The 56,927-nt window shown below is 67.7% G+C and carries 52 protein-coding genes and 2 tRNA genes; 11 read left to right on the plus strand and 43 right to left on the minus strand.

The features are described from left to right. Positions 1-99: 99 nt before the first annotated feature. Positions 100-456, minus strand: a complete 357-nt coding sequence (locus AC50X9_RS18100) for a YraN family protein (protein WP_494895809.1) — start codon at positions 454-456, stop codon at positions 100-102. Positions 457-665: 209 nt separating this feature from the next. Here AC50X9_RS18100 and AC50X9_RS18105 point away from each other — a divergent pair, with 209 nt between their 5' ends. Next, a complete protein-coding gene (locus tag AC50X9_RS18105) occupies positions 666-1,019 on the plus strand; it encodes a hypothetical protein (protein WP_494895811.1) in 354 nt (117 codons plus the stop codon). Positions 1,020-1,040: 21 nt separating this feature from the next. Here AC50X9_RS18105 and AC50X9_RS18110 read toward each other — a convergent pair whose 3' ends face one another. From AC50X9_RS18110 to ffh, 15 genes are all read right to left on the minus strand, one after another. Then, entirely contained in the window at positions 1,041-1,367 is a 327-nt protein-coding gene (locus AC50X9_RS18110) for a DUF2469 domain-containing protein (protein WP_069952106.1), read from the minus strand. 98 nt (positions 1,368-1,465) lie between these two features. Then, complete coding sequence (gene rnhB / locus AC50X9_RS18115; protein WP_494895813.1) at positions 1,466-2,137, minus strand: ribonuclease HII; 672 nt, start codon at positions 2,135-2,137, stop codon at positions 1,466-1,468. Between the two features lie 12 nt (positions 2,138-2,149). Further along, on the minus strand, positions 2,150-3,181 hold the full coding sequence (gene lepB, locus AC50X9_RS18120) for a signal peptidase I (RefSeq protein WP_494895815.1): 1,032 nt from the start codon (positions 3,179-3,181) through the stop codon (positions 2,150-2,152). After that, positions 3,182-3,862 carry a signal peptidase I gene (gene lepB / locus AC50X9_RS18125; protein ID WP_494895817.1) on the minus strand — a complete coding sequence of 227 codons (681 nt, stop codon included), beginning with the start codon at positions 3,860-3,862 and terminating at the stop codon, positions 3,182-3,184. It abuts the gene before it with no gap. Positions 3,863-3,978: 116 nt separating this feature from the next. Next, positions 3,979-4,338 carry a 50S ribosomal protein L19 gene (gene rplS, locus AC50X9_RS18130; RefSeq protein ID WP_494895819.1) on the minus strand — a complete coding sequence of 120 codons (360 nt, stop codon included), beginning with the start codon at positions 4,336-4,338 and terminating at the stop codon, positions 3,979-3,981. A 229-nt stretch (positions 4,339-4,567) separates the two neighbouring features. Continuing rightward, positions 4,568-5,377 (minus strand): tRNA (guanosine(37)-N1)-methyltransferase TrmD, encoded by an 810-nt coding sequence (gene trmD, locus AC50X9_RS18135; RefSeq protein ID WP_494895821.1) that lies wholly within the window; start codon positions 5,375-5,377, stop codon positions 4,568-4,570. Beyond that, complete coding sequence (rimM, locus tag AC50X9_RS18140) at positions 5,378-5,992, minus strand: ribosome maturation factor RimM (RefSeq protein ID WP_494895823.1); 615 nt, start codon at positions 5,990-5,992, stop codon at positions 5,378-5,380. A 111-nt stretch (positions 5,993-6,103) separates the two neighbouring features. Continuing rightward, positions 6,104-6,346, minus strand: coding sequence for an RNA-binding protein (locus AC50X9_RS18145; protein ID WP_290257539.1), 243 nt, complete (start codon positions 6,344-6,346; stop codon positions 6,104-6,106). A 1-nt stretch (position 6,347) separates the two neighbouring features. Next, a complete protein-coding gene (gene rpsP, locus AC50X9_RS18150) occupies positions 6,348-6,770 on the minus strand; it encodes a 30S ribosomal protein S16 (protein ID WP_494895826.1) in 423 nt (140 codons plus the stop codon). 205 nt (positions 6,771-6,975) lie between these two features. Then, the gene (locus AC50X9_RS18155) at positions 6,976-7,413 is read right to left on the minus strand and encodes a hypothetical protein (protein ID WP_494895828.1); all 438 of its coding nucleotides are present in this window, start codon (positions 7,411-7,413) and stop codon (positions 6,976-6,978) included. 411 nt (positions 7,414-7,824) lie between these two features. Further along, positions 7,825-8,700 (minus strand): VOC family protein, encoded by an 876-nt coding sequence (locus AC50X9_RS18160; RefSeq protein WP_494895830.1) that lies wholly within the window; start codon positions 8,698-8,700, stop codon positions 7,825-7,827. A gap of 102 nt (positions 8,701-8,802) precedes the next feature. Further along, a complete protein-coding gene (locus AC50X9_RS18165; protein ID WP_494895832.1) occupies positions 8,803-9,885 on the minus strand; it encodes an amidohydrolase family protein in 1,083 nt (360 codons plus the stop codon). Positions 9,886-9,888: 3 nt separating this feature from the next. After that, positions 9,889-10,392 (minus strand): GNAT family N-acetyltransferase, encoded by a 504-nt coding sequence (locus AC50X9_RS18170; RefSeq protein ID WP_494895834.1) that lies wholly within the window; start codon positions 10,390-10,392, stop codon positions 9,889-9,891. Position 10,393: 1 nt separating this feature from the next. Further along, positions 10,394-11,143: an alpha/beta fold hydrolase gene (locus AC50X9_RS18175; RefSeq protein ID WP_494895836.1), complete on the minus strand. Its 750-nt coding sequence runs from the start codon at positions 11,141-11,143 to the stop codon at positions 10,394-10,396. Positions 11,144-11,202: 59 nt separating this feature from the next. Beyond that, entirely contained in the window at positions 11,203-12,789 is a 1,587-nt protein-coding gene (gene ffh / locus AC50X9_RS18180) for a signal recognition particle protein (RefSeq protein WP_494895838.1), read from the minus strand. Between the two features lie 152 nt (positions 12,790-12,941). On the opposite strand from ffh, the gene AC50X9_RS18185 reads away from it, so the two are divergent. Next, complete coding sequence (locus tag AC50X9_RS18185; RefSeq protein ID WP_494895840.1) at positions 12,942-14,330, plus strand: glucose-6-phosphate dehydrogenase; 1,389 nt, start codon at positions 12,942-12,944, stop codon at positions 14,328-14,330. 158 nt (positions 14,331-14,488) lie between these two features. Here AC50X9_RS18185 and AC50X9_RS18190 read toward each other — a convergent pair whose 3' ends face one another. Both AC50X9_RS18190 and AC50X9_RS18195 read right to left on the minus strand, forming a co-directional pair. Next, a complete protein-coding gene (locus AC50X9_RS18190; protein ID WP_427171188.1) occupies positions 14,489-14,827 on the minus strand; it encodes a P-II family nitrogen regulator in 339 nt (112 codons plus the stop codon). After that, a complete protein-coding gene (locus AC50X9_RS18195) occupies positions 14,824-16,200 on the minus strand; it encodes an ammonium transporter (RefSeq protein WP_494895842.1) in 1,377 nt (458 codons plus the stop codon). Before AC50X9_RS18195 ends, AC50X9_RS18190 begins: the two co-directional genes overlap by 4 nt. Before the next feature lie 265 nt (positions 16,201-16,465). Between AC50X9_RS18195 and AC50X9_RS18200 the strand changes: the two genes are divergently transcribed. Then, positions 16,466-17,713: an MFS transporter gene (locus tag AC50X9_RS18200; RefSeq protein ID WP_494895844.1), complete on the plus strand. Its 1,248-nt coding sequence runs from the start codon at positions 16,466-16,468 to the stop codon at positions 17,711-17,713. A 127-nt stretch (positions 17,714-17,840) separates the two neighbouring features. On the opposite strand, the gene ftsY is transcribed toward AC50X9_RS18200, so the two are convergent. Together ftsY and smc are read right to left on the minus strand one after the other, a co-directional pair. Then, positions 17,841-19,052 carry a signal recognition particle-docking protein FtsY gene (gene ftsY / locus AC50X9_RS18205; protein WP_494895846.1) on the minus strand — a complete coding sequence of 404 codons (1,212 nt, stop codon included), beginning with the start codon at positions 19,050-19,052 and terminating at the stop codon, positions 17,841-17,843. Positions 19,053-19,114: 62 nt separating this feature from the next. Further along, on the minus strand, positions 19,115-22,711 hold the full coding sequence (smc, locus tag AC50X9_RS18210; RefSeq protein WP_494895848.1) for a chromosome segregation protein SMC: 3,597 nt from the start codon (positions 22,709-22,711) through the stop codon (positions 19,115-19,117). Positions 22,712-23,073: 362 nt separating this feature from the next. On the opposite strand from smc, the gene AC50X9_RS18215 reads away from it, so the two are divergent. After that, the gene (locus tag AC50X9_RS18215; RefSeq protein ID WP_494895850.1) at positions 23,074-27,834 is read left to right on the plus strand and encodes a DUF4082 domain-containing protein; all 4,761 of its coding nucleotides are present in this window, start codon (positions 23,074-23,076) and stop codon (positions 27,832-27,834) included. Positions 27,835-28,078: 244 nt separating this feature from the next. On the opposite strand, the gene AC50X9_RS18220 is transcribed toward AC50X9_RS18215, so the two are convergent. From AC50X9_RS18220 to coaD, 8 genes are all read right to left on the minus strand, one after another. Beyond that, positions 28,079-29,095, minus strand: coding sequence for a TolB family protein (locus AC50X9_RS18220; RefSeq protein WP_494895852.1), 1,017 nt, complete (start codon positions 29,093-29,095; stop codon positions 28,079-28,081). 8 nt (positions 29,096-29,103) lie between these two features. Further along, positions 29,104-30,408: an MFS transporter gene (locus AC50X9_RS18225; protein WP_494895854.1), complete on the minus strand. Its 1,305-nt coding sequence runs from the start codon at positions 30,406-30,408 to the stop codon at positions 29,104-29,106. Between the two features lie 4 nt (positions 30,409-30,412). Further along, on the minus strand, positions 30,413-31,120 hold the full coding sequence (locus tag AC50X9_RS18230; RefSeq protein WP_494895856.1) for a hypothetical protein: 708 nt from the start codon (positions 31,118-31,120) through the stop codon (positions 30,413-30,415). A gap of 137 nt (positions 31,121-31,257) precedes the next feature. Further along, positions 31,258-32,205, minus strand: coding sequence for a bifunctional DNA-formamidopyrimidine glycosylase/DNA-(apurinic or apyrimidinic site) lyase (gene mutM, locus AC50X9_RS18235; RefSeq protein ID WP_494895858.1), 948 nt, complete (start codon positions 32,203-32,205; stop codon positions 31,258-31,260). A 9-nt stretch (positions 32,206-32,214) separates the two neighbouring features. Beyond that, positions 32,215-32,973 carry a ribonuclease III gene (gene rnc / locus AC50X9_RS18240; protein WP_494895860.1) on the minus strand — a complete coding sequence of 253 codons (759 nt, stop codon included), beginning with the start codon at positions 32,971-32,973 and terminating at the stop codon, positions 32,215-32,217. Between the two features lie 21 nt (positions 32,974-32,994). Beyond that, positions 32,995-33,198, minus strand: coding sequence for a 50S ribosomal protein L32 (rpmF, locus tag AC50X9_RS18245; RefSeq protein WP_494895862.1), 204 nt, complete (start codon positions 33,196-33,198; stop codon positions 32,995-32,997). Positions 33,199-33,234: 36 nt separating this feature from the next. Further along, positions 33,235-33,759: a YceD family protein gene (locus AC50X9_RS18250; protein WP_494895864.1), complete on the minus strand. Its 525-nt coding sequence runs from the start codon at positions 33,757-33,759 to the stop codon at positions 33,235-33,237. 176 nt (positions 33,760-33,935) lie between these two features. Beyond that, positions 33,936-34,436, minus strand: coding sequence for a pantetheine-phosphate adenylyltransferase (coaD, locus tag AC50X9_RS18255; protein ID WP_494895866.1), 501 nt, complete (start codon positions 34,434-34,436; stop codon positions 33,936-33,938). A 48-nt stretch (positions 34,437-34,484) separates the two neighbouring features. On the opposite strand from coaD, the gene AC50X9_RS18260 reads away from it, so the two are divergent. From AC50X9_RS18260 to AC50X9_RS18270, 3 genes are read left to right on the plus strand one after another with little or no spacing between them, the layout of a single operon-like run. Next, positions 34,485-35,342, plus strand: coding sequence for an SDR family NAD(P)-dependent oxidoreductase (locus AC50X9_RS18260; protein ID WP_494895868.1), 858 nt, complete (start codon positions 34,485-34,487; stop codon positions 35,340-35,342). Further along, positions 35,339-36,547 carry an aminotransferase class I/II-fold pyridoxal phosphate-dependent enzyme gene (locus AC50X9_RS18265; RefSeq protein ID WP_494895870.1) on the plus strand — a complete coding sequence of 403 codons (1,209 nt, stop codon included), beginning with the start codon at positions 35,339-35,341 and terminating at the stop codon, positions 36,545-36,547. Before AC50X9_RS18260 ends, AC50X9_RS18265 begins: the two co-directional genes overlap by 4 nt. Further along, positions 36,547-37,329 (plus strand): spermidine synthase, encoded by a 783-nt coding sequence (locus AC50X9_RS18270; RefSeq protein ID WP_494895871.1) that lies wholly within the window; start codon positions 36,547-36,549, stop codon positions 37,327-37,329. The genes AC50X9_RS18265 and AC50X9_RS18270 overlap by 1 nt, the downstream gene beginning before the upstream one ends. 67 nt (positions 37,330-37,396) lie before the next feature. On the opposite strand, the gene AC50X9_RS18275 is transcribed toward AC50X9_RS18270, so the two are convergent. Continuing rightward, the gene (locus tag AC50X9_RS18275) at positions 37,397-37,801 is read right to left on the minus strand and encodes a MarR family winged helix-turn-helix transcriptional regulator (RefSeq protein WP_494895873.1); all 405 of its coding nucleotides are present in this window, start codon (positions 37,799-37,801) and stop codon (positions 37,397-37,399) included. 298 nt (positions 37,802-38,099) lie between these two features. On the opposite strand from AC50X9_RS18275, the gene AC50X9_RS18280 reads away from it, so the two are divergent. After that, entirely contained in the window at positions 38,100-39,077 is a 978-nt protein-coding gene (locus AC50X9_RS18280) for an ABC transporter substrate-binding protein (protein WP_494895875.1), read from the plus strand. A 106-nt stretch (positions 39,078-39,183) separates the two neighbouring features. Here AC50X9_RS18280 and rsmD read toward each other — a convergent pair whose 3' ends face one another. The 4 genes from rsmD to thiL are packed head-to-tail and all read right to left on the minus strand — an operon-like array spanning position 39,184 to position 44,222. Beyond that, positions 39,184-39,765: a 16S rRNA (guanine(966)-N(2))-methyltransferase RsmD gene (gene rsmD, locus AC50X9_RS18285; protein ID WP_494895877.1), complete on the minus strand. Its 582-nt coding sequence runs from the start codon at positions 39,763-39,765 to the stop codon at positions 39,184-39,186. 30 nt (positions 39,766-39,795) lie between these two features. Next, positions 39,796-42,108 carry an ATP-dependent DNA helicase RecG gene (locus AC50X9_RS18290; protein ID WP_494895879.1) on the minus strand — a complete coding sequence of 771 codons (2,313 nt, stop codon included), beginning with the start codon at positions 42,106-42,108 and terminating at the stop codon, positions 39,796-39,798. Beyond that, on the minus strand, positions 42,098-43,159 hold the full coding sequence (locus AC50X9_RS18295) for a DAK2 domain-containing protein (protein ID WP_494895923.1): 1,062 nt from the start codon (positions 43,157-43,159) through the stop codon (positions 42,098-42,100). The genes AC50X9_RS18290 and AC50X9_RS18295 overlap by 11 nt, the downstream gene beginning before the upstream one ends. A gap of 22 nt (positions 43,160-43,181) precedes the next feature. Beyond that, entirely contained in the window at positions 43,182-44,222 is a 1,041-nt protein-coding gene (gene thiL, locus AC50X9_RS18300) for a thiamine-phosphate kinase (RefSeq protein WP_494895925.1), read from the minus strand. 216 nt (positions 44,223-44,438) lie between these two features. Here thiL and AC50X9_RS18305 point away from each other — a divergent pair, with 216 nt between their 5' ends. After that, positions 44,439-44,942 (plus strand): DUF3515 family protein, encoded by a 504-nt coding sequence (locus tag AC50X9_RS18305; RefSeq protein ID WP_494895881.1) that lies wholly within the window; start codon positions 44,439-44,441, stop codon positions 44,940-44,942. A gap of 50 nt (positions 44,943-44,992) precedes the next feature. Here the strand turns inward: AC50X9_RS18305 and AC50X9_RS18310 are convergent, their stop codons facing one another. From AC50X9_RS18310 to leuC, 6 genes are all read right to left on the minus strand, one after another. Continuing rightward, positions 44,993-46,138, minus strand: coding sequence for a D-alanine--D-alanine ligase family protein (locus AC50X9_RS18310; RefSeq protein WP_494895883.1), 1,146 nt, complete (start codon positions 46,136-46,138; stop codon positions 44,993-44,995). Positions 46,139-46,140: 2 nt separating this feature from the next. Continuing rightward, positions 46,141-47,193: an NAD(P)H-dependent glycerol-3-phosphate dehydrogenase gene (locus AC50X9_RS18315; protein WP_494895888.1), complete on the minus strand. Its 1,053-nt coding sequence runs from the start codon at positions 47,191-47,193 to the stop codon at positions 46,141-46,143. Continuing rightward, positions 47,190-48,023, minus strand: coding sequence for a lysophospholipid acyltransferase family protein (locus tag AC50X9_RS18320; protein ID WP_494895892.1), 834 nt, complete (start codon positions 48,021-48,023; stop codon positions 47,190-47,192). The genes AC50X9_RS18315 and AC50X9_RS18320 overlap by 4 nt, the downstream gene beginning before the upstream one ends. Positions 48,024-48,033: 10 nt before the next feature. After that, a complete protein-coding gene (gene murA, locus AC50X9_RS18325) occupies positions 48,034-49,359 on the minus strand; it encodes a UDP-N-acetylglucosamine 1-carboxyvinyltransferase (RefSeq protein WP_494895894.1) in 1,326 nt (441 codons plus the stop codon). 220 nt (positions 49,360-49,579) lie between these two features. Continuing rightward, positions 49,580-50,182, minus strand: coding sequence for a 3-isopropylmalate dehydratase small subunit (gene leuD / locus AC50X9_RS18330; protein WP_494895896.1), 603 nt, complete (start codon positions 50,180-50,182; stop codon positions 49,580-49,582). 69 nt (positions 50,183-50,251) lie between these two features. Beyond that, entirely contained in the window at positions 50,252-51,706 is a 1,455-nt protein-coding gene (gene leuC / locus AC50X9_RS18335) for a 3-isopropylmalate dehydratase large subunit (protein ID WP_494895898.1), read from the minus strand. Positions 51,707-51,831: 125 nt separating this feature from the next. Here leuC and AC50X9_RS18340 point away from each other — a divergent pair, with 125 nt between their 5' ends. Together AC50X9_RS18340 and AC50X9_RS18345 are read left to right on the plus strand one after the other, a co-directional pair. Continuing rightward, on the plus strand, positions 51,832-52,551 hold the full coding sequence (locus tag AC50X9_RS18340) for an IclR family transcriptional regulator (RefSeq protein ID WP_226776205.1): 720 nt from the start codon (positions 51,832-51,834) through the stop codon (positions 52,549-52,551). Between the two features lie 17 nt (positions 52,552-52,568). Then, entirely contained in the window at positions 52,569-53,105 is a 537-nt protein-coding gene (locus AC50X9_RS18345; protein WP_494895901.1) for a DUF1697 domain-containing protein, read from the plus strand. Between the two features lie 62 nt (positions 53,106-53,167). On the opposite strand, the gene AC50X9_RS18350 is transcribed toward AC50X9_RS18345, so the two are convergent. The 4 genes from AC50X9_RS18350 to AC50X9_RS18365 form a co-directional block, all read right to left on the minus strand. Next, a complete protein-coding gene (locus tag AC50X9_RS18350) occupies positions 53,168-54,784 on the minus strand; it encodes a GTPase (protein WP_494895903.1) in 1,617 nt (538 codons plus the stop codon). Beyond that, positions 54,781-56,523, minus strand: a complete 1,743-nt coding sequence (locus tag AC50X9_RS18355; RefSeq protein WP_494895905.1) for a dynamin family protein — start codon at positions 56,521-56,523, stop codon at positions 54,781-54,783. Before AC50X9_RS18355 ends, AC50X9_RS18350 begins: the two co-directional genes overlap by 4 nt. Before the next feature lie 100 nt (positions 56,524-56,623). After that, positions 56,624-56,696 (minus strand) — tRNA-Glu (locus AC50X9_RS18360). A 130-nt stretch (positions 56,697-56,826) separates the two neighbouring features. Further along, positions 56,827-56,898 (minus strand) — tRNA-Gln (locus AC50X9_RS18365). Positions 56,899-56,927 lie beyond the last annotated feature (29 nt).

The raw sequence follows: 56,927 nt of genomic DNA on the forward strand, positions 1-56,927 counted from the left end.
GCACCGCTGCTGACAGCCGGCCATCAAGATGACAACGCGCTACCAGTCAGCAAGCAGGGCTTCTCGTGGATCACGTAAAACCACTACCGCCCCACGCTCCTAGCCCACCCCTTTGAGGTGTTCAACGGCGGGGTCGCCGGTTCCGTCGTCGAGGATGGCGATCACATCGATCCGGCGCAGCGGCATGCGGAGTTCATGGTCCCGGCACCACGCGGAGCCCAGAAGGTGCAGACGTGCCAGTTTGTCCGCACCGACGGCTTCGAAGGGATGCCCGTAGGCGAGGGACGTGCGTGTTTTCACTTCAGCGATGACCAGCGTGTCGCCGTCGAGCGCGACGATGTCGATTTCGCCTTTCGGGCACCGCCAGTTGCGGTCCACGATGCGCATGCCCTGGGCTTTCAGGTAGCCGGCAGCGTATTCCTCCCCGCGCCGGCCCAGCACGTCTTTAGCTCTCATGAAACCATCCTGCGCCGCGGTAAGAGCATGGCACAGGCGTGCACAACGCTATGTGGGAAACTTCGGCAAGGACCGGCCAATTAGAAAGCAAGGCGTTCAGCGTCAGGCACGCGGAACGCCGAAACCTGTCGTGGCCACGCCTTAGCCTTCAAGTGCCGGCGTCCACCAGGCGGACGGCGAACACCATCACCAGTTTCAGGAGGACGAGCATGACAACGAATTCAGCATGTGAGCCGTGGTGCGACGAGCACAATGACGCCGCAGACGAGTGCCTGACCCTGCGGTGCCTGTACTCAGATCGTGAGGAACGGACACTGCCAGCCGGGAAACCTGAATTCGCGGCCCTGGCCGCGCTGTTTAAGGCTCCGGCCGGCTTCCCGGATCAGGTCAACTCAATCTTCATCGAAGTGAGCTTCATCCCGGCAGAAGAGGACCGGCCGGAGATGGTCCTTCGCTTTCGGGACATCAGCAAGGACGCTGACTCGGCCACCCTCAGCACGACGGCAGCCGGCCTCAGGCAACTGCACGCCAGCCTTGGTGAATTTCTCCAGGAGCTCGAATAGCCGGCCGGCGGGTCATCCGGATCAGTTCCCGAGATCGCCGGCCTTGGGCAAGGCGAGTTCCTCGCTGCGCGGGAGCTCCTCGACGTTGACGTCTTTGAAGGTGATGACGCGGACACTCTTGACGAAGCGGGCGGAGCGGTAGACGTCCCAGACCCAGGCGTCCTGCAGCGTCAGGTCGAAGTAGACTTCGCCGTCAGCGCTGCGCGCCTGCAGGTCAACGTGGTTTGCCAGATAGAATCGCCGTTCGGTCTCGACAACGTAGCTGAACAGCCCGACAACGTCCCGGTATTCGCGGTAGAGCTGCAGCTCCATGTCGGTCTCATAGTTTTCAAGGTCCTCGGCACTCATGATTCCATCTTGCACCATCCGGCGGCACCCGCGCGCCACGGGCGGTCCCGCGGCACCCCGCCGCAGCCATTGCCTCGAGGGCGAAACGGCACCGGACGTCAGTCCGCGAGCAGCTGCCAGCTCACCCGGTGGTACGGCGTGGGCCCGGCGGCGCGGAGGGCGTTCTTGTGTGCTGCAGTGCCGTAGCCCTTGTTTTCGTCCCAGCCAAAGGCAGGGTATTCAAGGTGCAGTTCGCGCATCAGGCCGTCACGTTCCACCTTGGCCAGAATCGACGCCGCGGCAACGCTCAGGCACTGCATGTCCGCCTTGACGAGGGTGTGTACCGGCGCCTCGCACGCCGGCGCCGCCGGCCCGTCGTCGAACAGGGACGGCTGGGTCGCGGGCGAGAGCCAGTTGTGGCTGCCGTCCAGGAGCACGACATCCGGGGTCACTCCTGCAGCCAGCACCGCGAACCAGGCGCGCGTGCCGGCGAGCCGGAGCGCGGCGATGATGCCCAGGTCGTCGATCTCATTCGCGGACGCGTGGCCAACGGCCGAAGCCACACTCCAGGCCCTGACCAGCGGGACCAGGCGTTCGCGGTCTTCCACTTTGAGCAGTTTGCTGTCCCGCACGTCGGCGAGCAGCTTCTGCTGGTGCAGATCCACGACGGCGATGCCCACGCTGACGGGCCCGGCCAGGGCGCCGCGGCCCACCTCGTCGATACCGGCGACGAGCCGGGCGCCGGAGCTGCGGAAGCGGTGTTCGTAATCGAGGGTGGGGGCTTCGGACATGAGGTCGGCCAGCTACTTTCCTGCCGGGGCGGGCACGTCGCGGAAGACGTCCGGATAGTTATCCAGGGCCGTGATGCGGTTCAGCGGCCAGGCGATGACGGCTGCCTTGCCCTCGATATCGGCGATGTCGACGAAGCCGTCGTTGCTGTCCGTGTGCGCGCGCGAGTCGGCGGAGTGGTTCCGGTTGTCGCCCATGACCCAGACCTTGCCCTCGGGCACCACGACGTCGAAGTCGCGGATTTGGGGCACTTCGGCGGGGTTGATGTAGCTCTCGTCCAGCGGCGCACCGTTGACCATGATCCTGCCTCCCACATCGCAGCAGACCACATGATCACCGGGAAGCCCGACGACGCGTTTGACGAGGTGCTGCTCCGAATTGTCCGGCAACAGGCCGATGAAGGTCAGCCCGTCCTGCACCCAGGTGAAGGGCCCGGCTTCCTTCTCCGCCATCGGGACGAGCCAGCCCTGGGTGTCCCGGAACACCACGACGTCGCCGTGCTGCAGGGCAAAGGGCTCCGGGACCAAGAGGTTGACGAAGATCCTGTCATTCACGTCCAGCGTGCTGACCATGGATTCGGACGGGATGTAGAAGGCGCGGAAAAGGAAGGTCTTGATCAGGAAGGACAATACGATGGCGACGAGCACCACGGTGGCCACTTCCTTGGCCCAGAGGAACAGCGGGCTGTGGCGCTCCCGGGACTTCGCCCGTCGGGCACGCTTCGACGCGCTTCCCGCATGGGCAGGTCCGCCCGCCGCCGGGATGTCATTGTCGGGTCCGCCCGCGTCGGGGACGTCGGTTGCCCGTCCGCCCGCAGCGGTGGCGTCCGTGGCCGGGACGTCCCGGACCGCAGCAGGAGGGGCCGGAACCGAATACGCCGGGGTCGCCGGGGCGGATTCCTTGGCGTAGCCCCGGTCGGTGCCGATGTCGGGCGTGACAGCGTAGTCCCCGCCCACGGGGTGTTCCGTGACGGGAATCGCGGAGGAGGTAACCCGGGGCTGGTTCTGCCCCCGCGGATCAGGAGTCCGGGGTCCGGTCTCGGGCATCTACTGTCCGTTCTTTTCTGTCGTCGTGGCGGCCTCGGGTGGCCGTCCTACTGCTGTAAATCTATCAAGCGGCCAGATGATCCGGACGGGTCTGCCGATCACCCGGTCCGTTGGCACCATGCCCCCGCCGGGGGCGCCCAGCAGGCTACGGGAATCGGCAGAGAGGGACCGGTGGTCCCCCATCAGCCAGAGCCTGTCCGGGGGAACGATCACACTGAACTTCAGCTCACTGGCAGCGTCCCCCTCATAGAGATAGGGTTCCGCAACTTGCTGGCCGTTGACTGTAAGTTTCCCGGCGGCGTCGCAGCAAATCACGTGGTCCCCGGGGAGTCCGATGACTCGTTTGATGAAGGTGGTCTCACCGCCGGAGAGGCCTATCCAGTGCCCCACGCCGCCGAGGACGTCCAGTACCGGGCCGTTGCCGCTGGTCAGCGGGGCGAAGGAGCCCCGGCCATCGAAAACGACGACGTCGGCACGGCCCACCGGCTCGCCCCTGAAGTCAGTCCGCGAAACGAGGATCCTGTCCCCCTCGCGGAAGAGCGGTTCCATCGAGGCGGAGGGGATGTAGTAAACGTCGAGCCATAGCGACCGGACCAGCCCGCTGATGATTACGGCCAGGACCACCGCCGGTAACACAAAACGCCAGCCGAGTTTCCTGGGCTGGCGTTTTGTGTGTTCCATGGTCCGTATCCTCTAACGCTTTTCTGAAGTGAACAGCGCTGTTGCGGATGCTCCGGCGCTGGCCGGACACGGTCCGTGGACCCGCGACGAAGTCTGCGGTGGAAGTCTGGGAAGACTTACTTTGCGGTCTGGAAGTCGCGCTTTTCCTTGATCTTGGCGGCCTTGCCGCGCAGATCGCGCATGTAGTACAGCTTGGCGCGGCGCACGTCGCCCTTGGAGACGAGCTCGATCTTCTCGATGATCGGGGAGTGCACCGGGAATTTACGCTCCACGCCAACACCGAAGGAGACCTTGCGGATGCTGAAGGTTTCGCGCAGTCCGTCGCCGTGGCGCCCCAGGACGAAGCCCTGGAAGACCTGGACACGGGAGTTCTTGCCTTCGATGATGTTCACGTGAACCTTGAGGGTGTCACCCGCGCGGAAGGCCGGAATATCGGTGCGCAACGAGGCTGCGTCTACGGAATCGAGAATATGCATTGATTCACTCCTGGTGAACGCCACAGGTCCTTCACGTTGGGTCACGGCGGCCAAACCCGGGCGAATCTATGGCCCGGAAATCCCGCCGAAAATTTGTGAATCCGGTTCCGTCAGGACTTGACGGGACCGGGGTGCCGCGCTGTTGGTCACGCTCCCCCTGTGGCAGGTTCGCAACCCAGCAGGCACAAGGACTAATTTTGCCACATCCCGGGCGTTCCAGCCAATCCACTCAGGCGGAATCCCCACCGGCCTCCGCGCGGCGGACCAAACGGCCGTCGACGATGTCGTACCCGAGGTCCGCGAAGGCGGTGCGGTCGGCGCGGGGCAGCCTGGCGGCGTCGAACTCCGCCAGCAGGTCCGGGCGGCGTTCTGAGGTGCGCCGGTACTGTTCATGCCGGCGCCACTGGGCGATCTTGCCGTGGTTGCCGCTGAGCAACACCGCCGGAACCTCGCGGTCCCGCCAGTTCGACGGTTTGGTGTAGACCGGGTACTCCAGCAGCCCGTCCGAGTGCGACTCCTCCACGAGCGACTCCGGGTTGCCGACGACACCGGGGAGCAGTCGCCCGATGGCCTCGACCATCGCCAGCACGGCCACTTCGCCGCCGTTGAGGACGTAGTCGCCGAGACTCACGGGACGCACCGTGAAGTGCCCGGCGGCCCATTCCATCACCCGCTCATCGATACCTTCGTAGCGGCCGCAGGCGAACACCAGCCGGTCCTCTTCCGCCAGTTCGTGGGCCGTGGCCTGGGTGAACCGCTCCCCTGCCGGTGAGGGCACGATCAGGACCGGCTTCCCGGCCTCGGCGGGACGGTCGGCCGCCACGGCCGCCAGTGCTTGGGCCCACGGTTCGGGCTTCATGACCATACCGGCGCCGCCGCCATACGGGGTGTCATCCACGGTCCGGTGGCGGTCCGTGGTGAAGTCGCGGAGGTCGTGGACGTTCAGTTCCAACAGCCCGTCCTGGCGCGCCTTGCCGATCAGGGAAAGTTCCAGGGGTGCCAGGTATTCGGGGAAGATACTGACAACGTCGATCCGCATTTAGGCGTTGTCTCCGGCGTCGGCGCGGTCGTCCGAGCTGGTGGCTGCCGGGGGCTTCGGCTGGTCGCCGGACTTTGCCTCTGCCGCGGACTTTGCCTCGTCTTCTGCGTTGACCTCAAACAGGCCCGGGGGCGGGGTGACCACCACGTAGCCTTCCCCGACGTTGACTTCGGGCACGATCTGTTCCACGAAGGGGATCAGGATTTCCTTCCCGTCGGTCGCGGTGACCATGAGCAGGTCCTGGACCGGGAGGGTGCGCAGGCCGGAAACCTTGCCGACCACCTGGCCGCCGACGCGGACTTCGAGGCCCTCGAGCTCATGCTCGTACCAGCCTTCGTCGTCGTCATCGTCATCGAGATCTTCAGTTTCGACGAACAGCTTGGCACCGCGAAGGGTTTCCGCCTCGTTGCGGGTCTCGATCTCCTCGAACGCCAGCAGCAGGATGTCCTTGTTCCAGCGTGCGCTGATGATGGTGAGGGGGCCGGCCGAGGCAGGTTCCACCACGAACCGGGTGCCCGGGACGAAGCGGTCACCGGGCGCGTCGGTGAGCACCTGGACGGTCACTTCGCCGCGGATGCCGTGGGGCTTGCCGATTCGTGCCACCTGAAGCTGCATCTGTTCCTCTGTTCGGGATTGGTGTTTCTGCTGGTCTACGGGGAAAACAGTCCGGCCCCTCCACCATTATCTGGTGAAGGGGCCGGACTCAAGACAAGTACTGCTGAAGCGTTACCGGCGGCGGTCGGTGTCGACGACGTCGACCCTGACCGGCTCGCCGTCCGCCAGTGCTGCCACCACAGTGCGCAGGGCGCGTGCGGTGCGGCCCTGGCGGCCGATCACCCGTCCGAGGTCGTCCTGATGAACGCGCACTTCGAGGGTGTCCCCGCGGCGGTTGTTCTTCGCACTGACCTTGACATCCTCAGGACTGTCAACGATCCCGCGGACCAGGTGTTCGAGCGCATCAGCCAGCAATTTACTCAGCCTCGGTGATCTCTGCTGCTGCGTCGGCGGGGGCCTCGGCTGCGTCGTCCTTCTTGGCCTTCTTGGTGATGGCTTCCGGGATGATCACGGAACCCTTTTCCGGGGTTACGAAGGGAGCCTTGGGGGCCTTGGTCTTCAAGGTACCCTCCTGGCCCGGGAGACCCTTGAACTTCTGCCAGTCACCGGTGATCTTAAGGATCGCGGCAACCTGCTCGGACGGCTGTGCGCCGACGCCGAGCCAGTACTGTGCGCGGTCCGTGTCGACCTCGATGTACGAGGGCTCTTCGGTCGGGTGGTACTTGCCGATCTCTTCGATGGCACGGCCGTCACGCTTGGAGCGTGCGTCCATGACGACGATGCGGTAGTACGGTGCGCGCATCTTGCCAAAGCGCTTAAGGCGAATCTTTACGGCCACTTTTGTGGTCACTCCTGTTTCTGAAACGGGGTCGAGCCCGGCGTTCTGCACCCGTGGGGCGGGCCATACTAGTGGGTTCTAAAAGGACAGGATCCGGACGTGGAGAGAGGGGCCACGCAGATCGAGTACCTGCTTATTGTGCCAGATCGGCGGCGGGATATCGACTTGACACCCGCGGCCGGTCCATTTTGGGTCCTGGCGTGAGTCAGGATGTCCAGACGTAGAGGCCGGACCTGCTGTCGGGATCGACGCCTGCGGCCAGTTCGGCAAGCTGCCGGACGTAGCGGACGGCCTGCTCCGCACCAAAGGGCATATCCTCTTCCGCGGCCCAGCTTTCGGCGACGTCGGCCAGGACGTCGCCTTCGCCTTCGGTCTCGTAGCTGAGCAGATCGGCGAGGGCTCGGACCATCGCCGGCGGGACGCCGAGCAGGGAGTCGCTGGCCACATCCACCATCGCGAGTTCGTAGTCTGCGCCGGAGGCGTGGACGGCAGTGCCGGCCAGGTCCCCCAGGCGTTCGACCTCGAAGTCGCTGATATCCGCAATCCGGACGGCTCCGGGGGCTGCTGCGGCCCCGCCGTCGAGGGCGGTGGCGCGCTTGAGGGCTTCATCGTGGGTGGAAACAAAGACTTCGGTGAATCCCATGGAGCTCATCCTTAGAGGTCTGGCGGCACTGGGCCGCTGATTTCGGCGTCGCTTCAGCCTAACCGTTTCAGCCTGGGCCGGTGCCCGGACTGGACATGCCCTCCCCCGACCGCGACCAATGGACATAAAGCCACTATGCCCACTCCTGGCCGCGACCGGTGGACCTGCTCCGCGGTCCTGTCCGCGAAAAGTGGACATGTCCTCTGCCAACCTGGCCGCGCCGTGCCTCACTCGCCCCCGGCCCGGTGGACATGCCCTCCCCCTGACCTGCACGAAAGGACATATAGGCACCATGTTTATTCGCTGCCGTCTGCGCTGGACATGTCCTTAGGCCGAGCCGACAGGGTCCAGCAGGGACAGGGTCCAGCAGGGGCAGGCTTCAGCAAGGGCAGGGTCCGGCCCGGCGGTCACTCAGCGGGCGGCGACGCGGATCCGGTTGCGCCACGGGTCCTCGAAGCGCAGTTCGGCTCCGGTGTGGTGGGACTGGACGCCGCCGGTCTTGAGGCGGTCGGCGAGGGCTCCGACGTCGTCTCCGGACGGTACTTCGATCAGCACCTCGCCCAGACCCAGGGTGTCGTGGCGGGGGCCGGCGCCACGGCTGTTCCAGACGTTCATGGCCATGTGGTGGTGGTAGCCGCCGGCGGAGACGAACAGGGCCTGTCCGTGCCAGCCCGCAGTCCGTTCGAACCCGAGGGTGCCGACGTAGAAGTCCTGGGCGGACTGGACGTCGCCGACCTGCAGGTGGACGTGGCCGATGCCGGCTTCCGCCTGGCGCTGCCCGCTCACGGACTCCTCGGTCAGGAACTGCTCGAGGTAGCGCTGCGGCGGCAGGGCAAGGCTGTCCATGACGACGTTCTTGCCGTCCCAGGACCAGGCGTCGCGGGGACGGTCCCAGTAGAGCTCAATGCCGTTGCCCTCGGGATCCGTGAAGTAGAACGCTTCGCTGACGAGGTGGTCGGCGCTGCCGGTGAAGGACTGCGGCTCGTACTGCGCCGCGCTGGCGACGGTGGCGGCAAGGGAGGACTGGTCGTCGAACAACAGGGCCGTGTGGAAGAGGCCGGCCTCACCGCGGGACGGGACGCTCAGGCCGGGAGCCGGCGCCAGGTGGACCAGGGGCTTCTGCTGGCGTCCCAGGTAGATCCCGCCGTCCTGCTCGGTCACAATATCGAGGCCGAGGGCGCGCTGGTAGTAATCCGTCATGACCTTCATGTCGCCGACCTTGAGCATCACGGTGCCCATGGTGAGTTCGGCGGGAAGAAGATCCTGGGTGCTCTTTTCTGCAGTCATCTGATCGCTCCGGTGCTTAAGCGGCCACCGACCTTCGATGACCTTACATCTAGCTAAATTACTTGAAGCTTCAATTTATTCCTAATGTGGGTCCGGATTTTCCTAGCGGACGATTTCTCCGCGAAGCACGATGTTCCGGAGGCTCCGCAGTGTTGCCAGATTGCTGCGCGGATCCTCGGCGCAGACCAGGACGTCGGTGCTGGCACCTTCGGTGATGCCGCCGGCCCGCAGCCAGGCCCGGGCGGCCCAGGCGCCGGCGTCGAGGGCGGACCCGGCCGGGAGCCCGGCGGCGTGCAGCGCCTGGATTTCGTCGACGATGCGGCCGTGCCTGATGACGCTGCCGGCGTCCGTTCCGGCGTAGATGGTGACGCCGGCTTCGAAGGCTGCCAGGACCCGTTCCGCCCGGCCCTCCCAGAGTGCGCGCATGTGCGCTGCGTAGCGGGGGAACTTCGCCTCCGCCTGCGCGGCGATGTCGGGGAAGGTGGCGATGTTGATGAGGGTGGGGACAATCGGGACTTTCTGCTCGGCGAAACGCGCCAGATGCCGCGGAAGCAGGCCAGTCGCGTGCTCGATGCAGTCGATTCCGGCGTCAAGCATGTCGTCCAGGGTGTCTTCGGCGAAGCAGTGTGCCGTGACCCGGGCGCCTTCATCATGGGCGGCCTGGACCGCGTCCTTGAGCGTCCGGGCCGGGAAACTGGCGGCGAGGTCACCGGCGTCGCGGTCGATCCAGTCCCCCACGAGTTTGACCCAGCCGTCGCCGGCCCGCGCCTGCTTGCGAACGGCCTCCACCAGGTCCGCGGGCTCCACCTCGACGGCGAACCCCCGAAGGTACCGCCGGGTCCTCGCGATGTGCCGGCCGGAGCGGATGATGCGCGGCAGGTCCGCACGTTGCTGGATCCAGCGGGTGTCGTGAACGGCACCGGCGTCGCGGATGAGGAGGGTCCCGGCGTCGCGGTCGGTCACGGCCTGTTCTTCCGCCATCCGCTCCGGAACGTCCCCGCCGGGGCCAAGCCCGATGTGGCAGTGCGCGTCGACCAGTCCGGGGATGACCCACCCGGCCAGGACGAGGTCCGGGGCGGCGGCCGGCCGGCGGAAAGTCAGGCGGCCGTCGACGGACCACAGCCCGTGGTGTTCCCGCTCGGGTCCGGTGAGGATGGGGCCGCTGAACTCGATGTTTCCGGTCATGAGCTAAAGCCTAATCCGCATGGCGATCCGCCGGCCGAGATCATCCAGCCCCAGCCGCGCCTCGCGGGTTCTCAGTGCGGCCAGTGCGGGCCCCGGTTCGGCGATCTCCTCGAAGCCGCAGCCCGCGTAAAACGGCGCGTTGAACGGAACGTCCGCGAAGGTGCACAGTGTCATCGATTCGTAACCCTGGCTCCGGGCAGCCGCGAGGGCAGATTTCAGCAGGGACCGTCCGATCCCGTGCCCGGCAGAGTCCGGATGCACGGAGAGCTGTTCCAGATGGGCCTGGCCGCCAACGACATCAACGCGGGCAAACCCCACGGGCGGGGTTCCGGCAACCAGGACGAAGAGCGGAACCCCTGCAGCAAGGGGCTCCGCGGCCGGGAGCGGCCGGTGACCCAGCTGAGCCTCGAGGAGGTGGTCGGCTGCCGCCTCGAGAACCGTCAGCGCCGGGAGGTCTTCCGGCGTCGCCGTCCTGATCCGGGTCGCGGCCCGAGACCCACGGTCCACTTCAGGAGGCGTGGGCGTGCTGCTGCCGCCCGACGTCGGCGATGAAGGCCCGGATGAGCCGGTTCCCTTCGGCTGAATCGTGCGGCCGGTGGCCGCCCGGCGCGATGCGGTGCAGGGCCCCGGTCTCCCGCAGGTAGCCCGCGATTTCTTCGTAGAGCGGCTCCCAGCCGCCGGTCAGGATCAGGGTGGGGACGCCCGGAACGATCTGCAGCGGGGCTTCCCAGGCCGGGGCCTGCAGGCGGAGTCGGCGCGCCTCCCGCTGGTCCTCGGGGCTCGGGGCTCCCAGAGTTGACTGGGACGGGGTGTGCGCCGCGAACACCCGGCGGACGAATTCGCGGTGGAAGTCCTCATCGCTCAGGTGGTGGCGGACTTCGAAAAGCGGCTGCATCAGGGCCCGGTGCGCCGCCGTGGCCGGCTGGTCCGCGGTCAGCGAGAGGCAGGACGGTTCCACAAGGGTCAGGGAGTGGACCAGGTCGGGACGTTCGACGGCGGCCATCATCGCGGCGATGGCCCCCTGGGAATGCGCGACGACGTGGCCGCCCGCCTCGCCGCGGCCGTCGTCGGCCAGGGCGCGGAGCACGATGGCGGCGTCGGCAGCGAAGTCAGTTTCCAGCGGCTCGGCGACCGGGTCATAGCCGTGGCGGCGCAGGAACAGCGCATCGTAGTTCAGCGCCATCCCGTGCTGTTTCGGCCACGCGGCAGCGCCGAAACTGCCCGCCCCGTGGACGAAGACTACGCGCTGCTTGTACATGGTCTAACCCTATGACACCGGCCCGGCCGACGGGCCTGCGACATTTCGGCCGGCAGCGGCTATTTGCCGCCGCCGAGGAACTTGTCGAAGCCCTTGGGGAGGTTCAGCTGGGAGGGATCGAAGTCCCCGCCCTGCTGGCCGAACGAGGCACCGGTGGGAAGGGCCTTCGCGCCCTCGGCCCGGCGGGCCTGGGCATCCTTGAGCTCCTGTGCCGCCTTGGCAGGGTTGCCGGAGCGGGCCTTTTTCTTGGGTGCGCTCTTGGCGCCCTTGCGGGCTGCTCCGCCGCCCATGCCGGGCATCCCCGGCATTCCGGGCATGCCGCCGCCGGCAGCCATCTTCTTCATCATCTTCTGGGCCTGGGCGAAACGTTCCAGCAGTCCGTTAACCTCGGACACATGCACACCGGAGCCGCGGGCAATTCGGGCCCGGCGGGAGCCGTTGATGATCTTGGGGGCGACGCGTTCGTGCGGGGTCATGGAACGCACGATCGCCTCAACGCGGTCGATTTCGCGCTCGTCGAACTGCTCAAGCTGCTGCCGGATGTTCTGCGCCCCGGGCATCATCATGAGCATCTTCTTCATGGAACCCATGTTGCGGATCTGCTGCATCTGGGCGAGGAAGTCGTCCAGCGTGAAGTCTTCCTGGTCGGCGAACTTCTGCGCCATCCGGGCCGCTTCGTCCTTGTCCCAGGACTTCTCCGCCTGCTCGATCAAGGTGAGCACGTCACCGAGGTCGAGGATGCGTGAGGCCATGCGGTCCGGGTGGAAGAGCTCGAAGTCGTCCAGGCCTTCGCCGGTGGACGCGAACATCACGGGCTTTCCGGTGACCGAGGAGACGGACAGCGCGGCACCGCCGCGTGCGTCGCCGTCGAGCTTGGAAAGCACAATGCCGGTGAAGTTGACGCCTTCGTCGAAGGCCATGGCCGTGTTGACGGCGTCCTGGCCGATCATGGCGTCGACTACGAACAGCACTTCGTTCGGAACGATGGCGCGGCGGATCTGGCGCGCCTGTTCCATCATCTCGGCGTCCACGCCGGTCCGGCCGGCGGTGTCAACGATTACGACGTCGTGCAGGGTGCGGCGGGCTTCCTCGACGCCGGCACGGGCGACCGAGACCGGGTCGCCGGCCGGGTGGTCAAGTTCGGTGGAGGTGGCGCCCGGGTGCGGCGCGAACACGGGCACACCGGCCCGTTGGCCGACGACCTGGAGCTGGGTGACGGCATTGGGACGCTGCAGGTCGCAGGCCACCAGCATGGGGCTGTGGCCCTGCGCCTTGAGGTACTTGGACAGCTTGCCGGCCAGGGTGGTCTTGCCGGCACCCTGAAGGCCGGCAAGCATGATGATGGTGGGACCGGTCTTGGCCAGCCGGATCCGGCGGGTCTCGCCGCCGAGGATCTCGACAAGCTCCTCGTTGACAATCTTCACGATCTGCTGGCCCGGGTTCAGCGCGGCCGATACCTCGGCGCCGAGGGCACGCTCGCGCACCCGCCCGGTGAATTCGCGGACCACGGGAACCGCGACATCGGCGTCCAGGAGGGCGCGCCGGATTTCGCGGACAGTGGCGTCAACATCCGCCTCGGTCAGGCGGCCCTTGCCACGGAGATTCTTGAAGGTTGCTGTCAACCGGTCAGAGAGTGAATTGAACACGCGCCGTGCACTTCTTTCAGTGGATCTACGGATGGCGGCCGGTCTGGCACGCCAGCGTCGCGACTGATGTTCGCCTGAACGAACCGCCTCGACAACGGGACTCGACTATCTAGGGTACCAAGACGCGCCTTCAAGATGGCATGCTGACTTAGATGACCAGCCAACCAACAGTGAAAACCCTGCTCATCCTGGGCGCCTCGGGCGACCTGACCGGCCGGCTCCTGCTGCCGGGCCTGGCCCGGCTCGTGTCCCGGGGACGCGCCGACGGGCTCACGCTGGTGGGCGCGGGGTCGGATGACTGGACCCCGGAACAATGGCTGGAGCGCGTCGAAGAGTCCTTCGCGGACGCCAACTCCCAGGCCGAGGCCTACGGCCGGCGGGAGCTCAAACGGATCCGGGAGAGCACCAGCTACCACCAGCTGGACGTCACCGCCGACGGGCAACTGGCGGGCCTGCTGGCCCAATTGAAGGGGCCGGTGGCCATCTACTTCGCCCTCCCGCCGCGGGTCAGCCAGCTGGCCTGCGAGGCGCTGACGCCGGGCCAGGTTCCGGCGGGGACCCGGCTGGTCATGGAAAAGCCGTTTGGTTCCAGCGAGGAATCCGCCAGGCACCTGAACAAGACCCTGGCTGCGCTGGCCCCGGAGGACCATATCCACCGCGTGGACCACTTCCTGGGCAAGGCAACGGTGCTGAACATCCTGGGCCTGCGCTTCGCCAACACCTTCCTGGAGCCGGTGTGGAACCGGGAGCACATCGAAAAGGTCGAGATTGTCTTCGACGAGGACCTCGCGCTGGAGGGGCGGGCCCGCTACTACGACGGCGCCGGGGCCCTCCGCGACATGATCCAGAGCCACCTGTTGCAGATCATGGCCCTGCTGGCGATCGAACCGCCCGCGTCGGTGGACGAGCGGGACCTCCGCGACGCCGTCGCGACGGTGCTGCGCGCCAGCAGCGTCACGGCGCCCTACGCAAAGAGCACCCGCCGCGCCCGGTACACCGCCGGAACCGTCGGCGGCCGGAAGGTCCCGGACTATGCCACGGAAGAGGGCGTGGACGCGGCCCGCGGCACCGAGACGCTGGCCGAGGTCGAAGTGGGGATCGACAACTGGCGCTGGCAGGGCGTCCCGTTCATCCTGCGTTCCGGCAAGGCCCTGGGCATCAAGCGCAAGGAGGCCGTGGTGACCTTCCGTCCGGTGCCGCACCTGCCCAGGGGCTTCACCGGGGTGGACTCCCCCAACCAGCTGAGGATCGGTTTCGGGCCGGACACGCTGCAGTTCGACGTCGACGTGAACGGTCCCGGCGATGTCCTCAGCCTGGACCGCACCACCCTGAAGGCGGAGCTGAGCGGCTCGGAGCTGCTGCCGTACGGGGAAGTCCTGGAGGGTGTCCTGACCGGCGATCCCCTGCTCTCCGTCCGAGCCGATACCGCGGAGGACTGCTGGCGGATCCTGGCGCCTGTCCTCAAGGCCTGGGCCCGGGACAGCGCACCGTTGGAGGAGTACGCCGCAGGTAGCGGCGGACCGGAGGGCTGGCCCAGCTGACCGGGCGGACCTGGTGGATTGAGCCGGCAGGGCGGACCGACTAAGGCGCTGTCTATCCGCCGGACGCACAAAGGCGGGCCGGGCACCTTCCAGGTACCCGGCCCGCCTTGTTGTTGTGCGGCGCTGTTGTGCAGCGTAGTTGCGCAGCCGCCGCCTGCTTAGATGGCGGCCGATCCGCGTTCGCCGGTGCGGACCCGCACCGCTTCGAACACATCCACCGTCCAGACCTTGCCGTCGCCGGCCCGGCCGGTGTTCGAGCTGGCGATGATGACATCCAGGATGTCGTCCGCCTGTTCGTCGGTGGCCAGGACCTCCACCCGGATCTTGGGGAGCAGGTCCACGTTGTACTCGGCGCCGCGGTACACCTCGGTGTAGCCCCGCTGCCGGCCGTAGCCGCTGGCCGCGCTGACCGTGAGGCCCTGCACGCCGTAGGATTCGAGCCCTTCCCGGATGGCGTCGAGCTTCTCCGGCCGGACGATTGCTGTGATCAGTTTCATGCCTCCACACTTTCCTTGCCTGCTGCTGCCTTCTTTTGTCCGTTGGACGACGCGTTGGTCGGCGCGTCCACCGTTCCGGCGGCGGGAGCCACGGCCTGGGACTTGCCGGTGATGAGTTCGTGCAGCGGGGTGAAGCTTCCGCCGTGGCCGCCAACACCGAATTCGTAGGCGGTTTCGGCGTGCAGGCTAAGGTCCACGCCCACGACTTCCTGTTCCTGGGAAACCCGGAAGCCCATGGTCTTGTGGATGGCGAGGGCGATGATGGTGGTCATCACTGCGGAGTAGGCGATGGCGATACCGGCCGCTGCGAGCTGCGCCCACAGCTGGGTGAGGCCGCCGCCGTAGAACAGGCCGCCGCCAACACCGTCAGCCGGGAGGGCGATGAAGCCCAGGGCCACGGTACCGATGATGCCCGAGACGAGGTGGACACCGACGACGTCGAGCGAGTCGTCAAAGCCCCAGCGGAACTTGAGACCGACGGCGAGCGCTGATGCCGCACCGGCGATCAGGCCGAGGCCAAGCGCGCCGAGCGGGCTGACGTTGGCGCAGGCCGGGGTGATGGCGACGAGTCCGGCAACCACACCGGAGGCGGCACCAAGCGAGGTCGGGTGACCGTCGCGGATACGCTCCGTGATGAGCCAGCCGAGCATGGCCGCGGCGGGGGCAGCCAGGGTGTTGACCCAGATCAGGCCACCCTGTTCCGCCGTCGTCGCTGCGCCGCCGTTGAAGCCGAACCAGCCGAACCAGAGGATGGCCGCACCGAGCATCACAAACGGAATGTTGTGCGGGCGGTGGTTGGGGTCCTTGCCGAAGCCCTTGCGGTTGCCGATGATCAGCACGAGGATCAATGCGGCAACACCGGCGTTGATGTGGACCACTGTTCCGCCGGCGAAGTCAATTGCCGGACCGAGGGCCTGGCCGATCGCGCCTTCCGGGCCAAACAGCCCGCCGCCCCAGACCATGTAGGCCAGCGGGCAGTAAACCAGCGTGACCCAGACCGGGACGAACACGGTCCAGGCGCCGAACTTGGCGCGGTCCGCGATCGCGCCGCTGATCAGGGCGACGGTGATGATGGCGAAGGTGGCCGCGTAGCCGACCTTGATGAGTCCGTCAGGCGTGTCGATGCCCTCCAGCCCGAAGGTGGCGAACGGGTTTCCCACCATCTGCAGGAAGCCCTCGCCGGAGCTCATCGAGGCGCCCCAGAGCACCCAGACCACACCGACCATGCCGATGGAGATGAAACTCATCATCATCATGTTCAGTGCGGCCTTGGCGCGCGTCATGCCGCCGTAGAAAAATGCGAGTCCTGGTGTCATGAACAGCACGAGTGCCGCTGCCACCATCAGCCATACGTGACCTGCGGTAAGTTCCATGGTGCACGTCCTCCCTTGCTTGGATGCGATCCAGAAGTTGTTGTTGCGGAGTTTTGTTGTTGCGGAGTTCTCCGCGTGCCTCAACGCGGTTTGCGTTCTAAGACGATTTTGTCGGTGCCGTGTTTCGCCGGCGGAGGATTTAGATTGCCGCGGTGTTACAAGAACCTCCCGGAAGTAAATGGTGCAAATCCTTCTTGTTACGGTTATGTTTCGAGCTTTCCAACATCCCCGTTCCCCCCGCCCGTTTCGCCAGGAAGCCACCACCATGAGTAAGACCTCCCGCCCCGCGGGTTCCCCGCCGCAGGCCGGTGCCCGCGGCAACGGAAGGGCGGTACTGCCCCGCGACATCAAGGTGATGTTGGTCGCTGCCTTCCTCATCGCGCTCGGCTTCGGCCTTGTGGCCCCGGTCCTCCCGCAGTTCGCCACCACCTTCGACGTCGGCGCGACGGCGGCTGCCGTGATCGTGAGCATCTTTGCGTTCATGCGGCTCGTGTTCGCCCCCGCGGGTGGTGCGCTGATTGTGCGGCTCGGCGAACGGCCGGTCTACGTGGCCGGCCTGCTGATCGTTGCGGCGTCGACGGCGGCGTGCGCCTTCGCCCAGGACTACTGGCAGCTGCTCATCTTCCGGGGCCTCGGCGGCGCCGGTTCGGTGATGTTCACGGTGGCCTCGATGGCCCTCGTGGTCCGGCTGGCGCCGCCCGAAAGCCGTGGCCGGGTGTCCGGGGCGTATGCCTCGGCGTTCCTGATCGGCAATGTGTGCGGCCCGGTGGTGGGCGGCCTGCTGGCCGGCTTCGGTCTGCGCGTGCCGTTCCTCGTCTACGCGGCCGCCCTGGTCCTGGCAGCGCTCGTGGTGCAGACCCAGCTGAGCCATGTTCCGGCTGCCTCCCGCCCTGACGGGAGTACGGCGCCGGCAATGGAGCTGCGTGCGGCACTGCGGGACAGCGCCTACCGGGCCGGGCTGTTCTCCAGCTTCGCGAACGGCTGGGCGACCTTCGGCGTGCGGATGGCCACGGTCCCGCTCTTCGCCGTCGCCGCGCTGAACGCGGGGCCGGAATCGGCGGGCTGGGCCCTGGCCATGTTCGCCGCTGCCAACGCCGTGGCGCTGACGTTCTCGGGCAAACTCGCGGACAGTCTGGGCCGGAAGCCGATGATGATTTCCGGGCTGCTGGTAACCGGAATAGCGACGGCAGCGATCGGATTCACGCACGACCTGCCCTGGTTCCTCGCGGCAACCGCCGCCGCGGGCATCGGCTCAGGCCTGCTCGGCCCCGCCCAGCAGGCGGTCATGGCCGACGTGATCGGCAATGAGCGCTCCGGCGGGCGGGTGCTTGCGATCTTCCAGATGACGGCCGACAGCGGCGCGATCATCGGCCCGGTCCTGGCCGGGCTCCTCGCAGACCGGCTGGGCTACGGCTGGGCCTTCGGCGTCACCGGCGGTGTCCTCGTCGCGGCCGCCGCGGGCTGGATGCTTGCCCGGGAGACGTTCCAGCGGCCGGCGGCGCGCGCCGCCTGACCCCGCAGGGTAGACCGGGGAGCCCGAGGGCTAAACAAGAACCGGTTAGAGCACAACGGCCCGCAGCGCAGCCGTTGTCCATGGCAGCGCTGCGGGCCGGGCGGCCAGCCTATATTTTGGACTCGCGCTAGTTCAGAATGGCGTCGACGAAGCTCTCGGCGTCAAACGGGGCCAGGTCGTCGGCGCCCTCGCCGAGGCCGATCAACTTGACCGGGACGCCGAGCGACTTCTGGATGGCCACCACGATGCCGCCCTTGGCCGTGCCGTCCAGCTTGGTCAGGACGATGCCGGTGATGTTCACCACCTCCGCGAAAACCCTGGCCTGGTTCAGGCCGTTCTGGCCCGTGGTGGCATCAAGGACCAGGAGCACCTCGTCCACCTCGGCCAGCTTCTCGATGACGCGTTTGACCTTGCTGAGCTCGTCCATCAGGCCGACCTTGTTTTGCAGCCGGCCGGCGGTGTCAATCATGACGACGTCGACCTCCTGGTCGATGCCCGCCTTGACCGCCTCGTAGGCGACCGACGCCGGGTCCGCACCGTCGATGTCGGACTTCACGGTCGCGACGCCGACGCGCTGGCCCCAGGTTGCGAGCTGCTCGGCGGCGGCGGCGCGGAAGGTGTCCGCCGCGCCCAGCAGGACATCCTTGTCCTCGGCGACAAGCACGCGGGCGAGCTTGCCCACCGTGGTGGTCTTGCCGACGCCGTTGACGCCCACTACCAGGACGACGGCGGGTTTGTCGGCGTGGCGTTCGACCCGCAGGCTGCGGTCCATCGTCGGGTCCACGAGCTTGATCAGTTCCTCGCGCAGCAGGGCCTTGACCTGCTCCGGGGAGCGGGTGCCCAGCACCTTGACGCGTTCGCGGAGGGCGTCGACAAGCTGGAGGGTCGGTTCGGTGCCGAGGTCGGCGAGCAGGAGGGTTTCCTCCACCTCATCCCAGACGTTTTCATCGATCTTGTCCGCGGAGAGCAGTGCCAGCAGGCCTTTGCCGAGGATGTTGTTGGACTTGACCAGGCGTTCCCGCAGCCGGACCAGGCGGCCGGCGACCGGCAGCGGTGTCTCCACCGGGACGGTTTCCAGGCCGGCGACGTCGTCCGGGACTTCAACCGTTGCGGTGCCGTCGTGGTCGGCGAAATCCGGGGCCGTGCGTTCGCGCACCGGGGCGGGCCGGTCCTCGAGCAGGTTTCCGCCGCCGGCGCCCGGCGCCACGGGATCGTTCGCGTCCCGCTTTCCGGGGTAGTTGGTGATGTTCTTCCGGGTTTTCATCAGGACCGGAATGAGCGCACCGAGGACCACCAGGGCGGCGAGAATGGGCAGAAGAATGGGGAGGATGTCGTTCACTCCCCTAGCTTCTCACAATCCCGAAAGCCGGCGCGGAGCCTGAAAAAGCGGGCGGGTGTGCCTCAGACCTGGGCGTTGAGGCGCTGGCTGATCACGGTGGAGACGCCGTCGCCGCGCATGGTGACGCCGTACAGCGCGTCGGCAACTTCCATCGTGCGTTTCTGGTGGGTGACGATGATCAGCTGGCTGGATTCGCGCAGCTCCTCGAAGATGGTGATGAGCCGGCCGAGGTTGGTGTCGTCCAGGGCTGCCTCCACCTCGTCCATCACATAGAACGGTGACGGCCGCGCCTTGAAGATCGCGACCAGGAGTGCCACCGCGGTCAGCGACCTTTCGCCGCCCGAGAGCAGTGAGAGCCGCTTGATCTTCTTGCCGGCCGGGCGCGCCTCAACCTCGATGCCGGTGGTGAGCAGGTCCGAGGGGTCGGTGAGGACCAGCCGGCCCTCACCGCCGGGGAAGAGCCGCGCGAAGATCCGGACGAACTGCGCCGAGGTGTCCTCGAACGCCTCGGCGAAGACCTTCTGGACGCGTTCGTCGACTTCCTTGATGATGTCCAGGAGGTCCTTGCGGCTGGACTTGAGGTCCTCGAGCTGGGTGCTGAGGAACTGGTGGCGTTCCTCGAGGGCAGCGAATTCCTCCAGCGCCAGGGGGTTGACCCGGCCCAGCGCCGACAGGTCCCGCTCGGCCCGCTTGAGCCGCTTCTCCTGCTCCTCGCGGACGAACGGCTTGCCGGCCACGATCTCGCGTCCGTCCTCGTCCACCGGGGCACGCAGGGCCGCCCACTTGTCCGCGGATTCCGCGGCAGCCACCGGCACCGGCCGGTCCGGGCCGAAATCGGCCACCAGTTGCTCGGCGGTCAATCCCAGCTCGTCGATACTTCTGAGCTCAAGGGCCTCGATCCGGAGGCGCTGTTGGGTGCGGGACAGTTCATCGCGGTGCACGGAGTCGGTCAGTTCGGCCAGCTCGCGGGCGAGGGAATCATTGCTGCTGCGCACCGCGCCGAGCTCGCCATCGATCTGCTCCTTGCGTTCCTCCGCGATGTCCCGCTCCTGTCGGGCGAGTTCGACGGAGACATCCATGAAGCCGATCACCTGGCCGACGGCGGCGGACACCGCCGCCGCGCGGGCGGCCTGGAGCCGGCGGCGGCGTGCCCGTTCCGCCGCTTCCTCGCGGGCCCGGCGCTCGGTGGCGGCTGCCCGTTCGAGTGACGAGGCCCGGTTGCGGGTGGCGCTGAGTTGTTCCTCGGCGCTGCGCAGGGCGAGCCGGGCCTCCATTTCGGCGCTGCGGGCCAGTGAAGCAGCCCGGGCGAGGGCGTCGCGGTGGTCCGCCGACGGCTCGTCCTCCGCGGGAGCTTCCTGCGCGGCGGCGAGCCGGGCCGCAACAGCTGCCAGGGCGTCCTGTTCGCGGGTGATGCTGGCCTCGGCCTTGGCGAGGGAGGCGGCAAGCCGCTCGCTTTCTCCGACCGCGCTGCGCAGCACGGAATTCAGGTGGCCCAGCCGCTCGGCGACGGCCGCCAGCCGGGCATCCGAGTCGTGGAGTTTCGCCAGGGCCCCATCGGCGCGGTCCTGCGCCGCGGCCCGCCGGGTGTGGGCCGAGGCGAGGGCGAAACGCTGGCGCTCCAGCGCCGCGGTGACGGCGGCAAGCCGCGTGGCCGCGGCGTCAACGGCGGCTTGAACTTCGAGCAGCGAGGGCGCCTTCGCGGAGCCTCCGCTCACCATCAGCGCGGTCAGGACGTCCCCGGCCCGGGTCACGGCGGTCAGGTCCGGACGGTCCGCGAGCAGTTTCGCCGCACCGTCCACACCCTCGACGACGGCGATGCCGGCCAGCAGCTGGGGCAGCGGAAGGGGCAACCCGCCGGCGTCCCCCGAACCCGACACCGTGACCAGCTCGGAGGCCCAGCGGGCACCTTCGGGGAGCAGCCCTTCGGGGGATGGCAGGGCCGCTGTGGCGCCCGGCAGCAGCAGCGTGGCCCGCCCGCCGTCGTCGTCCTTCAACCGCTGCACGGCGGTGGCCGCGGCTTCGCTGTCCTGCACCACAATGGCGTCGGAGGCGGCGCCCAGGGCCGCCGCGACGGCGGCCTCGAACCCTGCTTCCACCACGATCATGGACGCCAGGGAACCGAGCACGCCGGGGATTCCCGCGCCGAGCACGTGCCCTGAGCCGTCCTTCCGGTTGAGACCGAGCTGGAGGGCGTCGCGGCGGGCCAGGAGCGCACCGCGTTCCCGCTCGTTTTCGCGTTCGCCGGCCTTCAGCACGTCAATCTCGGCGCCGATGGCGTCGAGGGCCGCGCTGGCGTCCTCGTAGTCGGCGTCGAGCGTCTCCTCGCCGTCCTCCACGCCCGCGACCTGGCTTTCCAGGGCGGCGAACTCGGCGTGGGCCTGCCGGCGGCGCTCCTCCCCTGCCGTGAGGGACTCACGGAGCCGGCCGAGTTCCGCCTGCGCGGACTCAACCCGGGAGCGTGCGGCGCCCACTTGCCCGGCCAGTTTGGCCAGGCCCTCGCGGCGGTCCGCGGCGGCGCGGAGCAGGGACGTGAGCCGTTTGTCCTCGGTGGCCGCGGCGAGCTCGGCGTCCTGTTTGCCGGCGGTGGCGGCCTCCAGGCCGCTGCGGCGGCTGACAATCTGGTGCTCCAGCCCGGCTTGTTCCTCCCGGACGCGGGCGGCCTGCCGGTCGAGCTGGTCCGGGTCCCGGCCGGTATCAGGCATAGGGTCGGCGGCCCCGAGCAGCCGGCGCCGCTCCGCGGCGAGGGTGCCCAGCGAGCGCAGCCGCTCGCGCCCGGCGGAGAGCTGGTACCAGTTGTCGCGCGCCGCGTTGAGGCTGGGTGTGGCTTCAGCGGCGAGCTGCTCCAGGCTGGCCTGCCGCTGCCTGCCGAGCTCGAGTTCCTGACCGACGACGCCGCGCCGGGCCTTGAGGGCGCTCTCGTCCGCGACTTCCTGGGCCAGGGCCTGCTGCAGCTGGACCAGGTCGTCCGCGAGGAGCCGGGAACGCGCGTCCCGGACCTCGAACTGGACGGTCTGGGCGCGGCGCGCCACTTCGGCCTGTTTGCCGAGCGGGGTGAGCTGCCGGCGGATTTCGCCGGTGAGGTCGCTGAGCCGGGCGAGGTTGGCCTGCATGGCTTCGAGTTTGCGGACCGTCTTTTCCTTGCGGCGGCGGTGCTTGAGGATGCCGGCGGCTTCTTCAATGAACCCCCGCCGGTCCTCCGGGGTGGCGTGCAGCACCTTGTCCAGCTGCCCCTGCCCCACAATGACGTGCATTTCCCGGCCCAGGCCGGAGTCGGAGAGGAGCTCCTGAATGTCCAGCAGCCGGCAGCCCGCGCCGTTGATGGCGTACTCCGAGCCGCCGGTCCGGAACAGCGTGCGGGAAATCGTGACTTCGCTGTACTCGATCGGCAGGGCGCCGTCGCTGTTGTCAATGGTGAGGGAGACGTGGGCGCGGCCCAGCGGGGGGCGTCCGGACGTGCCGGCGAAGATGACGTCCTCCATCTTGCCGCCGCGGAGGGTCTTGGCGCCCTGTTCGCCCATCACCCAGGCCAGGGCGTCCACCACGTTGGATTTGCCCGAGCCGTTCGGGCCGACCACGGCGGTGACGCCCGGCTCGAATTCGAAAGTCGTCGCCGACGCGAAGGACTTGAATCCGCGGACGGTCAGGCTCTTGAGGTGCACTGTGCTTCGGATCTCCTGGCTGGCGGAAACGGCTGTTTCGGTCCTAAATCTACCGTCACGGCGTGAAAATCAGCGGATTAAGGCTTTTCCCAAGGAAATCCTTTGCTGGCTTTCCGTGGGCAACCCTAGGATCGCCCTAAGAGTTGCTTGACGCTGTTCGGGCCGGTGGTCTCACACCGTCCCGACTGGGCAGAATGCAGTTGACGCTGTGCTCTACCGCGGGCGCAGGGGGGCGCAGGACTCGCAACTCGAGGTTGGAGGACAACTGGATAACTTGGTTGGCTGCCCCGGGGGGTGCGGCACAGGGCGGTGCACGATGCGCCGGCCCGATACCGCCACACCGTACTCACTCAGGAGTTCATATGTCCGCATCCCCAGCCGGTCGATCGCTGAAAGCACTCACACGAGGCGCCATTCGGCTGGTTGTCGCCGGGCTGGTTGCAGCGCTCCTGCCGGTCGCTGCGCCGGCGGCACTCCTGCCGTCCGCCAACGCTGCGGATCCGTGCACCCCGCTCCTGAACGCTGTGGCGTGCGAGAATTCGAAGCCCGGAAGCCCGCCCTCGGAATGGGAAGTATCCGGCGCCGGCGATGCCGACATTCAGGGATTCGCGACCGACATCAGCGTCAACGCGGGCCAGCCCATCAGCTTCAAGGTGGACACCACCGCGGCCGACTACACCATCGGCATCTACCGGACCGGCTGGTACCAGGGCCTCGGCGCCCGCAAGATTGCCGATGTCACCCCGGCGGCATTTCGGCAAACGCAACCCCAATGCCTCTCGGACAACACCACGGATCTCTACGATTGCGGAACCTGGGCGGTGTCCGCGACCTGGCAGGTTCCTGCGACGGCCGTGTCCGGTGTGTATGTCGCCCTCCTGACGCGGCCGGACAGCGGCAACCAGAGCCACATCACGTTCATCGTCCGCTCGGACGGCAGCCACTCGGACGTCGTCTTCCAGACCTCCGATACGTCATGGCAGGCTTATAACAACTACGGCGGCGCGGATTTCTACCAGGGCGCACAAAACGGCCGGGCCTACAAAATCAGCTACAACCGGCCGGTCAGCACCCGGGACGGCGTTGACGGACGGGACTTCTACTTCAGCAACGAATACCCGTTGGTGCGGTTCCTCGAGAAGAACGGCTACGACGTCAGCTACATCAGCGGGGTGGACACCGACCGGAACGGGGCCGGTCTCCTCAACCACAACGTGTTCCTCTCCGTGGGCCACGACGAATACTGGTCCGGAGCGCAACGGGCCAACGTGGAGGCCGCCCGCGATGCTGGGGTGAACCTTCAGTTCCTGTCCGGCAACGAAGTCTACTGGCGCACCAGGCTCGAGCCTTCCCCGGTGGACGGCGCGGCCCGGCGCACCATCACCTCCTACAAGGAAACCTGGGCCAACGGCAAGATCGATCCCAGCACGGAGTGGACCGGCACCTGGCGCGATCCGAGGTTCGCCGCGCCAGCCAACGGCGGCGGTTTGCCGGAAAACGCGCTGACCGGGACGATGTACATGTCCAACTTCACGGACCTGCCCATCACGGTCAGCGCCGCGGAAGGCAAAGCCCGTCTCTGGCGCAACACGACGCTGGCAACGCTCGCCGCCGGAAGCTCCGCGGAGCTGGCGCCGCACACGGTGGGCTACGAATCCAATGAGGACCTGGACAACGGGTTCCGACCGGCGGGGCTGATCCGGCTGTCCACCACTACGGGGACAACCCCCCAGTACATGCAGGATTTCGGGAACACAGTGAGCACGGGAACCACCACACACAACACAACCATGTACCGCGCCCCCAGCGGGGCGCTAGTCTTCTCCGCGGGAACGGTCCAGTGGACCTGGGGCCTGGACCAGGAGCATGACGGGGACGGCGCGCCCGCGGACCCGCGGATGCAGCAGGCACAGATCAACCTGCTGGCTGACATGGGCGCCCAGCCCGCCACCCGCGACACCGCTCTCTCAGCTGCATCCGCCAGCAGCGATACAGCGGCCCCGACCGTGGCGGTATCCTCCCCGGCCGAGGGAGCCACCATTCCGCACGGCACCAGCGTCAAGGTGTCGGGAACGGCCAGCGATGCCGGCGGCATCGTGGCCGGCGTCGAAGTCTCCACCGACGGCGGAACCAGCTGGCGACGCGCCGAAGGCAAACAAAGCTGGTCCTACACGTATATCCAAAAGGGACTCGCCACGGCCAGCTTTCAGGTGCGCGCCGTGGACGACAGCGCCAACATCGGCGCACCCTTCACCCGTCATCTCCTGGTCACCGGCCCCTACTCGGTCTTCGGTCAACAGGTACCCGAGGTGCCTGATGCCCGGGACGGCGGGGCCTACGAGCTGGGCATGAACATCTCGCCCAGCGCGGACGGCTTCATCACCGGAGTGCGCTTCTACAAAAGCGCCGCCAATATCGGAACCCACACCGGTTCGCTGTGGAGTTCCACCGGTGAGCGGCTCGCAACAGCCACGTTCACCTCGGAAACCGCATCCGGCTGGCAGCAAGTTCGGTTCAGCCGGCCGGTGGCGGTAACCGCAGGGCAGAAGTACGTCGTCTCGTACACCACCCCGAACGGCCACTACGCCAGCAAGGACTACCAGTGGGCCAGCTTTGGCATGCCCGACCCGCCCCTGACCGTGGCAGGCGGATTCGGCAGCCCTCCGGCCGGTGTGTACGCCGGCCCGGGTTCGTTTCCGTCCAACAGTTACCACAACGGCAACTATTTCGTGGACGCCCTGTTTGACACCGTCGACACCTCCGACCTGACAGCGTCCGGTCACTGGCCACTGGATGGCTCCTCGAGTGTCCCGCAGGCCACAACCGTCGGGGCGGTGTTCTCCAAGGCCGTCACAGGCTCAAGTGTGAAGCTGACGCTCACGGCAAACGGCGCGGCCGTCGCGGGCACCACCGGCTACGACTCCACCTTGCGGAAGGTCACCTTCACTCCGGCAGCTGTCCTGGCACTCGGTACCACCTACACCGCTACGCTCAGCGCCACGGCCGTTGGCGGCGGCTCGCTGGTCAGCGGCGCGTCCTGGTCCTTCACCGCTGTCGTCTCTCCGCCGGCACCAGGAAGCTGCCCTTGCAGCCTCTACGATGACGCTGTTGTGCCGGGGATCCAGGAGGTCCGAGACGGTGTGCCGCTGACTCTTGGAGTCCGTTTCGCCAGCGCTGCCGCAGGGACCATCACCGGCGTCCGCTTCTACAAGTCTGCGGGCAACACCGGCACTCACACCGGCACCCTGTTCACTGTGTCCGGGCAGCAGCTCGCCACTGTCACGTTCGCCAACGAGAGTACATCCGGCTGGCAAACGGCCAACTTCAACCAGCCGGTCGCCATGGCGGCGGACACCGAATACATCATGGCATACAAGAGCACCACCGGATCATACTCCGCAACGTTGAACGGGTTCGGGTCGGGACTGAGGGTCGGGAACCTGAGAACGGCGTCCGACTCCGGGGCGTACTCCTACACGACAGATTTCCCCAGTGCCCGCTCCGCAGCCAGTTACCTTGTTGACGTGGTGGTCCAGTACCCGGATCCGCCTTTTGCGGCCGGCGCGCAGACGCCGCTTCCCGGCTCGTCGAGCGCCGCACTGGATACCGAGGTCTTTGCATCCCTGTCCAAGCCTGCTGCCGGGTCAAGTGTGGCGCTGACGTTGACAGGTCCCGGCTCTGTCAATGTTCCCGGCACTACCAGCTACGACTCGGCCACCGGCAAAGTAACGTTCACGCCGGCGGCAGCCCTGGCACCGGCCACCAGCTACACGGCTGCCTTGACCGCAACCTCCTCGACGGGCCAGGCGCTCAGCGCGGGCGGAACGTGGACCTTCACCACCGTTCCGTCCCCGCGGACCGATGGCGTCTGCCCGTGCTCGCTGTACCAGGACACCGTGACCCCCGGCGTCCCGGAATTCAACGACGGGGTGCCCCTCACACTGGGCGTCCGTTTCGCCAGCAGTTCGCCCGGCCAGATCACAGGAGTCCGCTTCTACAAATCCGCAGGCAACACCGGAACGCACACCGGCGCACTCTACACCGTCAGCGGCCAGCAGCTGGCGGCAGCGACCTTCACCGGAGAATCCACCTCCGGGTGGCAGACAGCCACCTTCAGCCAGCCCGTGGACATCGCCGCGAACACGGAATATGTGGCCGCCTACCGCACGCCTACCGGAATCTATTCGGCGACACCGGGCGGTTTCAGCTCCGGACTCACCAGCGGACCGCTGCGTGCGGCAGGAGGCGCCGGGGCGTACACGTACAGCGGCGACTTTCCCTCATCCCCATCCTCCGCCAGTTACCTCGTGGACGTGGACTTCGTCGTGACGGTGCCGCCGCTCACGGTGATAACCCTGGCGCCGTCGGCAGATTCCGTCGGTTTCCCGCTGACCTCCAAACCATCGGTGAAGTTGTCGGCACCCATCCAGGCCGGCTTCACCTTTGGACTGACAGCCAGCGGTGCCGCCGTCTCGGGCACCTCCACGCTTTCGGCGGACGCAAGGACCATCACGTTCACGCCGGCCCAGCCGCTGCCGGCGGCCGCCGTGATCTCTGCCAGCATCAGCAATGTCATTTCCACTCAAGGTGCCGCACTGGCGCCGCTCAGTTGGCAGTTCACCACATCCAATCCTGCCGGCGCCGAACAGTCGCTGTTCGGATCCCTGCTCCCTGATGTGCCGGCCTCAACCGGGGACACGTCATCCATTGAGCTGGGCACCGCCTTCTCAGTGTCGGCGTCGGGTCATGCCACGGGCGTGAGGTTCTACAAGGGGACGGGCAACACCGGAACGCATGTCGGTTCGCTGTGGACGGCCGCCGGGGAGAGACTGGCCCAGGCGACGTTCACGGACGAGACAGCCACCGGCTGGCAGCAAGTCTCGTTCGCTGCCCCGGTGGCGCTGGAGCCGGGCCAGAGCTATGTCGTGTCGTACCTGGCTCCGAACGGAAACTATGCCTATACGGCGGCGTTCTTCGCCGAGCCATGGATCAACGGCGTGCTGACGGCGCCGGATGCGAACAGCGGCCGGTACCAGTACGGGGCAGGGGGTTCCGTGCCGATGAACTCCTGGAACGCCACCAATTACTTCGTCGATATCGTCTTTGCTCCAGCGTCCCCCTGATCCCCATCGGTTGCTCCATAACTGCCCTTCAGAGGCTCGAGAACGGCAGTTGTGGAGCAACCGATGGGAACTAGGGGGTCAGCACTCGAGCCTCCGTGGAGCGCGGCGGGGTATGTGGACACGGCCGTGTTCCTGCGTCTGCCCTTATCCGTTGCTCCATAACCGCCCTTCTGAGGCTTGATAAGGGCCGTTGTGGAGCAACCGATGGGTCTACAGGGCTCAGGACCTTGGGTGGGCACCCCGGTCAGCGCACCACTGAGGGCGACCAGGCGTGCTCGATGTAGAGGGAGGAACGGGACGCCGGATCCGCGCCGATTTGCCAGATGTCGCTGTCGCCGGCAGCGCCGTCGCGGGCGAGTCCGTAGAGCAGGGTCTGGTCGTCAAGCCACTCGATCTGGTCGTCCACGCTGCGCGTCTCGGACAGCACTGTTTCGTTGCCGGTGGCCAAGTCCAGGATGGCCGCACGCCAGTGCGGGGACACCGGGCCGCCGGTGTTCTTCTTGTACGCGATCCGGGTGCCGTCCGGCGAGAGCGACGGGCATTCCACGCCGTCGTGGATTGCCGTAAGGGTGCGCGCCGAAATGCTGCCCTGCACCAGCCAGATGCGGCCCGATGAGGCCGCCGTAGCGTAGAACGTGTCGCTTTGGCCCGGAGCGAAGGTTACGCCCCAGATGTTGCGGTCCGCCGCGGTGACGCGGGTGCCGTTAACCAGGAGCGCGAAATCCTCGAGATTCCCGGTTCCGCCGCTGCCCTGCGCGGCCGTGATGGATGTCTCCGTCGAGAAGCTCCCGCCGCCATACGAGTGTCCGGAGACAAACACCGTTGTGGCCACCAGGGACCCGTCCGCACTCATCCGGGTGCGGCTGGGGATACCGGGTACCGCCCAGGTCATCGTCGGCTGCCATTCCGGGTTCAGCAGGACGGCTTCGAAACTGGTCACGAGGCCGCGGTTGGTTTTCAGGCAGACGATGCCCTGCAGGGTGCCGTACATCCTGTCGCAGGCTACCGCTGCCAGCGACCGCTCGCCGGCAGGAGCTGAAAGCGGAACGGTGCCGATGGTCCCGTAGCCCTGGCCCGGTGCAGTGTTGCGGAACAGAACCGAGCCCTGTGTCAGCTCGGCGGCGCCGGATGCTACCCGCGCTGCCGATGCCGCCGTCCTGCTCTCCTGAAAGCGCTCGAACGCAGTCGCTGCGTAGGCTCCGGCTGCGGCAATGACCAGCACCGTGACCGCCAGCAGAATCCCCCAGCGCGCCCTGCTCACGGCCGGGGTCAAGCTGCCGGCCCCTGCTGAAAACCGCCACTTAGGCCGCCGCGAAGGATGAACCACGACGCCACGACGCCTGCGGCCAGGCAGGCGCCCACCACCACCATTGCAGCGGCGGGCCCCAGCGCGAACCACAGGACGCCGAAACCGACCGAGGCGGCCATCCGGCTGAGCGCCACCATGGTCTGGGCGGCGCCGAGTCCGGTGGCAAGTTTTTCCGGCGGAGCCAGTTGGCTCGCCAGCGCCGCCAGCACCCCGTCCGTCGCGGCGTAGAAGGCACCCAGCAGCACCAGGCACATCACTGTCGGGCCGAAGCCCCCTACCGGTGCAGCGGCCAGCAGGTAACAGACCAGCAGGGCGATGTGCCCGAGAACAAACACCCGGGCCTTGCCCCAGCGGTCCGCGAGGCGGCCCAGCGGAATAGCCAGAATCAGGAAGACCACATTGGTGCCCACATAGAGCAACGGAAACCACTGCACAGCAAAGGAGTCCCGATCCTGCAGGACCAGGTAGATGAAGCCGTCCCCCACCGTCAGCAGGCCCAGAATCCCGGCGGCGAGCAGCAGCCGCCCCAGCCCTGGCTCCCGCAGCAGGCGCCAGCTGAATCTAGCCGCCGGCCTGTTTTTGCTGACCGGCTCCGGTCCTCCGGAGCGTGCGGTCCGCAGATTCGGCACCAGCAGGGCCAGCGCCGCGACACCAACGGCGGCGAAGGCCAGCGAGACCACAAACACGGTCCCGTAGCCGTTGGGGATCAGCATGAGGATGAAAAAGGCCAGCAGCGGGCCGCTCGCCGCCCCGATGTTGTCCAGCATCCGGTGCACCCCGAAATGCCGGGCCAGATATTCAGGCTGGGCCGACACCGCAATCAAGGCATCGCGCGGGGCCGTCCGGATGCCCTTGCCGATCCGGTCTGCCGTCACGACGGCGGTCAGGGCCCAGAATCCGCCAGCGAACAGGAGACCGAGCCGGGCGACCATGGAGAGGCCGTAGCCCGCGAGGGCCACTCCTTTGGGGCGGCCGATACGGTCGGAGGCATAACCTGCAGCGATCCGCACGATGGAGCTGGCGCCCTGGTTGATTCCATCGAGAATTCCAAACGCAACTATGGACAGGCCAAGATATCCGGTGATGTACAGGGGCAGGATGGCGGACACCGACTCGGACGAGACATCGGTGAGCATGCTGACCACGCCGAGCCAGAGAATGACCGGGGAGAGCCGGAAAGGTCTTTTCGCCGGCCCGGCCGGGCCCTGGTTGACCGCTTGCAGGTCTTTCTTGCCGCCGTTGCGGTCCGAAATGGAGAGATACATGGCGCTACCGCCCGGCCGCCACGTACAGATTCCCCAGCAACATAAAGCGCGTGCCTCCCGTGCCCGTGGTGGAAGCCGTGACGGTCACCGAATCAGAGCCCCGGCTGAACCGGATTGAGCGCTGACCCTCAGCCGCCGGGACCGGTTCAGACCCGAACCCCAGGCCGCCCAGGATCTGCTGGAAGTGACCCGCGACCGAGTCCTGGCTCAAGCCGATGATGGCGTCGGCGGCTACCTGCAGGGTTCCTTCCGCCGAGGAGACCGACGTCGAGACAACCACCGTTCCCTCCGGAAACGGGAAGACGTCCACCGGGAAGCCGTCCACGACTTTTCCCTGGGCCGACGCCGTCACGGGCAAGGGCATGCTGATGAGCGGCGACGGCGGCGAAGGCATCGGCAACCCGGAGGGAGACGCGCTGACCGGCGGAAGGACTTCACGGCCGCCCACAGGAGCCGGAGTTGAGCCGGCGGAGGGTTCAGCAGAGGGTGCGGTTGCGGGCGCAGCCGCACTCTCGCCCGCTTCCGTGGCGGCCGCTGCATCCGACGGCCCTGGATCCCCGGTGGAGCCGGCCGACGGCGGGCTGCTGTCCGCGGCCGGCGCAACGCGCGTCACGGATTGCGCCCCTGCCGTCATCTGGTCCAGCACTACGGCGGTGCCGCCAAGTACCACCGCGATGCCGACCCCCGCGAGAACGAGCCGCCTGGCTTTCACCGGCCGGTCTCCGGCCGGCCCAAGACATCCCATAAGACCACTGCTGCTATTCCCCTGGCACCCATCGCCACAGTCTTTCAGCGGGATGTGCGGTTCGTAAGAGTAGTGCTACTTGTTTTTTCCGCCGGCAGCGGCTGCTACCAGCGGCCGTTGCGTGGCCGGGGCTGGCAGACCGGGCAGGAGTAAGAGGAGCGGTTCATGAACTGTTCCCGCTTCATCGTGCTGACCAAACCGGCGGCGGCGCAGCGTTTGCACTCCTGGCCCTCGCGGCCATAGGCGTTGAGGGAGCGGTCGAAGTAGCCGGAAGCCCCGTTGACGTTGACATAGAGCGAATCGAAGCTGGTTCCGCCGGCGGCCAGGGCATCGGTCATGACTTCCCGTGCGGCGTCGAGCACCCGCTCGGCCTCGACCCGCCGGAGCGTGTCCGTAGGCCGGGCGAAGTGCAGCCTCGCCTTCCAGAGTGCCTCGTCCGCGTAGATGTTGCCGATCCCCGAGACGAGCCCCTGGTCCAGCAGGGCGCGCTTGAGGCCGGTTTTGCGGGTCCGGAGACGGCGGTAGAACAAGTCGAAGGAGAAGTACGGGTCCAGCGGGTCCCGTGCAATGTGGGCCGCTTCCTCGGCGATCAGCGGCAGCGGCGTCTCGGCGAGGCCACCGGGACCGCCGTCGGCAGTGGGGATCAGCGAGGTCAGGAAGAGCCCGCCGAAGATCCGCTGGTCCACGAACCGGAGCTGGTCCGGCATGCCGTCAGCGGGGCTGAGGCGCAGGCGCACCTTCAGGTGCTTCTCGTCCGGCACGGAGGAGTCCTGCATCAGCAATTGCCCGGACATGCCCAGATGCGCCATCAGGGCCACGGACGGCGCAGGGGTGTCCTCGGGGGTGTCAGCCAGCGGCAGCCAGAGGAATTTCCCGCGCCGGACCACGTCCAGGACCCGGGCGCCTTCAAGGTTGCCGACGAAGTCCTCCGGGCCGAGAGCATGCCGCCGGACCGAGCGCGGATCCACCACCTCAACGGCGGTGATCGTCCGGCCGCGCACCCAGCTCACCAGGCCACGACGGACGACTTCAACCTCGGGCAGTTCCGGCATGGGGAGTGCCTAGGCGCCGGTCGGGGACTGCAGCGGCTCCGTGCCGGGCCCTGCGGCGTCGCCGGGCGCCGTATCCGGTGCCACCGCCGACGGAGCAGAGAGCCGGCGCCAGGCGTCCGCGGCAGCTTCCTGCTCGGCTTCCTTCTTGGAGTTGCCCGAACCGGTGCCGTAGTCGGTGCCGCCGATCCGCAGGATGGCTTCGAACGTCCGCGCGTGGTCCGGGCCGGAACCGTCCACTGCGTAGTTGATCGTCCCGAGCTGCCTGCTGGCCGCGAGCTCCTGGATGCTCGTCTTCCAGTCGGTGCCGGCACCGAGCGCGGCTGCGTCCTTGAGCAGCGGCCCGATCAGGCGCATGACAAGCTGGCGCGCCGTCTCGATGTCATTGGAGATATAGGTGGCGCCGATCAGCGCTTCCATGGTGTCCGCGAGGATGGATGCCTTGTTCTTGCCCTCGGTGAGCTTTTCGCCCTGACCAAGGTAGATGTACTCGCCCAGGCCGATGCTGCGGCCGATGCCCGCGAGTGCCCGGGTGCTCACGACGGCGGAACGGCGCTTGGCCAGGTCCCCTTCGGGCAGTGTGGGGTTGTCACGGTAGAGCGCGTCGGTGACGGAGAACCCGAGGATGGAGTCGCCCAGGAATTCGAGCCGCTCGTTGGTGGGGATGCCGCCGTTTTCGTAGGCGTAGGAACGGTGTGTGAGCGCAAGACGAAGCGTCCCGGCGTCAATAGTGACACCGAGACGCTTCAAAAGCTCTTCAGTTGAAGACATCTTATTCAGCCGGTTGGCGGATTAGACGTCTGCGACCTTGCGGCCCTTGTATTCAAGGAACAGCGCGGTGCCAGCCGAGTCGGTAACGACTTTTGCCTGGTGCGGCAGGCTGTACGTGACCTGGCCGTTCTCGACAGTCTTCACCAGGTTGGCAGGGGTTGCCTTCCACTGGGAGCGGCGGGCGCGGGTATTCGAGCGAGACATTTTCCGCTTCGGGACAGCCACGGCTAACTCATTTCTCTCTAGTCCAACACTTACAAATCAGTTTTGCCGGTCAGGCTTAGCCAAGTCGGCTAGGGCAGCCCAGCGAGGATCTACCACCTCGTGGTGATGCCCCGGCTCGTCTTCCAGGCGAACTCCACATTCGGAGCAAAGGCCCTGGCAGTCTTCCCGGCACACCGGCTGGAACGGCAGCATGGTTACAACTGCGTCCCGCAACACCGGTTCAAGATCGATCAGATCGTGCTCGATTCGACGTTGCTCTTCTTCGTCTTCCTCGTCGGAGAACAATGCGTCCTCGTAGAAGAAAAGTTCTTGCACATCGACCTCGAGGTCATACGCAAGGGGATCCAGGCATCGGCCGCATTCGCCAGTAACTTTGGCGATTACGGTTCCTGATACCAGAATTCCTTCGTGTACGGCCTCCAGCCGCAGGTCCAACTCGACATCCGAGCCTTCCTGCACGCCAATGAGTGCCACACCGAGATCACCCGGTGCAGGTACATGTTCTGTCAGCGTCCGCATGCTTCCCGGACTGCGTCCGAGGTCCTTGACGTCGAACGCCAAGGGCGAACTAGCATCTCGTTTAATGAGAACTCCTGTTGAACATATGACCGACGTACTATCTTAGCCTGATCTTCCGGGCGGACTCAAACCGGGTGGCAACGCCGCGGTTCACACCGCAAAGCCGCCTCGGGTTCGGGCCGCGCAACCGGCAGCAGGCCGCCGAGTACCGATCAAGCTTACCCTCTGCGCGGCTGTTCCTGGTCCGGTTCGGGCGGCTGCAGCCGTTTCAGCACCGAACGGGGAACGAAGTCGGACACATTGCCGCCCAGCGAGAACACTTCCTTGATCAGCGTGGAGGACAGATGGAGGTAGTGGCTTTCGGCGGGCAGGAAGACAGTCTCAACGCCGGTCAGTTGACGGTTCATCGTTGCCATCGGCAGTTCGTAGTCGAAATCCGAGGAGGAGCGCAGGCCCTTGACGATGGCCGAGACCCCGCGCTGCCGGCAGTACTCGGCGAGGAGGCCCTCCCCCACCGGCTCCACCACGATGCCGCGCAGGGAGGCCAGGGTTTCCTTGGCCATGTCGATGCGTTCCTCGAGCGTGAAACGGTATTTCTTGGCGTAGTTCGTGGAGACGCCGACAATGACCTCGTCGAAGAGGCCTGCGGCCCGGGCAATGACTTCCAGGTGGCCATTGTGGATCGGATCGAAGGAGCCAGGGCATACGGCGCGTCTCATGCACCGAACCTACCGTATGGCTGCCGCAGGCCGGGATAACATGACTGAATGTCAGCATCGAGCATTCCCTTCACCGTGTCCGGAGGCGTGGTTCTCGTGACGGGAGCCGCCATGGGCATGGGCCGTCTTTACGCCCTGCGAGCGGCCCGCGAGGGCGCCGCCGTCGTGATTCTCTGGGACGTGGACGCCAACGGCCTGGCGAAGACCGCCGCCGAGGTGACCGCCCTCGGCGCGCGCGCCGTCGTCCGCCAGGTGGACCTCGCCGACCCCGCCGCGATTGCCGACGCCGCGGCGGAGTGCCGGAATGAAGGGCCGCCGACGCTGCTGATCAACAACGCCGGCATCGTCCGCGGCGCGCTGTTCTGGGACCACAGCCCGGAGCGGGACATTGCCCTGACCATGGACATCAACGCGCTGGCGCCGATGTACGTCACGCACGCGTTCCTGCCGGACATGATGGGCGACGCCGGCCGGCCGCGCCGGATCCTCAACATCGCCTCCGCCGCCGGTACTGTGTCCAACCCGAGGATGAGCGTGTATGCGGCGTCCAAATGGGCAGTGATCGGCTGGAGCGACTCGCTCCGGCTGGAACTCGAACAGCAGGGCTACGGCCACCTCGCGGTGACGACCTTCTGCCCCAGCTACATTTCCACCGGGATGTTCGACGGCGCCCGCGGCCCGTTGCTGACGCCGCTGATGACGCCGGAGGACGCCGTGGACCGGGCGTGGCGGGCCACCACCGCCGGCCGGCCGCAACTGATCGCCCCGGCGACCGCACAGCTGGGCAAGGTGCTGCGCGGGCTGTTGCCGGTGCGGGCCTGGGACTTCGTGGGCGGGAAGGTCTTCGGGATCTACTCCACGATGGACAAGTTCACCGGGCGTGGCGAGAAGGCGGGTACCCGGTGAATGCACCGGCGCCGCTCCCGTGGCAGCGGGCCGCAACCGGAGCCAACCTGCTCTCCCCCGGCGGCACCCTCGGCGTAACGATCTTCGAGGAAATGACCACGCTCGCGCTGCAGACGGGCGCCATCAACCTCGGCCAGGGCTTCCCGGACGAGGACGGCCCGGTGGAGATCAAGGCTGCCGCGCAGGCAGCCATCGCCGCGGGCGCCAACCAGTACGCTCCCGGGAAGGGCATCCTGGAGCTGCGGGAGGCGATCGCCCTGCACCAGGAGCGTTTCTACGGCCTCGCGCCGGACCCGCAGACCGAGATCATCGTCACGACGGGGGCCACCGAGGCCATCGCCGCCTCGCTGCTCGCGCTCGTGGGGCCGGGAGATGAGGTCCTCACCTTCGAGCCGTTCTACGACTCTTACGGGGCGATCATTGGCCTGTCCGGCGCCCGCCACGTCACTGCCCCGCTGCTGGCCCCTGACTTTATGCCCGATCTGGCCGCCCTCGACGCGGCGTTCAGCAGCCGGACCAGGGTGGTGCTGGTCAACAATCCGCACAACCCCACCGGGGCGGTGTTCCCCCGCGAGGTGCTCGAACGCGTCGTCGAGCTTGCCATCCGGCACGACGCGATCATCATCACCGATGAGGTCTACGAACACCTCACCTTCGGTGCCCGGCACATCCCGGTGGCCACCCTCCCGGGCGCTGCGGAACGCACCCTGACCATCTCCTCCGCCGGGAAGACCTTCTCCTTCACCGGCTGGAAGATCGGCTGGCTCAGCGGGCCGGAGCACCTGGTGGCCGCCGCCCGCACGGTCAAGCAGTTCCTGAGCTACAGCTCCGGCACGCCGTTCCAGAGCGCCATCGCGGCCGGACTGGGCCTCCCGGATGAGTTCTACACCGGCATCGCCGATACCCTCCAGCTCAAACGGGACATCCTCAGCGAAGGCCTCCGCGCCGCGGGACTGGACGTCTACACCCCGCAGGGAACGTACTTCGTGAACGTGGACACCGCGCCGCTCGGCATCACCGACGCCGTCGAGCTCGCCCGCAGGCTGCCCGCGCTCGTGGGCGTCGCGGCAATTCCGGTGCCGGTCTTCTGCCACCCGGAAGGTGCCGAACGCACCCGGAGCCTGCTGCGCTTTGCCTTCTGCAAACGGATCGATGTGCTGCAGGAAGCCGCCGAACGTCTCGCGACGCTCCGCGACGTCCTCTGATGGCGGGCACCCCCGCGGCCACACGCTTCCTGCGCACCACCGGCCAGCACGCCACGATCGAACCCGACGCCTTCACCGAGGGCGGCTTTGTGCTCAGCATCGGCGGGGCGGAACAGTCACACGTCAACCTGGCGGACCCCTCGGACATTTTCTACGAGTACCTGCGCAGGATCGGACACGTGGTGGATCTCGCGGCGCCGTGGGGCGAACCCGTCACTGCCCTGCACCTCGGCGCCGGGGCGCTGACCCTCGCGCGCTATATCCAGGCCACCCGGCCGGGTTCCGTGCAGTACGCGGTTGAGCTGGAACGGGAACTGCTGGATTTTGTGCTCGAGCAGCTCCCGCTGCCCGCCGGAACGGAGCTGCACACGCTGATCGGCGACGCCCGGGACGCCCTCGCCGAGCTGCCGCCGGAGCTGCGCTTCGACGTCGTGATCCTGGACATCTTCTCCGGACCGGAGGCGCCGGAACACATCGCCTGCACGGAGTTCTACCTCGAGGCGGCGGCGAAACTGAGCCCGCGCGGGGTCCTGGTCGTCAATGTGGGCGACGAGCCGGGACTCACCCTGGTCCGCAGCCAGGTGGCCGCGCTGCGCCGGGCGATGGCCGGTGTCGCCGCCTGTGCCGAGACCGGCATGTTCAGCGGCCGCTATCCGGGCAACATCATCCTGACCGGGACGCAGGGCCCGTGGCCGGAGGTGTGGACGGCAGCGCTGACCGCCCGCGGGCCGCACCCCGCGAAGGTGCTGTCCGGCGTCGCGCTGGACGTGCTCTCGGCCTAGTTCCGCGGCCCCGGACCTTCGGCTGCCGGTTCAGGGCCGCAACGGCCGCCGTGACGAAGGTGGGACGTCAGCCGAAGGCGATCTTCCGCAGCAGGACGCGGAGCTGATCTCGTTCGGGTTCGTCGAGGGGCGCCAGGGACGTATTTTCGGCCGTCCGGACTGCTGCCGCGGCACGCTGATACAGCTCCAAGCCGGCTGCCGTCGGGCGGATGACCTTGGACCGCCGGTCGCGGGAATCGGCCCCGCGAAAAACCAGCCCGCGCTGTTCGAGCGCGTCAACCAGGGAGACAATCTGGCTGGGATCCAAGCGCAGAAAATCTGCGAGCTCGCGCTGCGATGGCTCCACGTCACTGCATGCCATCGCCAGGACCGAGTAGGAACGCACCTTCAGATCCAGCGAGGCCAGCATGGCATTGGCGTGGCCGCTGCCCAGAGATCGCGCCCGCGCTGCCAGGAATTCTATTTCGTTCACCAGATCGCTGGTGAGAAGGCGGTCGGGGACGGCCGGAACCGATGCGCTTTCCCGAGCGTCCTCGTCATGCCGAGTTGATGCGGCCACGGGCCCTCGCAGCTTCTGGTTGGCTCCTGAAAACGCTTGACGGCCTCAACGATACCCCGGCAGCTGCCTCCGAAAAAATAGTTGAAAAAATAATCATTGACATCATCAATCATACAGGTTGTCATTATGTAACATCGGAGCTGCCCGACAGGCGTTTGTCCGCCTAAGTGCCCCGATCCTCCAATAACTCGCCCCAAGGAAGTGGAATGTTATGAACCGACTTAAATTTGCTGTCGTCGGAGTCGCCGCAGCGTTGCTGCTCACCGGCTGCGGCGGCGGGTCGCCGTCCGGGTCCACCTCGAACACCTCGGCCGCCGGAGGCGATGGTGTCCGCAACGTCAGCGTCGGTGTGATCTCGATTGCGCCGTCCGCTGCCGTGCAGCTGGGCATCGACGAGGGGATCTTTGCGAAGCACAAGCTGAAGGTTGAGTTGCAGAGCGGACAGGGCGGCGCGGCTATGCTTCCCGCCGTCTCCACTGGAACCATGAACTTCTCCGTGGGAAACCCGCTGTCCGTACTCCTGGCCAAGAACAAGGGCCTGGACATGAAGATCGTCTCCGGATACTCGAACTCCCTCCCCACCGGAAATGACATCAATGGCGTCGTCGCCAAGGCGGACTCTGGCATTACCTCGGCCAAGGACCTTGTTGGCAGGAAGGTCGCGGTCAACACCATCAATGCGCAGGGCGACCTGACCATCAAGGAAGTCGTATCCAAACAGGGCGGCGATCCCAACGCGGTCCAGTTCCTCGAACTGCCGTTCCAGGACATGGGGGCCCAGCTGGCCCAGGGGAACGTGGATGCTGTCTGGGTTCCCGAACCGTTCCTCTCAAAGCTGCTGGCGGAAGGCAACAAGCTGGTGACCTACAACAACCAGGCGGCGCTGCCCGGCCTGCCCACCATGGTGACCTTCACAAGCGGCAACTACGCCCAGCAGAATCCGCAGGTGGTTGCTGACTTCAAGGCGGCCATGACGGAGACCCTGGCCCTGGCGCAGAGCAATCCCGACAAGGTCCGGGCACTGCTGCCCGTGTTCATGAAGATGCCGGAGGCCGTGGCCAGGGACCTGCGGCTGGAGTCATTCAACGGCCAGCTGGATGAACCCACCCTGGGCAAACTTGGCGAGCTGATGGCCAAGTACGGCATTGTGCCCTCAACGCCGGACGTTTCGGGCACGATCCTGAAATAGCGGCTGCCGGGTGAGCGGAAGACGACGACGGCGGGAGGCCCCGCCGTCGTCGTCATCGTATGCAGCCTGACGGAAATCAACCGCCAAAGGGGTCTAGCAGAAAGGCCTAGTCACCGGTCTCCACGGCCGGTTCGGCGAACCAGAGCTTCGTCTCGCCGTACTTGCGTTCCGCGAACCGCTCCATCCCGTCCGGCCAGGCCGGCTCGGGCGTCCGGGATGAGCGCTCCACGACGAGGACGGCGCCTTCGGCCAGGTGCGGGAGCAGCTTGGCCAGCACACCGGCCAGTGCCGGTTCGTCCAGCGGGTAGGGCGGGTCCAGGAAGACAAGGTCCCAGCGGACGGGCTCCGGGGTCCGCTCCAGGAACGATTCGACCTTGGAGCGGTGCACGGTGACGACCTTGCGCCCCGCGACGGTGTTGACCAGGTCCGCGTTTCGCTGGCAGACCTCGCTGGCCTTGCCGTCGAATTCCACCAGGTCCACGCTCTGCGCGCCGCGGCTGGCGCTTTCCACGCCGAGCGAACCGGAGCCGGCGTAGAGATCCAGCACGCGGGCGTCCGCGATCACCTCGAACGCGTCCAGCCGGGAGAAGAGCGCCTCCTTGACCCGGTCCGTGGTGGGCCGGGTCAGGGACCCGGGGACGCTGACCAGCGTGGTGCCGCCCGCGGCCCCGGAAATGATGCGGCTCATGGCCGGGCCGCCCGGGAGGGATGGATCGTGTTAGCCGCGTTCAAGGAACGCCTCCTTTTCCGGGTTCAGGTATGCGTCGATCGCCGCTGCGAGGACGGGGTGCGCGCCCAGCGACGGGTCGCCGCCGACAATCCGCCAGGCGTCCTGCCGGGCGCGGGCGATCACGTCCTCGTGTTCCAGGACCCGCAACAGCTTCAGGGTGGACCGGCCGCCGGACTGGGAGGCGCCCAGGATGTCGCCTTCACGGCGCAGCTTGAGATCCTCCTGGGAGAGTGCGAAGCCATCGGTGGTGGCCGCGACGGCGTCGAGCCGGCGCCGGCTCGGGTGGCCGGGTTCCAGCGAGGTGACCAGAAGGCAGGTGCCCGGCAGCCCGCCGCGGCCCACCCGGCCGCGGAGCTGGTGGAGCTGCGAGATGCCGAAGCGGTCCGCATCCAGGATCACCATCAGCGTGGCGTTGTGGACGTCCACGCCCACCTCAATCATGGTGGTGGAGACCAGGAGCTTGGTCTGGTCGGCGGTGAAGGAGGCCATCGTTTCGGACTTCAGCACCGGGTCCAGCCGGCCGTGCAGCGCTGCCACACTCACCCCGGCCAGGGCCGGTTCGTCCCGGAGCTGGTCCACGACGGCGGTGACGGAAGCCAGTTCGCGTGCCCCGCTGTCGCCGTCGAGGTCCGCGGCGGTCGGTTCAGCCTCGCCGGGGGTGAAGTCGCCATCGTCGTCCGAGCCGATCTTGGGACAGACGATGTAGACCTGGTGCCCGGCGTCGATCTCTTCCCGGGAGCGGGTCCAGATCCGCGAGGCCCATGCCGGATGCTCCGCGAGTCCGACGACGTGGGTGGTGATCGGCGCGCGGCCGGCCGGAAGTTCGTCGAGGATAGAGGTTTCGAGGTCGCCGAAGACGGTCATGGCCACGGTCCTGGGGATGGGAGTGGCCGTCATGACGAGCAGGTGCGGGGGCTTGCTGGCCTTGGACCGGAGCACGTCCCGCTGTTCGACGCCGAAGCGGTGCTGTTCATCCACCACGATCAGGCCCAGGTCGTAGAACGAGACGTTGTCGCTGAGCAGGGCATGGGTGCCGATGACAATCCCGGCGGTTCCGGAGGCGGCGTCCAGCATGGCCTGTTTCCGGGCCGCGGTGGGCATGGAGCCGGTCAGCAGCGTGACCTGGACCGCGTCCGGGCCGAGGCCCCCCAGCAGCCCGTCCCGGGACAGCGGCCCGAGCGTGCGGCGGATCGACTCGAAGTGCTGGGCGGCGAGGACCTCGGTGGGGGCCAGCAGGGCTGCCTGTCCCCCGGCGTCAACCACCTGCAGCATGGCGCGCAGGGCCACGATGGTTTTGCCGGAGCCGACTTCGCCCTGGAGCAGGCGGTTCATCGGCGAGTCCTGGGCGAGCTCCGCGGCCAGGGTCTTCCCGACGGCAGCCTGGCCGGCGGTCAGGGTGAACGGCAGCTGCCGGTCAAAGGCGGTCAGCAGCCCCTCGGCCGCGGGCCTGCGTGCGGTCGCCTCCTCCGCGGCGAGCTGGGCGCGGCGCCGGGCGAGGGCGGACTGCAGCACGAGGGCTTCCTGGTAACGGAAGCGGTCCCGGGCCAGCTGCCAGTCGGCGGGGTTCAGCGGGGTATGGATCATCCGGTAGGCGTCCGCGACCGGCAGGAACTTCTCCCGTGCCGTGATGTCCGCCGGGAGCGGGTCGGGCACGGCGTCCAGGTCCGCGGTGTCCAGCAGCGTGGCGATGACCTTCTCGATGGCCAGGCTGGTCAGCTTCGCGGTGGCCGGATACACCGGCATGGGCATGGCTGCGCGTTTCTCCGGATCGATCCCGGGGCTGTCCGGATCGTCGTCGAGCAACCGGTACTCGGGGTTGGTCATCGAGAGGGCGCCCTGGTAGCGGGTGACCTTTCCGGAGAATATGGCCCGGCGGCCGGGGTGAAGTTCGGCTCTGGCCCGTTGGCCGTTGAAGAAGCTGACCTTCAGGGTGCCGGCGCCCATCCCGGTGCCCGGGGCAGCAGCGTCGTCGGTGATCACGACGTCGGTCAGCGAGCCACGGCGGGCCCGCATGGACCGGGTGCTGCTGGAGAGCACCCGGGCGATGAGGGTGATTTCCTCGTCGAGCGGAACCTCGCTGATGGGCGTGAGTTCGCCGCGATTGAAATAGCGCCGGGGGAAATAGTTCAGCAGTCCGCCGACGGTGGTGATGCCGAGGTGTTTTTCGATCGGCGTGGCGGAACGCTTGCCGATCCGGCGTTCCAGATTTAGCCCCAGTTCGCCGCCGGCTTCAGCGCTGCCCGGTTGAGGGTTGTCCGGTTTAGCGTTGCCAGCTTCAGCGCTGCCCGGTTTAGCGTTCATGTCCGTCGCGGGCCTGTCCTGCGGGTCCGGGTGTGCCGGCGTCGACGGGTTCAGCGTCCGGTACCGCCAGCTCGGTGATGCTGATGTCCGAAGGTTCACCCAGGGAGCGGATCAGGGCCACGGCGGGATCGGCGGCCGGCACGTGGGCGTGGACACGCCACCGGTAGGCGCCGGATTCGTCCGCGGCGCCGCCGACCTGGCTCATGATGACGGAGTCGCCCATTGCGTCGAGCCGCTGGCGCAGCATCGCGGCGTCGAGCGGGGACAGCGTGATGGTGCACATGACCTCCACGCCCTCGTCCCGCGGCATGCCGGCGTGGATGTGGGGGGCCTGGACGTCGTAGCCGTGCAGCCCGTCCAGCAGCTGGTCCTGGAGTTCCTCGCCGAGAACGGCGGAACGGAGGCAGTCCAGGATCAGCAGCATCCCGACGCCGCCGGCATCCACCACGTGGGCGGCATGCAGCGCCTCCAGCTGGTCCTCGGTGCGCACAACGGCCGCGACGGCGGCGTTCACGGCGGCGTCGAGGGCCAGTCCGAGCGTGTGGTTGCTGTCGTCGCCGTCGTGCGCGGAGTCCACGGCCGCTGCGGCGCGGGCGGCGGCTTCCATCACGGACAGCATGGTGCCGGGAACCGGGTCGCTCAACGCGGACCAGGCCCGGAGCTGGGCTCGGTTCAGCGCGGCGGCCAGCAGCGGCGCGCTCAGCCGGTAGTGGCCGGCGAGGGGCTCGGCTGCGGCGCAGAGGAAGACGGCGAAGAGTGTGCCGGAGTTTCCGCGGGCCTTTTCCAGCGCTGCCAGGCCAGCCCGGGCAAGGATGGCGCCGACGTCGTTCTGGGCCGGATCCGGCGGACCGACAGTGCGGGGTGGTGGGTCAGCGCTGACCAGGGGAATCGCGGCAGTGTCCAGGCAGTGAAGTGCCTGGGCGGCGGCGCGCACCGTCAGGTAGAGGTTGGTGCCGGTATCGCCGTCCGCGACGGGGAAGATGTTGATGGCGTTCAGGCGGTCACTGTGGTTACCAAGGGTTGTTTCTGCCTTGCTCAACCACCGCTTCATCGCTTGCGCGTTCGCGGCAATCTTAGTCTGCAAAGTGATCCCATCCCACAGTGTCAGCGGGCCTGCCCGCTATCGTTACGCCCGCGCCGCCGGTTGGTGCAGGGGCTTCCACCGAGCCTATCGCAGTGAAACCGGAAGGCAGCTGAACGCCCGGCGGGAAGGTGGCCAGCAGCCCGTGGTCCTCGCCGCCGCCGAGCACCCATCCCATCGGATCCAGGCCGAGGAGTTCGGCGGCAGGCAGCAAAGGAAGCGCCAGTTGCTCCAGGACCGACGCGTCCAGGTTCAGGACAGCGTGGCTGGCGGACGCCATCCGGTCACCGTCGCGGACCAGTCCGTCGGAAATGTCCATCATGGCCGTGGCTCCGGATTCCCTGGCCAGCGGGCCCGCTCCGAGCGGGGGAACCGGCCGGCACTGGGTGTTCATCAGGGTCCGCTGTTCCCGGTTTAGGCCGCCGACCGGGATTGCCGATTCCAGCAGCGCGAGACCGGCGGCAGCGCGGCCCACGGTGCCGGCCAGAGCGAGCGTGTCTCCCGGACGGGCGCCGGAGCGCAGCACGGCTGCCTGGCCGTCGAGCGTGCCGAGAATCGCCACGCTGACCGCGAGCTCCCGGCCCCGGCCAAGGTCACCGCCGGCCACGGCGCAGTCCGGGGCGCCGAGTTCCCGGATGCCGGCACTGAGACCGTCGGCGAAGTCCTCAACCCAGGCCACCCTGGTTTCCGGCGGCATGGTGAGGCTGACCACGAGGGACGTGGCCCGGGCCCCCATCGCGTTGATGTCGCTGAGGTTTTGCGCGGCGGCCTTCCAGCCGACGTCGTAACCGGTGGTCCGGTAGCCGTTGTTCCACTCCAGCCGGAAGTCCTGGTCGGCCACCTGGGTGTCGATGCTGAGGACTGCCCGGCCGTCCGGTGCAGCCACAATTGCGGCGTCGTCGCCCGGGCCCAGGATCAGCGACGGGTTGTGTTCCTGGCCGTAGTGCAGGCGCGGGAAGATGCGTCCCAGAAGTTGGGATTCGGAGAGCTCCGCCACGGTCAGCGGCGGCGTGCTCCCGGCCGCGTGCGGCAGGGCCACTCCGGGCTGGGCCACTTCCGGCGGGGCCACTTCCGGCGGGGCTGCTTCGGGCTGGGTCGTTTCGGAGCGTGGGGCAGTCTCGTGTTCAGGCACAGCCCAACGCTACCGCGAGCCGGTGACAGCGGCGGTCTGTGGTCTCTTCATGTTTGCTGATTTTCTGCTGCTGCCGGGCCGTACGGCCGTCCGCGCGCACCGGGATAGGCTTAAAGAATGCAGCGCTTACGTTTCCCGGCTTCCGCACGTCCGCTCCGAATTCTTGCCGCGGCGGCTGCCGCAGGCGTCCTGCTGAGCGGCTGCTCTCCGGTGGTCGACGTCGCTCCCGCCAAGGACGCCGCGAACGCCGCCTGCGCCCCGATGATGGTGGCGCTGCCGGATGCGATCGGCGAGGCGAAGCTGCGCAAGACCAACAGCCAGGCCACCGCCGCCTGGGGCGATCCGTCCCTCGTAATCCTGCGCTGCGGGGTCAACGTGCCGGGGCCGACGACGGACCCCTGCATGAGTGTGAACGGCGTCGACTGGGTCATCAAGGAGGGCGACCCGGTGTGGACCCTGACCACCTTCGGGCGCGAACCGGCCACCGAGATCCTGCTGGACCCGGATAAGATCAGCTCCGCCACAGTTACCGCCGAGCTAGCGGCCGCGGCCGCGAAGGTGCCGGCTTCGCGTAACTGCGTGGGCCAGGCGGACCTGCAGAACCTCCCGACGGGCCAGTAGCCTGCCGCAGCCCGGCCGTCAGCCGCTGCGGTAGCGGGCCGGGCTGCCCGCTACCGCAGCCCGGTCTTGCGGTGCAGCGCCAGGAAGATCAGTTCGTCGATCAGTTCCGCGTAGCTGAGCCCGGAGGCCTTCCACATCTGCGGGTACATGCTCTTCGGCGTGAAGCCGGGCATGGTGTTGATCTCGTTGATGATCAGGTCACCCTCGGCCGTGTAGAAGAAATCGACCCTGCTCAGTCCCTCGGCTCCGACGGCGTCGAACGCGACGGCGGCCAGCTCGCGGACCCGGGCGATGGCTTCGTCAGGGAGGTCGGCGGGGCAGCTCAGGGCCGCGGCGTCGTCCACATATTTCGCGTTGAAGTCATAGAACTCGTGCCCGCCGCCGGCCACGGAAATCTCTCCGGGCATGGACGTCCGGGGAGCGTCGGTCCCCCGGCCCTCCAGCACCGCGCATTCGATCTCGCGGCCCACAATGCCGGCCTCGATGACGAGTTTCGGGTCATGCAGGCGGGCGGCCTCGATCGCCGCATCCAGGCCGTCGATCGAGTCCACCTTGGAGATGCCCATGGAGGAGCCGGCCCGCGCGGGCTTGACGAAGACCGGGAAGCCGAGCTGGTCCACGCGCTTGCGGACGGTCTCGGGATCCCTACGCCACTGACGGTCCGTGACGGCAATGTACGGACCCACCCGGAGTCCGGCGGATTCGAACACCACCTTCATGAAGTGTTTGTCCATGCCGACGGCGGACGCCAGCACGCCGGCGCCCACGTAGCGGGTGTCGGACAGTTCCAGGAAGCCCTGGATGGTGCCGTCCTCACCGAACGGGCCATGCAGCAGCGGGAACACAACATCCACGGCGCCCAGTTCCTGCGGGATTTCGTTCGGGGAGGCCACAATCAGCTGGTGTTCGCCGCCGATTTCGGCCAGCGTGACCGTCCTGCCCGAGGCGGCAACCTCGGGCAGGGATGAGGCCGAGAGGGACCAGTCGTGGGTATCGCCGGACGCCAGTACCCACTGGCCGGACTTGGCGATCCCGATCGGGATGACCTCGTATTTCGTTTGGTCGATGGCACCCAGGACACCGGCCGCCGTCACGCAGCTGACTGCATGTTCGCTGGAACGGCCGCCGAACAGCACAGCCACGCGGGGCCGTGCCGGGACGGGTGGGCCGTCTGTGCTTCCGTTTACTTCAGACACGTTCAGTTATCGCCTTCAGGTTTCAGGTCCCGGGACAGCAGCAGCGGCCCCAGTTCGTCAACGGACAGTTTTCCGGACAGCACGGCAACGACGGCCGCGGTGATGGGCATCTCGACACCCAGTTTGCCGGCAAGTTCATGCACGGCCTGGGCGGATTTGATCCCCTCGGCCGTCTGCGTCATTTCGGCAGCCACTTCATCGAGGGTCAGTCCCTTGCCCAGCAGCCGCCCGGCGGTGTGGTTCCTCGACAGCGGCGAGGAACAGGTTGCCACGAGGTCGCCGAGGCCGGCCAGCCCGGCCATCGTCCGGGCCTCCCCGCCGAGGGCCAGAGACAGCCGGGAGGTCTCTGCGAGGCCGCGGGTTATCACCGAGGCCTTCGTGTTGTCGCCCATTTGTTTGCCTTCGCAGATGCCGACCGCGAGGGCGATGATGTTCTTGACGATTCCGCCGATTTCGACGCCGACAACGTCGCCCGTGGTGTAGGGGCGGAAGTACGGCGCGGTGCAGCTGCGGGCGATCCAGCCGGCCGCGGCCGGGTCGGAGCAGGCCACGACGGAGGCGGTGGGTTCTTCGCGGGCGATTTCCATGGCCAGGTTGGGTCCGGAGACGACCGCGATCCGGCCCGCGGGAATGCCGAGTTCCTCTGAGATGACTTCGCTCATCCGGGCGTCGGAGTGCAGCTCGAGTCCCTTCATGAGCGACACCACCACGGCGCCGGGCGCCAGCAGGTCCTTCCACTGGCGAAGTTGGAGCCGCAGGGTCTGGGCCGGCACGGCCAGGACCACCAGCTCAGCCCCGGCGAGGACCTCGGCAACGTCAGTGGAAGCGGTGATGCTGGGCGGAAGGGCGATGTCCCTGAGGTACTGCTCGTTCCGGTGTTTCAGGTTGATCTGGTCGACAACTTCCGCGCGCCGGCCCCAGAGCCGGATCTCGCGGTCCACGCCGGAGGCGTCGGCCGCGTCGGCGAGGATCTTGGCGAAGGTTGTTCCCCAGGAGCCGGCGCCGAGCACGGCCACCGTGGCTGCGGAGGATGCTCCGCCGAAGTCGCCTGTCATGTGGCGCCGTCCGCGTCGGTGACATTCCCGGCGTCGGACGCGTTGCCTGAAGCACCGCTGGCAGAGCCGCTGCGCGTGCCGCCGGTTGAGTCCTCCGGGTCGGTGAAGCGGCCGTGCGTGGACTGTTTGTGGGCAGCAGGGTCCCACCGGACCAGCGGGGGCTGTCCGCCGCGGAGGGTGGCCAGGAGTTCCGTGATGGCATCCATGATCACGTTGGTGGCCTCGGTGAGGGTGGCTTTGTCCAGCGGCCGTCCGGCGAAGGCGCTGAGGTCCACGGGGTCGCCCACGATCAGGCGGGAGGTCTTCCGCGGCAGGAGGTGGATCCGTTTGGCATAGCGCGGAAGCACCTCGTGGGCCCCCCAGTGCGCCATCGGCACCACGGGAATACCGCTTTCGAGCGCCATGCGTGCGGCTCCGGTGTGGCCCTTCATCGGCCACAGCGCCGGGTCCCGGGTCAGCGTGCCCTCGGGGTAGATGATGATGGCCCCGCCCTCATCCACCACTTCCTTGGCTATCTGCAGCGAGCGGTTGGCACCCGCCGAGGACCGTTCCACCGGGATCTGTTTGGTGGCGCGCAGCACGAATCCCAGGACGGGGACCTTGAAGAGCCCGGCCTTGGCGAGGAAGTGCGGCATCCGCTTCTGGTTGTAGAGCATGTGCGCCACCACCAGCGGATCGATTTCGGTGCAGTGGTTGGGTGCTGCGATGAAGCCGCCGGCGGGGAGCTTCTCCAGATCGATCCATTCCTTCCGCATCAGGAAGTTCATGGTCGGCCGGACAATCCCGGCAACGACGACAAAAGTGATTCGGCTCCTGGCCGTTTCCTTCACGTCCTGCCCGCTACTCGGCCGTGGTGATGTCGAAGTCGGCGCCCAGGCCCGCGAGCTTTTCGGTGAAACGCTCGTAGCCGCGGTTGATGATGTCGATTCCGGTGACCCGAGACGTGCCGTTGGCGGCCAGCGCCGCGATGAGGTGGCTGAAGCCGCCCCGCAGGTCCGGCACGTCAATGTCGGTGCCGGTCAGCTGGGTGGGGCCGGAAATTACGGCTGAATGCAGGAAGTTGCGCTGGCCGAAGCGGCACGGGACGCTGCCGAGGCATTCGCGGTGGACCTGGATGTTCGCCCCCATCCGGATCAGGGCCTCGGTGAAGCCGAAGCGGTTCTCGTACACGGTTTCGTGGACGATCGACACGCCCTCGGCCTGGGTCAAGGCGACAATGAGCGGCTGCTGCCAGTCGGTCATGAAACCGGGGTGCACGTCCGTCTCGAGGACCAGCGGGTTGAGCTTGCCGCCCTTGTGATAGAAGCGGATGCCGTCGTCGCCGATGTCCATCCCGCCGCCGACCTTGCGGTAGGTGTTGAGGAAGGTCATCATGTCGCGCTGGGTGGCGCCCTCGACGAAGATGTCGCCGCGGGTAACCAGCGCCGCGGACGCCCAGGACGCCGACTCGTTGCGGTCCGAGAGGGCGCGGTGGTTGTAGCCGCCCAGGTCCGGCACGCCCTCGATCCGGATGGTGCGGTCCGTCTGGACGCTGATGATCGCGCCCATCTTCTGCAGCACGGCGATGAGGTCGACAATCTCCGGCTCGGTGGCCGCACCGGAGAGCTCGGTGATGCCCTCGGCCCTCGTGGCGCTCAGCAGCACCTGCTCGGTGGCCCCGACGGACGGGTACGGCAGCGAAATCTTGGCGCCCTTGAGACCGCCGGGCGCGGAGATGTGGATGCCGCCGGGACGCTTCTCCACCACGGCGCCGAACTGGCGCAGCACGTTCAGGTGGTAGTCGATCGGGCGGTCACCGATCTTGCAGCCGCCCAGGTCCGGGATGAAGGCCTCGCCGATCGCGTGGATCAGGGGCCCGCACAGCAGGATCGGGATCCGGGAATCACCGGCGTGCGCGTCGATCGCCGTGTGGGAGGCGGTCTTGGCGTTCGTCGGGTCGAGGGTCAGGTCCCCGGTGACCGGGTCCTTCTCGACGGTGACCCCGTGGAGCTGGAGCAGGCTGGTGACAACCTCGACGTCCTTGATTTCAGGAACGTTGCGCAACTCGGACGGCTCATTGCCCAGCAGGGCAGCCACCATGGCTTTGGGGACAAGATTCTTGGCCCCCCGCACGGTGACGCGGCCAGTAAGCGGGACGCCTCCGCGGATTGTCAGAACACTACTCATATACCGGTTTCCTCACGACTACTCGCCCCCAAATCCTTACAAAGGCACCAGCTAAGCATAGGAGCTAGCGTTACCGATCTGAAATACGGCGCGCGCCGGGATGTCCCCGCCGCCCCAGCGGCCGCCGTCGAAAACCAAGCAACGCGGGGTCATTTACGGCCGGTCCCGGGGGCCGGGACCGGCCGTAAATGACCCCGCGTTGGTGTGGGCGCGCGGCGCGTCAGGAAAGCTTGGCCGGCAGGGTTTTGGGCATAAACGAAGGCCGGGTGGCCTCGAAGGCGGTGATGTCTTCCTCGTGCTTGAGGGTCAGTCCGATGTCGTCCAGGCCCTCGAGGAGGCGCCAGCGGGTGTAGTCGTCGATCTCGAACGGCGCCACGATGTTGCCGCACTGGACGGTCTTGGAGACCAGGTCCACGGTCACCGCGGTGCCGGGGGCGTTCTCCAGCTCCTTCCAGATGAGTTCGATGTCATCCTGGGCCAGTTCGGCGGCGAGCAGGCCCTGCTTGCCGGAGTTGCCGCGGAAGATGTCGGCGAAGCGTGCGGACAGCACGGTCTTGAAGCCGTAGTCCTTCAGCGCCCAGACGGCGTGCTCCCGGGAGGATCCGGTGCCGAAGTCAGGGCCGGCTACGAGCACGGAGCCGGCGTTGAAGGGTTCCTGGTTCAGGATGAACGCAGGGTCCTTGCGCCAGGCCGCGAACAGTGCGTCCTCGAAGCCGGTGCGGGTGATGCGCTTGAGGTAGACGGCCGGGATGATCTGGTCCGTATCGACGTTGCTCTGGCGCAGCGGAACGCCGATGCCGGTGTGGGTGGTGAACTTTTCCATGGCGGATCCTTCTTGGCTGTGTGGATCTGAGCAGTGTGGCTCTGAGCTGTGTGGATTCGGGCAGGCCCGTTAGGCGGCGTCGGAACGGACCGCGGCGGACCCGGGTACGGGGTCCAGGTCCGACGGCGCGCTCAGCGTGCCGCGCACCGCCGTGGCGGCGGCCACGACCGGGGAAACCAGGTGGGTGCGTCCGCCCTTGCCCTGGCGGCCCTCGAAGTTGCGGTTCGAGGTGGAGGCGCAGCGCTCCCCCGGTTCCAGCTGGTCCGGGTTCATGCCCAGGCACATGGAGCAGCCGGCGAAGCGCCATTCGGCACCGAAGTCCTTGAAGACCGTGTCCAGGCCCTCGGCCTCGGCCTCGAGCCGGACGCGGGCGGAGCCGGGGACCACGAGCATCCGGATGTTGGGGTCCTTGGTGCGGCCGCGGATGATGTCCGCGGCGGCGCGGAGGTCTTCCATCCGGGAGTTGGTGCAGGAGCCCAGGAAGACCGTGTCCACCCGGATGTCCTTCATCGGGGTGCCGGCTTCCAGCCCCATGTACTGCAGCGCACGTTCCGCGGCGGCCTTGGCGTTCTCGTCGCCGAAGTCCTCCGGCGAGGGCACCTTCGCGGACAGCGAGACGCCCTGGCCGGGGTTGGTTCCCCAGGTCACGAACGGCTCGAGCGTGTCGGCGTCGAGGTCCACCTCGACGTCGAAGGCGGCGTTGTCCTCGGTGCGCAGGGTGTTCCAGTACTCGACGGCGGCATCCCACTCGGCGCCCTGCGGCGCGTGCGGGCGGCCGAACATGTAGTCGTAGGTGGTCTGGTCCGGCGCGACGAGTCCGGCACGGGCGCCGGCCTCGATGGACATGTTGCAGATGGTCATCCGGGCTTCCATGGACAGCGCGCGGATCGCGGAGCCGCGGTATTCGAGCACGTACCCCTGTCCCCCGCCGGTGCCGATCTTGGCGATCACTGCCAGGATGATGTCCTTGGCGGAAACGCCGGGCCGCAGGGTGCCGTCGACGTTGATGGCCATGGTCTTGAAGGGCTTCAGCGACAGCGTCTGGGTGGCCATGACGTGCTCGACCTCGGAGGTGCCGATGCCCATCGCGAGGGCGCCGAAGGCCCCGTGCGTGGAGGTGTGCGAGTCGCCGCAGACCACGGTCATGCCGGGCTGGGTGAGGCCGAGCTGCGGGCCGACGACGTGGACGATGCCCTGCTCGGCGTCGCCGAGGGAGTGCAGCCGGACACCGAATTCCTGGCAGTTGTTGCGCAGCGTCTGGATCTGCGTGCGGCTGGTGAGGTCGGCGATTGGTTTGTCGATGTCCAGCGTGGGAGTGTTGTGGTCCTCGGTGGCGATGGTGAGGTCCGGCCGGCGCAGCGGGCGCCCGGCCAGCCGGAGGCCCTCAAAGGCCTGCGGCGAGGTCACCTCGTGCACCAGGTGGAGGTCGATGAAAAGAAGGTCTGGCTGGGCGTTGGCTCCCTCGCCGTCGCCTTTGCGCACCACGTGCGCGTCCCAGACTTTCTCGGCCAGTGTCTTTGCCACGGCCTTCTCCCTTCACTGCGGTGTTCGTACTTGCCGGCTTGTTGTCTCTTACTGAACCAGCCCGCCCGCTTCCTGCGCCAGCGGGTTGACTTGCATCTCAGATATTGAGACGGCAATATCATTACATGGACAATTCTAGTGGCGTCGGTGTCATCGATAAAGCGGCCCATGTGCTTGACGCACTTGAGGCCGGGCCCACCACCCTGGCGCAGCTTGTCGCTGCCACCGGGCTGGCGCGGCCCACCGTGCATCGGCTCGCTCTGGCGCTGGTCCATCACCGGCTGGTCAGCCGTGACATCCAGGGCCGTTTTGTGCTCGGCAGCCGCCTCGTGGAGCTTGCCTCCGCTGCCGGCGAGGACCGCCTGATCGCCTCCGCCGGACCGGTCCTGATGCAGTTGCGCGATGCCACCGGTGAGAGTGCCCAGATCTTCCGCCGGCAGGGCGAGTGGCGCGTCTGCGTCGCCTCCGCCGAGCGCCCGATCGGCCTGCGCGACACCATTCCGGTGGGCACCCAGTTGTCCATGAAGGCCGGCTCCGCCGCCCAGGTGCTGCTCGCCTGGGAGGACCACGACCGGCTCCTGGAGGGCCTGCAGGCCGCCCGCTTTACGCCCACCGTCCTGGCCGGGGTACGACGGCGGGGCTGGGGCCAGAGCCTCGGCGAACGCGAGCCCGGGGTCGCCTCGGTGTCGGCCCCCGTCCGCGGCCCGTCCGGCCGCGTGATCGCCGCGGTGTCGATCTCCGGCCCGATTGAACGCCTGACCCGCCAGCCGGGCCGGCTGCACGCCGAAGTGGTGTGCAACGCCGCCCGCGTGCTGACCGAGGCCCTGCGCAAGACCAGCGACTGACGGCATAGGCTGTCCGCATGAGCAGCTATGCGGTGTTCCTGCGCGGGGTTAATGTCGGCGGCATCACCATCAGGATGGCCGAACTGAAGGAAGCCCTGAAGTCCCGTCCGTTTTCGGCGGTGAAAACGCTCCTGGCCAGCGGAAATGTGGTGCTCACCAGTGAGCTGTCCGCCGCCGGTGTCAAGCAGGAATTCGAGGCCTGCCTCCGGGAAGCCTTCGGCTATGACGCCTGGGTGGTGGTCCTGGCCGCGGAACGGGTCGCCGAACTGGTGGCGGCCTGTCCCTACCCCGCGGACGACACGTCCACGCACACCTACCTGACCCTCGGTTCCGACGCCGATGTCCTTGCCGGGCTGCATGAGGCCGGCACCGCCCTGGACGGGGCCGAGCTGACCCGGCTCGGCCCCGAAGCCCTGGCATGGCTGGCACCCGCCGGCGGCACCCTGGACAGCCCGTTCAGCAAGCTGTCCTCGAAGCCGAAGTACAAGGCCTCCACCACCACCCGCAACCTGCGTACCATGATCAAGGTCCGCGACGCCGCGGCCCGGGCCTAGCGCACCACTTCACAGTCTTTGACGCGGCACGGCTGCGGCACGGCTGCGGCGTCAAAGGCCGGTCAGCGTGCCGCCGCCTGGAGGGCCTTGGTGAAGGACGCCAGCCTGCTGACCTCCAGCGCCACGGGCTCCACCACCAGGTCTTCCGCCACGGCCGCGACCGAGGCCCTGAGCCGTTTCCGGGCCGCCGCGCCCCGCGCCCGGGCGGCGGCGCCCGCGATGAACCTGGCGAGGATGGCCAGGACAATTCCCAGCAGCGCTCCCCCGGCGATCATCACGGTCGGCAGCGGCCAGCCCTCCACCAGCGGCACCTCCGGGACGGGAAACTGCAGGTAGGCCAGCCCGGCAAGGACCCCGAGCCAGCCAAATCCGCCGAGGGCCGCCAGCAGTGCCAGCCATTGCACCACGTTGAACGGGGACCACCACCAGGCGGTGGATCCGGCCTTCAGCTCAGTCGAGGCAATCGCCTGGTCCAGGGCGTCGGGCAGCTGCTCCCGGCCCTCCCGGGCGGCTCCCCGGATCACGGAGCGCCAGGGGCCTGGGGCGCCCGCGGAGGCGGCGTCGGCAAATTCCCGGACCGCGGCATCCGTTCGGGCACGTTCCGGGGCGCCGGCCGGCGGCAGCGAGGTGCGGTTGAGGTCCGGCCGGGCACCCTCCCGCCGCAGGTTCAGCCGCCGCAGCGGGTCGGGCCGGAAGCGGACCAGCCAACGGGTGACGGGCCAGCCGGTGCGGCGGGTCGACTCCAGCTGGTAGGACCGGACCACGGCGTCCACCACCACCGGGACGTTGGCCGCGACGGCCAGTTCCTCGGCCAGACGGGCCTTTGACGAGGCTTTGACCCCGGGCGCCCCGCCCGGACCCGAGGCCTCGGCGAGCCGGTCCGCGGCCCGGGTAACGTCGGCGCCGAGGCGCTGTGACTGCGCCTGCCGCTGCGAGGCCACCTGGCGGATGGCGGCCCGGACTTTGTCCACCCCGGTTCCCACCACCGCGGAGGCGCCGATGACCTGCACTTTGCCCAGCCCGTCGCGCGCCAAAATGCTCTTAAGTGACTCCAGCACCGGTCCGACCTCGTGCGCCGGAAGCCGGTCGATCTGGTTGAGCACCACCAGGGTGACGGCGCCGTGGGAGGCAAGCGGCGTGAGGAAATCATTGTGCACGGCGGCGTCGGCGTACTTCTGCGGATCAAGCACCCAGACGAGGACATCCACGAGTCCGACCATCCGCTCCACGATCTCGCGGTTCGCGGCGCGGGTGGAGTCAAAGTCGGGCAGGTCGAGCAGGATCAGGCCGGTGCCTTCATCGGCGAAACCCGGTACCGGGGTGGCGTGGTGCCGGTTCCGGACCTCGAGCCAGTCCAGCAGCTCGTCGCTGCCCTCGGCTCCCCAGATACCGGCCAGCGGCTCCGAGGTCGTGGGCCGCCGCGCGGCCGCCGTCGCGATTTCCGCCCCGCTGACGGCGTTGAAGAGCGAGGACTTTCCGCTGCCGGTGGCCCCGAAGAACCCGACGACGGTGTGGTCCGCCGAGAGGGAACGCCGGGAGCTTGCCCGGTCCAGCACCTGGAGGACGCCGGCCAGGACGTCCTCCGGGAGCGCGCCGGCGGCGAGCTCGCGGGCCTCGTTCAGGGCGTCAAGCCGGCGGTCCAGCCGGGAGGCCTCGGCGGCGATGCCGTGGCGGCTCACGCGGAGGCCGCCAGCCGGCGGAGCGCCGCGGCATGGCCGGCGAGCACTGCAGGAGGGACCCCGCCGGAGATCTCCAGCCGGGCCAGGAACCGCTGCTGTTCAGCCTGGAGCAGTCGCTGGCACCGGGCGTGGAGATCCTCGCGGGCCGTCTTGGCCAGCCGGCGGACGGCATCCTCGCCGAACACTGCTTCCAGCAGCCGCTGTCCGACGACGGCGGTGCCGCCCGCGACGCCGATCTCCAGCCCGGTGAGCCCCGCTGTCATCGAGAACACCACGATCATCAGGGCGGCGCCGAGGCCGTTGATCCCAAAGGACAACCAGCGGGCCTGAGTGCGTTTGCCTTGGCCTTCGGTCTTGATCAGTTCCATGAGGCTCCCCTGCCACGCCCGGATCTCGGCGGCTGCCTGGTCTGCGAAGCCTTCCGAGGTTCCCGACAGGTCGTCGCCGCCGAGCAACTGGCGGCCGGCAGGATCGGAGCGCCAGCGTCCGTCCGTGGCTTCGGCCGCGTTGGCGGCCTCATCGAGAATGACCGCCTGCAGGCCGCTTTCGATCGCGGTTTCCACCCGCACCGCCGGTGCCGGTTCACCGCGGAAGAAGGCTCCGGCCCGGTCGCGGAAGCGGCCGATGTTCTGCTCCATGGCGCGGAAAAACTCGCCGGTGCCCACGAAGTCCTGCCAGCGGGCCAGCACCTCGCCGCGCAGGAGCGCGCCGTCCCGGGTGGCCTCCAGGATCCTGGCTACGGCGTCCTGGTAGGCGTCCCGGGCGTCCCCGGCGAGGACGTCGGCGGCGTGTTCCTGCGCGACGGCGGCCTCCGCCACCGCCTCCACGCGGCTGCCCAGGGCCTTGACGGTCCCCGTAAGGGTCCGGCGGGCAATAGCAGCCCGGCCGGCGGCGTCCGCAGCGAGCTCCTGCAGCCAGCGCCGCAACGGCTCCACCACGGACGGCGGGAGCATTCCCAGGGGGTCCAGGGCCGCCTCCGGGATGACGAAGAGGCGGGCCCCGCCCAGGCCTTCCCTGCTGAGCATGGACTGCAGATCGGCGCTGACCTCGGCTTCGGCAGCGGCCGGCACCCGGTCCAGCACGACGGCGACCATGATGTCGCGGGAGGCCGCGTCGAGCAGCAGGCGCCACGGGACGGCGTCGGCGTAGCGGTTGGCCGTGGTGACAAAGACCCAAAGGTCGGCGGCCGCGAGCAGCTGCCCGGCGAGCCTGCGGTTGTCCGCGGAAATGGAGTCGACGTCGGGTGCGTCCAGCAACGCGATTCCCTGCGGCACCGCGGTATCGGAGACCAGCACGAGCGAGGTGATCGCTCCCGCGTCCGGGGTGGGACCGGCCTGGCTGGCGGGCAGCGGATTCGGATTCACCGTGCCGCGGATCCGGCTCAGGCTCGGAAGGACCCGCTGGTCCTCGAACCAATGCCCGTCGGCGGGGTGGTGCAGCAGGATGGGCTGGCGCGTGGTGGGCCGGATTGCACCGGAACGCGTCACAGCGTGGCCGACGAGCCCGTTGACGAGGGTCGATTTCCCTGCGCCGGTGGAACCGCCCACGACGGCCAGCAGGGGCGCGTCCAGGCTGCGGTAGCGCGGCAGGATGTAATCGTCGAGCTGGGCGAGGGCGTTGCGGATGTCCCGGCGGGCCTCGTCCGCCCCGGGCAGCGCCAGCGGCAGCTCGGCGGCAGCCAGGTCGCGATGGACGGCTTCCAGCAGTTCAACGGCGTGGCCGTGGGATTCTTCACTCACGGCTTTATCATGCCAGTTCAGGCCGATGCCGGTTCAGCGCCACGGGATCGGGGGATATAGAAAAACGGCCCCGGGCTGATGCCCGGGGCCGTTTCAGTTGTGACCCCAGCGGGATTCGAACCCGCGTTACCGCCGTGAGAGGGCAGCGTACTAGGCCGCTATACGATGGGGCCGCGTACTCTCCAGAACGGCATTTCTGCCATTCGCGCTAAGCGATTGTTTCATACACTCAGCAAGCGTTTCAAATCGGCAGACCGATCCAAAACCCCTGATCAGCCGCGGAAATCCGCGGATTTTTCAGAGCTGGGATACCAGGACTCGAACCTAGAATGACGGTACCAGAAACCGTAGTGTTGCCAATTACACCATATCCCAATGGAACTTTCGGGCCGGATTCCCGGGTC

This window comes from Pseudarthrobacter sp. HLT1-3, from assembly GCF_059383535.1.

Excerpts from the sequence above, each read along its gene's own strand:
- rnhB (WP_494895813.1), bottom strand. The coding sequence starts at position 2,137 with ATGTCCGAAGCCCCCACCCTCGATTACGAACACCGCTTCCGCAGCTCC.
- AC50X9_RS18160 (WP_494895830.1), bottom strand. The coding sequence starts at position 8,700 with ATGACTGCAGAAAAGAGCACCCAGGATCTTCTTCCCGCCGAACTCACC.
- AC50X9_RS18110 (WP_069952106.1), bottom strand. The coding sequence starts at position 1,367 with ATGAGTGCCGAGGACCTTGAAAACTATGAGACCGACATGGAGCTGCAG.
- AC50X9_RS18345 (WP_494895901.1), top strand. The coding sequence starts at position 52,569 with ATGAGCAGCTATGCGGTGTTCCTGCGCGGGGTTAATGTCGGCGGCATC.
- AC50X9_RS18290 (WP_494895879.1), bottom strand. The coding sequence starts at position 42,108 with ATGAACGCTAAACCGGGCAGCGCTGAAGCTGGCAACGCTAAACCGGAC.
- leuD (WP_494895896.1), bottom strand. The coding sequence starts at position 50,182 with ATGGAAAAGTTCACCACCCACACCGGCATCGGCGTTCCGCTGCGCCAG.
- AC50X9_RS18200 (WP_494895844.1), top strand. The coding sequence starts at position 16,466 with ATGAGTAAGACCTCCCGCCCCGCGGGTTCCCCGCCGCAGGCCGGTGCC.
- AC50X9_RS18315 (WP_494895888.1), bottom strand. The coding sequence starts at position 47,193 with ATGACAGGCGACTTCGGCGGAGCATCCTCCGCAGCCACGGTGGCCGTG.
- lepB (WP_494895817.1), bottom strand. The coding sequence starts at position 3,862 with ATGGAACACACAAAACGCCAGCCCAGGAAACTCGGCTGGCGTTTTGTG.
- AC50X9_RS18305 (WP_494895881.1), top strand. The coding sequence starts at position 44,439 with ATGCAGCGCTTACGTTTCCCGGCTTCCGCACGTCCGCTCCGAATTCTT.
- AC50X9_RS18270 (WP_494895871.1), top strand. The coding sequence starts at position 36,547 with ATGGCGGGCACCCCCGCGGCCACACGCTTCCTGCGCACCACCGGCCAG.
- AC50X9_RS18165 (WP_494895832.1), bottom strand. The coding sequence starts at position 9,885 with ATGACCGGAAACATCGAGTTCAGCGGCCCCATCCTCACCGGACCCGAG.
- AC50X9_RS18155 (WP_494895828.1), bottom strand. The coding sequence starts at position 7,413 with ATGGGATTCACCGAAGTCTTTGTTTCCACCCACGATGAAGCCCTCAAG.
- murA (WP_494895894.1), bottom strand. The coding sequence starts at position 49,359 with ATGAGTAGTGTTCTGACAATCCGCGGAGGCGTCCCGCTTACTGGCCGC.
- rsmD (WP_494895877.1), bottom strand. The coding sequence starts at position 39,765 with ATGAGCCGCATCATTTCCGGGGCCGCGGGCGGCACCACGCTGGTCAGC.
- AC50X9_RS18175 (WP_494895836.1), bottom strand. The coding sequence starts at position 11,143 with ATGTACAAGCAGCGCGTAGTCTTCGTCCACGGGGCGGGCAGTTTCGGC.
- AC50X9_RS18260 (WP_494895868.1), top strand. The coding sequence starts at position 34,485 with ATGTCAGCATCGAGCATTCCCTTCACCGTGTCCGGAGGCGTGGTTCTC.
- AC50X9_RS18100 (WP_494895809.1), bottom strand. The coding sequence starts at position 456 with ATGAGAGCTAAAGACGTGCTGGGCCGGCGCGGGGAGGAATACGCTGCC.
- mutM (WP_494895858.1), bottom strand. The coding sequence starts at position 32,205 with ATGCCGGAACTGCCCGAGGTTGAAGTCGTCCGTCGTGGCCTGGTGAGC.
- trmD (WP_494895821.1), bottom strand. The coding sequence starts at position 5,377 with ATGCGGATCGACGTTGTCAGTATCTTCCCCGAATACCTGGCACCCCTG.
- AC50X9_RS18105 (WP_494895811.1), top strand. The coding sequence starts at position 666 with ATGACAACGAATTCAGCATGTGAGCCGTGGTGCGACGAGCACAATGAC.
- AC50X9_RS18185 (WP_494895840.1), top strand. The coding sequence starts at position 12,942 with ATGACCAGCCAACCAACAGTGAAAACCCTGCTCATCCTGGGCGCCTCG.
- AC50X9_RS18215 (WP_494895850.1), top strand. The coding sequence starts at position 23,074 with ATGTCCGCATCCCCAGCCGGTCGATCGCTGAAAGCACTCACACGAGGC.
- rplS (WP_494895819.1), bottom strand. The coding sequence starts at position 4,338 with ATGCATATTCTCGATTCCGTAGACGCAGCCTCGTTGCGCACCGATATT.
- AC50X9_RS18280 (WP_494895875.1), top strand. The coding sequence starts at position 38,100 with ATGAACCGACTTAAATTTGCTGTCGTCGGAGTCGCCGCAGCGTTGCTG.
- AC50X9_RS18340 (WP_226776205.1), top strand. The coding sequence starts at position 51,832 with ATGGACAATTCTAGTGGCGTCGGTGTCATCGATAAAGCGGCCCATGTG.
- coaD (WP_494895866.1), bottom strand. The coding sequence starts at position 34,436 with ATGAGACGCGCCGTATGCCCTGGCTCCTTCGATCCGATCCACAATGGC.
- rimM (WP_494895823.1), bottom strand. The coding sequence starts at position 5,992 with ATGCAGCTTCAGGTGGCACGAATCGGCAAGCCCCACGGCATCCGCGGC.
- AC50X9_RS18225 (WP_494895854.1), bottom strand. The coding sequence starts at position 30,408 with ATGTATCTCTCCATTTCGGACCGCAACGGCGGCAAGAAAGACCTGCAA.
- AC50X9_RS18195 (WP_494895842.1), bottom strand. The coding sequence starts at position 16,200 with ATGGAACTTACCGCAGGTCACGTATGGCTGATGGTGGCAGCGGCACTC.
- AC50X9_RS18190 (WP_427171188.1), bottom strand. The coding sequence starts at position 14,827 with ATGAAACTGATCACAGCAATCGTCCGGCCGGAGAAGCTCGACGCCATC.
- AC50X9_RS18295 (WP_494895923.1), bottom strand. The coding sequence starts at position 43,159 with ATGAAGCGGTGGTTGAGCAAGGCAGAAACAACCCTTGGTAACCACAGT.
- rnc (WP_494895860.1), bottom strand. The coding sequence starts at position 32,973 with ATGTCTTCAACTGAAGAGCTTTTGAAGCGTCTCGGTGTCACTATTGAC.
- lepB (WP_494895815.1), bottom strand. The coding sequence starts at position 3,181 with ATGCCCGAGACCGGACCCCGGACTCCTGATCCGCGGGGGCAGAACCAG.